This is a genomic window from Thermosipho globiformans (genome assembly GCF_003990895.1).
GTDB classification, from domain to species: domain Bacteria; phylum Thermotogota; class Thermotogae; order Thermotogales; family Fervidobacteriaceae; genus Thermosipho; species Thermosipho japonicus.
This window is the reverse complement of sequence record NZ_BHXD01000002.1, coordinates 173,015-230,427: the sequence shown is the minus strand read 5'-3', so window position 1 is coordinate 230,427 and position 57,413 is coordinate 173,015. Positions and strand designations below refer to the sequence as shown.

The window sequence follows — 57,413 nt, the reverse complement described above, 5'->3', positions numbered from 1 at the left end:
AAGGACGCTAAAGGCACAGATTACATATATGTTACTAGGTCAGCAGTTAACAATGTTAATAGACACGCTTTCTGCTCATCCTAAAATGATTAGATTGATTGAAAAATAATTTTTACATTGGCCAGGGTGATAATAATAGTTGCGTTGTTACAAAAAGGTATTTTTTATTACACTTTCATAAAGGAGGGGGTCGTTTTATGAAACGTTTGTTCGTATTCTTAACTATTTTGTTATCATTATTTATTTTTGCTGAAACAGTAGTAAACTATGCATTACTAGAAGATATCACAACCACAAATATCTGGAACTTACTTGGCTCAGGTTCATCAGCATGGAATTTTTATATTCAGCTTTGGAAATATCCATCACTCCTTGGAATGAATAAAGATGGAATGTTAATCCCATCCGCAGCAGCTGAAATTCCAAAAATTGTTGAAGAAAACGGAATGTATACAGTAACCGTAAAACTAAGAAAAGATTTAAGATGGAGCGATGGCTCACCATTTACCGCAGACGATGTTGTTTTTACATACAACACCATCCAAGAAATGCAAATCCCCGGTGGAAACTGGACCGGTGCATATGAACCTAAGAAAGTTGAAAAAATTGATCCATGGACAGTAAAATTCTACTTTGAAGAAAAGAAAACAATGACAATTTACTATGATACACTCATGACAGCTATAGTCTCAAAAAATTTCTGGGAACCATACGTAGAAAAAGCTAAAGAACAGGAAAATCCTGTTAACTGGCTATTAAGTCAAGAAGTTGTAGATCCAGGAATCACTGCATTGAATCTTGGAAAGATCGAAAAAGGTGCATTCGTTGAAGTAAAAAGAGAAGTTGATAAAGATTTCTATTGGGCCCAAGGTGAAAAAAGCATTTTCTATGAAAATGGAGGATTTGTCATTGAAAATCCAAATTCTGGTTATAAATGGACAAGTGTAAATCCTTCTCCAGAAGGCAATGTAAAGCTAACTGTCGAAAATGGACCTTACGTAGATAAAATAATTTACAGGATCTATGGAAACAAATCAGTGGCACTTCAGGCACTCCAAAAAGGTGATGTTGATTTTGTTTTAAATCCAAATGGATTAACATCAGGTGAATTTGAATCACTAAAAGGTGTACCTGGCATAAAACTTACAGTTAATCCTTCATTAGGCTTTAGATATTTAGCATTTAACTTAAGAAAATTCCCATTCAATATTAAAGAATTCAGACAAGCAATTGCAGCATTAATAGATAGAGATTATATATGTAATAGGGTATTGCAAGGAAAAGCAATTCCTCTTGCAACTCCTGTTCCACCCGCAAATACATTCTGGTACAATTCTGATGTCAAAACAATAGGCGAAGGACTCTCAAGAGGCGAAAGATACCAACTTGCAATAGAACTTTTGAAAAAAGCTGGATTTAGCTGGGATCAAGAACCAATTCTTGACTTAAATAACACCGCAAACCCAGTAGTCAAAAAAGGTAAAGGATTAAAAGGACCAGATGGAAATTATGTTCCAGACCTTGAACTTCTCTCTCCATCCGGAGAATACGATCCTATGAGAGCAACCACAGCTATTTACATAGAACAATGGGCAAAAGATTTAGGAATTCCAATCGACGTAAAACTTACAGACTTTAATGAAATAGTTACAAGGGCATTTGATGAAGTTGATTTCGATATGTACATGTTGGGTTGGGGTATAGGAAGAGTTCCAACATATTTCAAGAGTTTCTGGGCATCAGATCAAATGGCACCAGAAGGATTCAATACACCAGGATACAACAATCCAGAATTTGATGCGCTTGTTGAAGAATTTGAAATGGCAGATAGCTTTGATGAAGCAGTTGAAGCAATTAAGGCTGCACAAGAACTTCTTGCAGAAGATCTTCCTTACATTATCCTCTTTACAACTCCAATATATGAAGCGTATAGAGATAGCATAGCATTCCCATATACAGACATTCTTGATGGTATTCAAAATTACAATGGCTTCCCAGAAAATGTTATGAAAGTAAAATAGTTTCTCGCCCCCTCGTTGAGGGGGGCTATTTTAACAAAAAGGAGAGGTGAAAATGAAGACAAAACTTTCGATACAGCTTATAGTAGGAATATTGTTCATAATTACGCTATTTTTTTCATCTAAAATTGCTTTTGGATTAATTCTTCCACTTTTAGGAATTATAATCACTGCATCTAACACAAAAAAGATCCATCACTATGTATTTTTAATTATTACATTAATTCTCTACTTTTCAGCCTTTTTTAATTTCAAGTATTTATTCATTTTTAGCCCAAGATTTAATTATTTACTTTCAATAGTATTGTACTTATTTTCACTTCCACTACCTGGACTATTCAAATTTATTAGAAATAGACTGTATCAAATGCTAATATTACTCATTATATATGTTACCGTTGTTTTCTTTATATTCCTTGCTATGCCTGGAGATTACACATCAAAATTTTTGGACCCAAAAATAATGAAACAACCTGAAATGATGGAAAAAATAAAAAGATTATTCGGTGTTGATGACCCGTGGTATGTTAAATATGCAAAACATATGAGAAATTTCTTTAATCTTGAACTTGGAATTTCTTTTTCAGAATATCCGAAAAGAGTCGAAGATATAATTGCAGAAAGACTTCCAAGAACAGTTTTTCTATTTTTAATGACAACTTTATCTTCATATATCTTGGGATACAATCTTGGAAAAAGAATAGCTTGGAAAAGAGGAGGTATTTCAGATAAAGTCGCAACATTTGTTGGAATTGTATTTTGGACAATATTTACACCATTCTTTATGTTAATTATGATATGGTTATTTGGTGTTGTATTAGGTATTTTCCCGTTAAGTGGTTTTATAGAACCATCAAAATGGCTAAATGTTAGCTTCTCAACTCAAGATGTGTTTATACGATTATTGCTAAGTGCTTTTGTTTTAGTCGCCTTCTGGGTAGTTGGTATAATTATTGCTTCCTTTATGAAAACAAAAAAAGCTAAAAATATATCAGTACTTTCGATATCGCTTTCGGGAATTATATTAGTATTATTATATTGGCTTTTTAATGGATATGGCTATTATGCGCTCGATATTATATACCATGTTGTTCTTCCGGTTATATCTCTTACCATTCTTGGTTTTGCAGGAAGCATGTTAGTGATGAGGGATACAATGCTTGAAATTATAAAAGAAGATTATATTACAACTGCAAAAGCAAAAGGTCTTCCAGACAAAGTCGTAAGAGACAAGCATGCGGCAAGAACCGCACTTTTACCACTCGTTACAAGTTTTGTATTATCTCTCGCCTCAACAGTAAGTGGTGGTGTTATAACTGAAACTATGTTTTCTTGGAAAGGTATGGGACTTACACTCTTAAATGCAACACTTGTTCAAGATACCCCACTTGCTATGGGCTGCCTTACCTTTACAGGCGTGTTTATTTTAGTTGCTCATTTGGTAGCCGATATTTTATACGCAATCCTAGATCCTAGAATCAGATATTGAAGGGGTGAAGCAGATGGCAAATGAATCAATCACCAAAATAAAAATAAAGTTATTTTTAAAGAATTTTAAAAAGAATTGGGAACTATTTAAAGAAAATAAGATGGGGGTTTTTGGTTTAAGCATTATTATAATATTTGGTCTTTTTGCAATTTCCTACCCAATTGCCTGGCAATTTGTTGACCACAGTATATACAATCCAGTTACTGGGACAGATCCTAGAATCCATGATATATCATACATTTCAAAATACATGTCACCACAAAATGTTATAAAAGGAATAGAAATTCCTCCGTCAATAATATTTACATATTCTTTCTTAGATCAAGGGGAAGAATTTAAAAAGCAGATAGAACAAAAAATAGATCAAGCACAAAGAAAATTCGTAAATTTAGATTATGCACAAGCTTTTAGGCACGTACTTGATTCGATTGTTGATAATTACTTTCCTATGAAAGAAAGAATAAGATTTCAAACTCAAGTAAATCAATTAGCTGAACATGATTTAATAGCAATAAAGCCTATTGCACAAGTAATTGAAATAGGTGATAGAAAAAAATTCTCTTTAACTTCATTTAAAAAATTGCTTGAAAAATTAGATATAGAAACTCTGGCAAGCGCATTATCACCATACAAGGGCGAAAAAGAAATTTCAACTATTTCACTATGGATTAAAATTGCTGCTGGAAAGGATAAAAGAGAACTCTTTAAAAAATTACTCAACAAAGAATATTCCAATGAAGAGATCAAAGAAGCACAAAATAAAATTTACAAAGCTATTTCTAACCTTGCAAAAGAAAAAATAATCGATGTTCAAATATCCGTTTCAAATCAATCTGATCTTGAATCAACAATAGAATTTGAAAAAATACCCATAGTTGATCTTGCTAAAGCAACTGTATTTAATACTTTAGTTGATATTCTTACATTATCAAAAATTAACAATAATTATGATGAAACAATTAAAATGTTTAAAAATACAAAGTATGAAAATCTATTAGATTTTGCAATTTCTAAAATTCCTGATCTCAGTGTTGTAGAAAACAAAGAATCTAATAAAAACAGAATAACTAAATATTTTGAAGAACTTTCAAAAGAATTTTCAAAATTATCTCTCGAATTTAATTTAAAAGAACCAGCAAAACTCCTTGACAATCTTTCTGGAATAAACCTTGCAATTATAACCTTTGATCTTTCTCCGAGTATTAAAGCAAAATTAGAAGATAATCTTTTTGATTATCCACAAATACTTGAAAGCTTTAGGAAAAAACAAGAAAATCTATTTAAAATTGTTGCAAATTCAAGAACCTACATGTTATCAGTTGTAAGTAAAATAACCAATATTCCATTAAACATGATCAATATTCCAAAAATATATTTGTCATTAGACTTTACAAAACTTATTCCTGCATTGGATGATCCAATGATAAACCTTCTAGCACTTGCAACATATAACACAAAACACTTTGATCTTATAGTTGAAAATTTAGAAAGTGCTGGTGATGCTAATTATAGAAGAATAGATATTGTTGAAAAATTAAAGAATCATTTACCAGTAACAAACCATATAAAGTTATTAACCAATAGTGAAGATAAGATAATTTCAAAAACTATCCTTTCGCAAATCATAAAAGAATATACAAATAATTTATCTGAAAATAGTAGAAAATACTGGGAAGAAAAATATTCAGATATTTTGGCTTCAAGTAATGACTTAAAAGAAGCACTGAATTATCTAAATCAACCGCTCAATTTATCTGAAAAAGAAGCAAAAGAACTAGTTGTAAGCATTTATAACGATCTTGCTCTTGCATCTAAGCTAGGTATACAACATCCTTTACCACCAAACAGATGGCACATACTTGGTACAGATCCTGGTGGTAGAGATATATTCATGCAACTTTGGAGAAGTACACCAAGTGAATTTATGCTTGGTTTCTTAGCAGCAATTATTACCGTAACTATAGGTACCATTATTGGAACAACTGCTGCTTATTATGGTGGTTTTATTGATACTTTTTTCATGAGACTTGCAGATTTAATGTTGTTATTCCCTGGTATTGCATTCTTAATAGTACTTTCTGGATTTTTCAAACTCAATCTTTTCTGGCTAGCTCTAATTCTTGGACTTTTAGGTGGTTTTGGAGGAATTACATTGGTTATAAAAGCTCAGGCACTTACAATTAAAGTAAAACCTTACATAGAAGCTGCAAAAGTTGCCGGAGCTTCAAACAGATATATTATCTTTAACCATATAATTCCTAATGTTATGCCACTTTCTTTTCTCTACATGATGTTTAATGTCACAGGAGCAGTTTTTTCAGAAGCTTCTTTGAGTTTCTTTGGACTTCTAAGAATAAGAATTAGCTGGGGTATTATGATAAATACCGCTTGGACTTCTGGTTATCTATCATCTGGCAATATAGGTTCATACTGGTGGTTATGGGTTCCAGCCGGTTTAATAATCACAATATTCTGCTCAGGGTTTTATTTCTTGGGTAGAGGTCTGGAAGAAATTGTAAATCCAAGACTTAGAAAGAGGTGATTTACGTGGCATTATTAGAAGTTAAAGATTTAAAAATGCACTATAAAACAAAAATGGGATATGTAAAAGCGGTTGATGGAATCAGTTTCACTTTAGATAGAGGCGAAAGTTTAGGAATAGTTGGTGAATCTGGTTGTGGAAAAACCTCCGTTTCTATGACAATGTTAAGACTCCTTCCAGAAAATGGAGAATTCAGAGGTGGTAATGTCTTCTTTGAAAATGATAACGGAAAAAAGGTAGACTTAGTTTCATTACCAGAAAATGAAATGAGGAAATATAGATGGAAAGGTCTTGCAATGGTTTTCCAAGCCGCAATGAATTCATTAAACCCTGTATACAAAGTAGGTGATCAAATTGTCGAGGCTATACTAACACATTATCCAGAAAAAACAATAGATGAAGCCAAAGAAAAAGTCGCAGAATTATTTGAACTGGTAGGTCTTGACCCAAAAAGAATGGAACAATACCCACATCAATACAGTGGTGGAATGAAGCAAAGAGCAGTAATTGCACTTGCCTTATCTTGTGATCCAAAAGTAATAATTGCAGATGAACCAACAACTGCATTGGATGTTATAGTCCAAGATAAAATACTAAAAGAAATGAAAAAAATTCAAGAAAAACTTAATATGGCAATGATTTATATCTCTCATGATATAGCCGTAATCGCCGAAGTTAGTGATAAAATAGCTGTCATGTATGCAGGAAAATTTGTAGAACTTGCAGATTCAATTACAATTTTTAAAAATCCAATGCACCCTTACACCTTCTTATTGATGAACGCATTTCCAAGTACAATTGGAGAAAAGAAAAAACTTTTAACTATTCCAGGAGAACCTCCAAATCTTTTAAATCCTCCAAAAGGATGTAGATTTGCTCCAAGGTGTCCCTTTGCAACAGAAAAATGTAAAGAAGAAGAACCCCAGTACAGGGAAATTGAAAAAGGTCATTATGTTGCATGTTGGTATCCATTAACAAAAGAGGTGAGAGATAATGCAAAAAACAATCTATAAAACTGATACAATTTTAAAAATTGAAAATCTAAAAAAGTACTTTGCTGCAGATAGAGGTCTTTTTTCTCGTGTAAAACATTATGTGCATGCAGTTGATGATGTATCTTTTGAAATAAAAAGAGGAAAATCACTTGGGCTTGTTGGTGAATCCGGATGTGGAAAAACTACAACTGGAAAAGTTATAGTTGGTCTTGAAAAACCAACCGACGGAAAAGTCTATATCGATGGAAAAGAAATTAGTGAATATGAATCAAAGCTTGAATATCATAAAAAGGTACAAATGATTTTTCAGGATCCGTATGAATCACTAAATCCAAGAATGACAATTTTTGATATTATTGCTGAACCACTTAACATCCACAATATTGGAAATTTAAAAGAAAGAGAAGAAAAAGTTTTAAAATTGCTTCAAGATGTTGGCCTTACACCACCTTCAAGTTTTCTATGGAGATATCCCCATGAGCTTTCGGGTGGTCAAAGGCAAAGAGTAGCAATAGCTAGAGCTCTGGTACTAAACCCAACATTTATAGTAGCAGATGAACCAACTTCAATGCTTGATGTATCTGTTAGAACAGGAGTTATGAACCTATTAATGGATTTGCAAGAAAAATACAACATGAGCTATTTATACATCACTCATGATTTTGCCGTGGCAAGATACATGTGTGATAAAATTGCAGTAATGTATCTAGGAAAAATAGTAGAATATGCTGAAACAGAAGAGTTACTCTTTAATCCAATGCATCCATATACAAGGGCACTTCTTACAGCAGTGCCAGTACCTGATCCTGAACATAAAAAAGATGAACCAAATATAATTGGTAGCGTTAGCAAACCAATAGATCCACCCCCTCGCTGTAGATTCTACGATAGGTGTCCATTTAGGACGGAAAAATGTAAAAATGAACCACACCCTCAACTAAAAGATATAGGAAACAATCATTATGTTGCATGCTATTTGGTACAAGAGGGAAAGATATAAAATTTGGATGGTCCTAGTTGAAAACTAGGACCTTTTTTTGATTATAAAAAAGCATAAAAAAGGATTCAAGTGATATGGATAACTCATTATTTTATTTTAGCTTTTTTTAAAATTGAAAGCCATATTCCCATATGTTAAAATGATTTTGAAAAAAATTACAAAGGGGGTAGAAAAATGGTAGTAAGGCCATTTAGAGGATTAAGACCAAGAAAAGATATGATAGATAAAGTTGCTGCAAAACCATACGACGTAGTTTCAACTGAAGAAGCCAGAAAAGAAGCCGAAAGAAATCCTTATACATTTTACAAAGTTACAAGACCAGAAATAAACTTTGATGGAGAAGTTGACACACACTCAGATGAAGTAATACTAAAAGGTAAAGAAGTTTTAGAAAACTTTCAAAAAGAAGGAGTTATGATTCTTGAAGACAAACCAGCTATCTATGTTTATAAAGAAGAATGGAAAGGATATTCACAGATAGGTATATACGCAACCTTTTCAACCCAAGAATATAGAGAAGGAAAAATAAAAAAACATGAACTTACTAGAAAAGATAAAGAAGACGAAAGGGCAAGACACGTCAAATTAATGCAAGCACACACTGGACCAGTATTTCTAATGTACCGCTCAAGACCAGAAATAGATCAATTAATCATTAAACACACTACAAAAGAGCCAGAATATGATTACACCGATGAAAGTGGCATACACCACACTTTATGGGTAGTAAAAGACGAAAATGAAATAAAAGAAATCGTTGATGCATTCAAAAGTGTAGATGCTTTTTACATAGCAGATGGTCACCACAGAGCTGCAGCTGCTGCAAGAGCTGCTGAAGAACTTGCAAAAGAAAATCCAAATCACACCGGGGAAGAAGAATACAACTTCTTCCTAGCAGTATTATTTCCACACAGTCAACTTCACATTCTTGACTATAACAGAGTAGTTAAAGATTTAAACGGAAATTCCAAAGAAGAATTTTTAAAGAAAGTTTCAGAAAAATTTGACATCGAAGATGCTCCAAACTCTCCATTCAAGCCTGAAAAGAAACATGAATTTGGAATGTATCTAGATGGAAAATGGTACAAGCTAAGTGCAAAGGAAGGAACATTTGATAAAAATGATGTAGTATCTTCCTTAGATGTTGCAATCTTGCAAGATAATCTTTTAAATCCAATTCTTGGAATTGAAAATCCAAGAACTGATAAAAGGATTAATTTCGTTGGAGGTATTAAAGGAGTTGAAGAGCTTCAAAGACTAGTTGACAGTGGAGAATATACAGTTGCATTTGCTCTTTATCCAACGTCAATAGAAGAACTGCTTCAAGTAGCAGATGAAGGAAAAATAATGCCACCAAAATCAACGTGGTTTGAACCAAAATTAAAGAGTGGTATAATTGTTCATCTTATGTAAGTAAAATGGAGCGCAAAATGCGCTCCATTTTTTACTCTACACAAAAAATGCTGTCAATCCGGAAAGTCCAAATAAAATTCCACTCAAAATCAAAAATCTTATCCCTAATCTATTACTTTCTTTTGTCTTTTTCTCATTTTCTCTTCTCATCGCTCTAAGTCCTATCTCAAAAAATATTATAGAAATCAAAAAAACTATTGTTGCCCCCACAAAAAACAAATTGGAAAGTAATTTCATATGGCTTCACTCCTTTTTACAGGCTCACATTCAATCTTGGCCTATTTGGATCAGGAACTTTACTTGCAGTATTACCGACATTTTTCATTGCCTCTCTCCATGTTTCAAGAAGCTCACTTAAATAACCTCTCACCTCTCTAATCTTTTCAACATCTTTCTTCGTATTTGCTTCAACAAGAGTTTTAAACATATAGGTATACAATGCTCTTAAATTTTTTGCAATTTCTCCACCTTTTTCAAGATCCAAAGACAGGTTTAACTCAGTAATAATATCCTGACATTTTTGAATTTCTTCATTTGCTTTTACATACTCTTTATTTTTAACATCTCTTTCTGCCATATCCAAAAGTTCTACTGCTCTTTGATACAACATCTCTATTAATTTTGCTGGACTTGCGGTTTTTACCATTTGTTCTGTATAATCCATTGTTTCACCTTCCTTTAATTATTCTGTTTTAATACATTTAATACATTCATAAAATAATTTCTATAATATTCCAATACAAGCGGAATTTTTTCCTCAAGAAGATCGGATAATTCTATTAAATCCCTAGTTTCTAAAGCTGTAACAAAGTCTGTGAGTATTTCGGTAATCTGTTTTTCATCAATATTATTTTCAAAATCAGAGGGTGCATATCCCGTCATTTTTATAGAATTAACTCTTAAATTTTCCATAGCTGAGATTCCTTCAGCCAAATCTTTAATATTATTAAACCCTTCACTTTCACCAACTAAAACATTAGAAGAAACTTTCTCAAGAAGTTTTTCTATGTTAGATATATAATCTACCACATCCGCTAATGTTGATATAAAAAACTCTTGTAACGGGACAAATTGAACGCTTATTTCTAAATCTTCATCTAAAATTGCATCTCTAAGTTCATCAATTCTATTTATTGGAACATCTTTATCATTAACCTTTACTTCTTTTAACACCATTCCTTTGTATTTTTTTACAATTTCATCTAAAAGTTCTCCAAAATTTTTGTATTTTGAAGATTCAAATGTTTCTAAGTTCCCATTAACATTTAGCCTAACCATTATTTTCACTCCTTAATATAAAATATGCTTTAAAAATACCTGCTATAGTTTTAGCATCTGTAATTTCACCATTTATACATTTCTGCAAAACAGTATTAAAATCCTCTATTTCAACATCAATTATTTCATCCTCATCTGGATTTGACTGACCACTTTCAAGATCTCTTGCAAGATAAAGGTGTATAACTTCATTTGAAAATCCCGGAGTTGTGTGAATATATCCCAAATAAAGGTAATCTTTTGCAACAAAACCAGTTTCTTCTTTTAATTCTCTTTTGGCACATTCTAGTGGATCTTCACCTTTAAAATCAAATTTTCCTGCCGGAATTTCCAAAAGCTCTTTACCAATAGGGTATCTAAATTGTTTTACAAGCACAACTTTATTATCGTCCAAAATTGGAACAACTGCAACTGCACCTGGATGTAAAACATATTCTCTAAAACTTTTTCTGCCATTTTCTAGCATCACTTCATCCTTTTTTACATGTAATAGAAAACCTTTAAATATCTCTTTACTGCTAATCTTCTTTTCCATATTTATTCCTCCATTTTTTTATTGTTCAAAAACAATTATACTACAAAAAACAAAAAGGCAGGAAAACCTGCCTTTTAACTTGGCGGAGGCGGTGGGACTCGAACCCACAAGGGCATTGCTGCCCACCGGTTTTCGAGACCGGCCCCTTAGCCAGTTCGGTGCACGCCTCCTTGCATCAATTATATTACCATAATTATATAAAAAATTCAATTCTAAAGAACTCAAATTGTAAATTTAACTTAGAACTTTTTTTCAGAAATCGAGTCTATATATTTGGTAGTTTAATTCCGACAAAGTTTGTCTGAAAATGTTACATTAAGTTTAGACTAATTTTAATAATATAGTGTATAATAAGGTTGTACCCAAGATGGGAAAATAATAAAAAATTTTTGGAGGTGTTTATTTATGGCACTTTTATCAGCAAAAGATAGGGAATATTTAACAGACTTATTCTCAAAGGAACTTGAAAACAAGGTAAAGCTCATTTATTTTGGAGATTCAAAAGAAAACTGTGAGTACTGTGATCTTGAAGAGCAAATCTTAGATGAACTTAAAGAACTTTCTGACAAAATTATCATTGAAAAGTACAACGTTAAAGAAAATGCAGATTTGGCAGAAAAATACGAAGTTGAGATGACTCCTGCTCTTATTCTTACACTAGAAGATGGAGAAGATAAAGGTGTAAGATTCTACGGAATTCCATCAGGTCACGAATTTGGTACTTTAGTTCAGGATATAGTTACTTTTGGAAAAGGTGCAAAACCAGAACTTTCACCAGATACAATTGAAAAACTAAAAGCAATCGACAAACCAGTTAAAATCAGTGTTTTTGTAACTCCAACTTGTCCATACTGTCCACGTGCAGTTCTCACAGCACATAACTTTGCACTTGTTAATCCACTTATCAAAGCAGAAATGATTGAAGCAAACGAATTCTTTGACTTAAGTAACGAATTTGGAGTTTCTTCAGTTCCTCACATTGTAATTAATAGAAATCCAAATACATTCTTCATAGGAGCATACCCAGAACCACAATATCTTGAAGAAGTCTTGAAGGCAATTAAATAAGGAGGTGAGCTAATATGGTTCACTTTGATCTAGGAAATATATCCACAGGACCTAAAGATTATTACGATATTTTAATAATAGGTGGAGGACCAGCTGGTTTAACAGCCGCTATATATGCAGGACGTGCTGGACTTTCCGCAGCTGTATTTGAAAAGGCACTTGAAGGTGGTGCTGTTACACAAACACATGTTGTTGAAAACTGGCCAGGTTTTATACGAATCGAAGGCGGCGAATTAGGAGAAAAATTTGCAGAACATGCAAAAGCATTTGGAGCAGAAATAATTACAGCAGAGGTATTAAAAATATCATATGACAATGAATATAAATATGTTGAATTAGACAATGGTAAAAAAGTCAAAGGTAAGGTATTAATTTACGCAACTGGAGCTGTTCCAAGAAAACTTGGAGTACCTGGTGAAGAAGAATTCAGAGGAAAAGGTGTTACATACTGTGCGGCTTGCGATGGGTATCTCTTTTCAGGTAAAGATGTTGTTGTTGTCGGTGGTGGAGATAGTGCATGTGATGAAGCACACTTTTTAGCAAAGATGGTAAAAAGTATAACAATGGTTCAAAATCTTCCTTACCTTACAGCTGCAAAAGTTCTTCAAGATAGATTGTTAGAAAACAAAAACGTAAAGGTTATTTTAAACTCACTCGTAAAAGAAATTAGAGGTAAAGATAAAGTAGAAGAGGTTGTTGTAGTAAATAATGAAACTGGCGAAGAAACAGTTATAAAGGCAGAAGGTGTATTCATTTACGTTGGTCTTGTACCAAAAAGTGATCTTCTAAAAGGCATTGTTGATATAAACGAATACGGTTATATAAAAACAGATGAAAACATGGAAACTAATGTACCAGGAATATATGCAGTCGGTGATGTAAGAGAAAAAAATCTTAGACAAATTGTTACTGCTGCCGCAGATGGCGCAATTGCAGTAGAACATGCCGCTAAAAAATATTTCTAATTGGAGGTGGCAGATATGCAACACGTAAAGATAGTTGTTTATACAACTCCAACTTGTCCTTATTGTAGAAAAGCAAAAAATTATTTCAAACAACTTGGACTAAAGTTCAAAGAATACGATGTATCAAAAGATCAAAAAGCTGCAGAAAGAATGTATAAAAAGAGCGGACAATTGGGCGTACCGGTCATTGAGATTGGGAATCAAGTAGTAGTCGGTTTTGACAAAGCTAAAATTGATAGGTTACTAGGTATAAATTAACCAAGGCAGGTGCAACACCTGCCTTTTTAAAATTAAAGAGGTGATATATATATGGCTTTTAAATTTAAGTTTAGCTGCCCTTTAATTAAATTTTTCAAAAAACTCGGAATGAAAAAATTAAAAGTGAAAAGGGGTTAAAATATGAAAAAATTTATCTTTATCTTTTTAGTATTAGCTGCTATGATTTCTTTTTCGTATGATTATACCATGTATGATTTAGGGATTGCACACAAAATTTCAGTGATTGAAGACAAACCATTAATAATATACTTTTCTTCACCAAGTTGCGTCTATTGTAAAAAATTTGAATCAGAAGTACTTTCTGATGAAAAATTTCAAGAACTTTTAAAATTATACTACACCTTTGTAAAAGTTGAGCCGAACAACAATAAAACAACATTCCTTGAAAATGAATATACCAACAATGAGCTTTTTGGAGCTTTCGGTGTAAGGGGAACTCCTACATTTGTCTTTTGGTATAAAGATGCTGGTATAACAATGGTACCTGGATTTATGCCTCTTGAAGATTTTCTAAACGCTTTAAATTACATACTTAAATACGTATACGAAGACTATAGAGAAGACTTTCAAACCTTTCTTAACAGCAAAGAATCATTCAATCCTAAAACAAAGGTTATAAACGTATCAAACAACGATGCTGATTTTGTATTATCACACGACAAAAATGCAAAAAAATATACAAGCGATCAAAAAATTAAAAAAGGTATTGTTTACATTGTTTATTCTAAAGAAGATTTAGAAAAATTAAAACAATCAGGGGCCTTTAGAATTCTTTTTGTAAATGAGTAGGTGGTTAATTTATGTTTTATAAAGACGTAAGTGTATGGATCGCTTTTTTGCATGGAATATTATCATTTTTTAGTCCATGTGTTTTACCTTTAATACCTGCCTTTTTAGGTGTTTTGTTTACCGCAAAGAATAAATTTTTAAAACTTTTTGGATTTTTCATTGGTTTTTCAATATTTTTTTCAATTATTGGCATTTTTTCATCTGTATTTGGAATTTTCTTTTCAAAATACGGAACAGTTATAAATTATATTTTAGGTACAATTATCATTGTAATGGGAATACTATATATGTCTAATAAAGAAATAGTAAAACCAAAGAAAATTAATGTCTGGAATTTTAAAGGCGGTAGTCTTTTAACTGGAATACTTATGGGAGCAGCTATAGGTTTAATTTGGATTCCTTGTAGCAGTCCTATCTTAGGATCAATCTTGACTATAGCAACAACCGTCAATCCGTATAAAGGTGGTTTTCTTCTATTTGTATACTCCTTAGGGATTTCTTTGCCATTTTTGACAATTGGCACACCAATATCCAAATTACTTACAGGTGGTTTTGGAACACCTAAATGGGAAAAGATTTTAAAAATATTTGGTGGTGCTTTTTTAATAATTCTTGGTATTTTGATAATATCTGGAAAAATGGTGGTATAATATTTTTGAAAGGAGTGAAAATCTATGCCAAGCGCATCAATGAACTGGTATTCTGGAATGCTATTCTACAGCAAAACTACTTCAGGACATGATTTAATTCTCGATGCAAATGATACTGTCGGTGGTAAAGATGCCGGAGCAAGGCCTAAAGAACTTATTCTATACTCTCTTATGGGCTGTACCGGCATGGATGTTGTATCTTTGCTAAGAAAAATGAGAGTAATAGACTCTCTTGAATCATTTAGATTGGAAGTAGAATATGAATTGGCACCAGAACATCCAAAAGTATACACTAAAATACACTTAAAATACTTATTTAAATTTAATGGTGAACCTCCAAAAGATAAGGTTGAAAAAGCTGTAAATCTTTCACAGGAAAGATATTGTGCAGTTTCAGCAATGCTCAAACAAGTTGTACCAGAATTTACCCACGAGATAATTTACGAGTAATATGGCTGACTATCCTTTGCAATACAATAACCCTGATTCAAGTGTTAAATTAAAAACGAAAAGAGGATATCCAAGATTAGGTGCAACCCCGGACGACACCGGGGTTAATTTTGCTGTTTTTTCACGTCATGCAGAAAAAGTAGTACTAGAATTATATCAAAACTACTATGATGCAACACCTTCACATAGATTTGAACTTGATCCTAATTACAATAAAACGGGAGATATATGGCATATATATGTATACGGAGTTGGTCATGGTCAATACTATGGTTGGCGAGTATACGGACCATATGATCCAGAAAATGGAAAAAGATTTAATCACCACAAGTTATTGGTTGATCCATATGCAAAAGCCATTTCTAGTTCTTTTGATTGGGATTCTTCTTCTGCATATGGCTACGATATAAATTCTCCTTTAAAAGACCTTTCTTTCTCTAAAGAAGATTCGGCAATTAGCCCCACAAAATCAATTGTAATAGATGATTCAAAATATGATTGGCAAGGCGATAAACAACTTCATATTCCATGGGAAGACACAATAATATACGAAATGCACGTAAGACTTTTTACAATAAACCCTACCTCAAAAGTAAAATTTCCTGGAACATTTTTGGGAATAATTGAAAAGCTCGATCACCTTAAAGAACTTGGCGTAACAACCATTGAATTAATGCCTATCTTTGAATTTAACGTTAATTCAATAGATAGGATAAATCCAATCACCGGCGAAAGACTAAAAGATATATGGGGATATAATCCTCTCGGTTTTTTCGCCGTCACTGGAAACTATTCTGTTGGTCTTAAATTAGGTGAACAGGTGTTCTTATTTAAAGACTTTGTAAAAGAACTTCACAAAAATGGTTTTGAAGTGATCTTGGATGTAGTATATAACCATACTGGTGAAGGAAATGAGTTAGGCCCCACATTAAATTTTAGGGGTTTTGACAATGAAATTTACTATATGCTTGATCCTAATAACAAAAGATACTATCTTAATTATTCAGGATGTGGAAATACTCTAAATTGTAATCACCCAGTAGTTAAAGAACTTATTATAGACAGTTTAAGATACTGGGCAACTGAAATGCATGTAGATGGTTTTAGATTTGATTTGGCAGCTGTTTTAGGTCGAACCCCAGACGGAAGATGGATTGGAGATTTTTCACTCCTTAAAGACATAGCCGAAGATCCCATATTGCATGGTTTAAAACTAATTGCAGAAGGTTGGGATGCTGCCGGTGGTTACTTTTTAGGAGAATTTCCAGAAGGTTGGGCTGAATGGAACGGACAATATAGAGACACGGTAAGAAAATTTGTGAGAGGGGACGAAGGAGTATTAGTAGAACTTGCAAAAAGAATTACTGGTAGTCAAGACCTTTACGGTAAAAAAAGACCGCACGCAAGTATAAATTTTATTACATGCCATGATGGATTTACAATGAGAGATCTGGTAAGTTACAACTATAAACATAACGAAGAAAATGGCGAAAATAATAGAGACGGCGCCGATGAAAATTTCAGCTATAATTATGGAGTTGAAGGAGAAACTGATGATCCTAAAATTAACGAAATAAGAAAAAGACAAGTGAAAAACTTTATAACCATTCTAATGGTATCACATGGAACTCCCATGATTTTAATGGGTGATGAAATTTATAGAACACAATATGGAAACAACAACGCATATTGTCAAGATAATGAAAAAACATGGCTTGATTGGACTCTTAAAGAAAAGCACCAAGATATATTTAGATTTTTCAAAAAAATGATTGAATTTAGAAAAAAACATCACGCATTAAGAAGAAAACATTTTTTCACCGGCAGAGACCTCACTGGAGATGGTATAGCAGACATATCCTGGCATGGTATAAAACCTTTCCAACCTGATTGGGGATATCATTCACACTCAATAGCTTTCATGATAAGCGGTAGCGATTTTTTGTGTAAAGATGCAAAAGAAGATAATGACATATTTGTCATTCTAAATCAGTGGAGAGAACCATTAACTTTTACACTTCCAATTCTACATGGGAAAACATGGTATAGAGTTGTAGATACAGCTAAACCTTCACCGTACGATTTTCTAGACTCACCCAAGCAAGTTGGATTTGTTTATACTGCAGAACCAAGAAGCTCAGTAGTTTTAATAAGTATGCCTCACCATGGAAGTGATTTCCCCGTATAATCCAAAAAGACTCCACTCTCTTCTACATTTTCAACAATATCAATAATTCCCTTTGCAGACTCTTCAGGCATTACAGGAGCTTCTTTTCCTCCCATATCTGTCTTTACCCATCCAGGATGTACAGATATGACTTTAATGTCCTTAAGCTTACTTGATAGTAACTTTGTAACCATATTTAAAGCAGCCTTTGAAACTGAATAAGAGTAACTTGTAGTACCTCCCAAAAGAGCTATTGAACCAAGAATTGAGCTAATATTTATAATTTTCCCACCACTTTTTAATTTACCGGATTTATATAGCCGTTGACTCAAAAATAAAGGTCCCAAAGTATTCACTTTAAATGAATTAAGAAAATAATCATATTCAAGGTTTTCAAAACTATCTTTATACAAAACTCCAGCATTATTAATCAAAACATCAACTTCCACTGAAAGTGTTTCAACAAATTTTTCAATTGAATCTTTATCAAGCAAATCAAGAAAATAAATACTAACCTTATTATTATCAATTTTTATCATTTCTGGTTTTCTAGTAGCAGCTATAACAAAATGACCCCTTTTTAAAGATTCCTGCAATAATGCATATCCTATACCTCTATTTGCACCCGTTATTACAATATTCATGAGCTTTCACCTTCCTGATTTTTTATTTTCTCTTTGAATGATAAAAACTCTGGTATCTGTGAAATGTCTTCAGGAAAATTCTCAAAACTTTTTATTACTAAAACAGGGCTACCCAAGTCCACAAATGCATCCAATGCTTCTACATCAAAGTTAAACATTCTTACACAACCATGAGATATTCTCCTTCCAATTTCCCAAGGCTTAGTTGTTCCATGAATACCGTAGGTTGGATTTGAAAGTTGTAAAAAACGAGTACCTAAACCATTAATTGGGGAACGTGGTGGAATATACTCTCCATACCAGTATAATGCTGGATCAATTTGTTTATTTAAAATCCAGTATATCCCAGGAGGCATAGAATCACTTCTACCTATTGCTACTGGAAAAACTTTTACAAGTTTTCCTGCATAGTAAACAGCCAATCTCGATGTTGAAAGATTAACAACAATACTAGTCAAACCTTCGGTAAATTGTACTGTTCCTATCTTTAATTTCATACCAGAATAAATCTTATCAGGATTTTCAAGGTTATTAATTATTTGTAAATCTGCTGTTCTCACACCATATTTTTTTGCAATTTCCCACAATGTTTCACCTTTTTGAACAATATGAGTAGCAATTATACTTGATACATACGGAGTAAAATCTCCTCGTAAATACGTAGTAAAACCATTTAAAGTAAATAAATCATACGAAATTGTTTTGATTTTTCCACTTGGAAGTTTTATTTTTAGCGAAAGTACATTTTTTAATTCATTTCTCTTTTCCTTCGTATATAATACATATCCTTTACTTGTTTTAAACAAAATCATATTTTTTCCATCAATCGTGCCAGAAATAAGCTGATAATCTGTAGAAACTTTCACATTTAAAGATAAATCTTCAGGATTAGTTACTACTTTAATCGAAATATTCTTTTTATATTGATACAGATCTAATATAGGACCTGATATTGTACCAAAAACAGTCTGCCCAAATTTATTTTTACCAACTATTATTGGTATAACCCACCTAAAAAGTCCATCTTCAAATTCATAAGAGTCATTACCTTTATATTTTGCCCTAATAAAACCTGTTGGTCCATAAAGATAAACTTTTGGTTTTTGAGATGCATCATAATAGGGTTTAACAATCAAGGTAACCCCTGTCGATGTAACTGTATCTACTTCCACTAAATGAGCTGCATGTAACAAAACGACAACAAAAATAAGTGAGATTGTTATTATTTTTTTCATATCTTAATTATATCATACCTCTCCGCCATTTTAGTTAACATTTGTATTTAAATTGTTCTCAATTTGTTTTCTTATATAAACAATTGTAAATCTATTTTATATTATAATTACTCTGCAATAACAAAATTAAATGGAGGTAGAAACTATGAAAAATAGATTGTTATTCACCCTTTTATTAATTCTAAGTGCAGGTATATTATTTGGTAATCTTTACACAGATGCATATAATTATACTTTTAAAATTGCTAAATACTATGGAGTAAACGATGAGAGAGCAAAAGTAATTGCACAAACAGTTGCTGAAGAATATGAAAAATTTCCACAAGTTCCTTATCAAATATTTGTGGCAGTTATAGTCTCAGAAAGTGGATTTAAAAATTTGTATGGTGATAGTGGTCACGCGGTTGGTTACTGCCAATTACACGAATCAGCAACCGACTATGTTGCACTATTTTTCCCGGAAATAAAACATATTCTTTCAAAAATATCACACGATGATCTAATTAAATTCCCTGCTCTTCAAATAAGGATAGCCTATAGATACTTATACCTTATTATGAAAAACATTACAAATTACAATATAATAAAGGCTCTAAACTTTTGGAACAACAGTGATAAATATTATCTTAGAGTGTTTGATACATTAGTGTTTATTGACAGCATCGCTATGAAAAATTAATCCCTATCCTCATCATATTCAATATGTATTGTCTGTGTGTTATGAGATAATAAAATTACATAGTCTTGCTTTTTTTCAACAATTTTAGCATTTGTTTTTAGATTATTAATATTTCTTCCATTTATTCTTATTTTATATTCACCTCTTCCTTTCAAATACAAAGTAGCCGTAATTTTTCTTCTATTTGCAAATGCAACTGAGCTATCTACACTCCATTTATACCAATTTTCCCACGACGGGCCAAGGAAAATCTCCGTTTCTTCATCAACATCTTTAATTATTGTAGAATCTATTGGAACTTCTTTTCCCGATAAACTCGACCAAATTTGAACTTGACCAGAAGGAATTTGTTTTGGAGATTTAACATATACAACTCTTTGACATGGCTGCCAGTCAACTGAATTAAATCCATTTATTGATACAAAATTGTAATCTTTTCTTTCAACCGAAAATTTATCCATAAGGATTGTTTTTCGCTTTTTTAAATCTTTCATATTTCCAAGAGTAAAAATCTTTTTACCTTGCACATTGTAGACTTCTTTTTCATAAAGCATAGCACGAGTTGATGTTGTATAATAGCTACTTTCTGGCTCTGAAACTACTATTACAAAACCTTCGTCAATATCTGCATACAATTTTAGAAATTGATACATTTCATTTTCTTTCAATATATAGAAAAACTGAAAACCACCATCAATCGTAAATGTTGCTGTAGAGGGGCTTGAATCTATAAATATTCTTCTGATCTCATTATTTTCTTGAATTATTTCAAAAAGTCTATCATTAATAAACTTATATTTTTTACCATCCTTACTAATAAAAATCCCATCTCTTAATTCACAGTCTTTTAATACAAAATCTTCATCTTCAACAAGCTTAACTTTTTCAACATATTCATATGTTTTAACGTACCAAGATGATTCCACGCCCAAAATTTCCCAGTTAGAAGGTATAACTTCTCCGTTTTTTATCTGTTTTACTAACACTCCATAATTTGGATAAATTAGTACAACCTCAGAAAACAAAAATAATGGTAATACGAAAAAAAGCCACAAAAAAATTTTTTTCATCCTATCACTCCCCAAATTATGAGAGAAATATATGATACAACAACAACCAAAATTAAAATCCACATTATAACTTTCCAAATTTTTCTTACCTTCCAGGAATAATCATATAGTGGAATTACATATCCCAATAACATCCCAGTTAAAAATCCACCAATATGTGCCGCGTTATTAATATTTGTCCCCGGCATTATACCAAAAATAATGTTAATAACAATCATTGGTAAAAGAGCACTTCCAGTAATAGGCTTTAGTGAATAAGGAGTATCTTTTCTAAAACCTGCGGCAAACAACACACCAATTAGACCAAATATTGCCCCACTGGCTCCCACGGAAAATGAGCTATAATAAAAAATTTGAGTTGCTAAATTTCCTACAATTCCACTTAAAAAATAAAACGTCAAAAATTTTTCAGTTCCATACACATTTTCCACAATTCTACCAAGAAAAAACAGTGCATACATATTAAATATTAAATGAATAAAACCTCCATGAACAAACATGGAGGTTACTATTCTAAACCATTGTCCATGTGAAACAAGAGGTCCATATTGCGCTCCAAACATAAGATATAATACAGCCTCATTTGGAATAAAAAACTTAAATATCTCGATTAGAAAAAGTATTAATACGTTGACAAATATAAGATAATAAAAGCTTTCTCTTTTCAAAATTTCACCTCAAAAACCAAATGGTAACAAGTTTTGAGTTACTTTTGCCATTTCCTCTTCCCTTATCTTTTCTATCTTTTCCATCAACTCATTAATACCAGCTGTTAATAAATCCTTCAATGTTTCACTATCACTTAATAAATCCTCGTCAATTTCAATATCTTTAACTTTTCTATCAGCTGTTGCTAAAATTTTAATGGCCCCACCACCAACACTAACTTCTACTTCTACATTTGAAAATCCTTCTTCAACTTCCTGAAGTTTTTTTTGCATCTCTTCCTGAAGTTTTTGTAGTTGATTCATAGACTTACCTGAAAGATTCTTTCCACCAAAACTTTTTAATTTCTTCATCAGATAACCTCCTTAATATGTTTTTTCATAATATTCAAAGCCATCAGTCTTTAAATATTCAAATTCAGGTGTAACTAAAAATACTTCAGAATCATACTTTGGAATAATAGTCCTTGTATAAATCCAATTTTTTTTGCCAAACACAAAAGCTGCAGTCGAAAATACATCAGCCTTTATTGCATCATCAGATATAACTGTTGCACTAATAGCACTATCTGCAGGATATCCTGTTTTACTGTCTATTAGGTGGTGAAATCTTTTCCCATCAACGATAAAATATCTTTCATAATCTCCACTTGTTGCTACTGCCCCACTTTTCAAATATATATAGTCTATGCTATCATTACCTCTTGGATTTCTTATACCTATAATCCAATATTCTTTACCAAATTTTGGTCCAAGTATCCTTATATCTCCACCTGCTTCAATAAAACCTGTACAATTTGGATCTGCTTGTTTTGCAATTTGATAAGCCCTCTCAAGTGCATATCCTTTTACAATTCCTCCCAGATCAAACCAAACTCCGTTTGTTTTCACAGCCTTCTTTTTATAATCAATTTCTACAAGCTTTGCACCTGAAAGCTTCAAAGCTTCTTCTATATCTTCTTTTCTAGGAACTACTAAACTACTAGCCTCTTTTTCAGAGAATTTTGAAAATCCCCATAAATCAATTACTCTTCCAAGAGTTGGATCAAATGCAAAATTTGTCCTTTTTGCATATTGAAGTGAGAGATCTAAAATTGCAAAAGTTTCATCATCAACTTCCACCCAATCATTACTATGATTTATTTTGTAAATAATTGAGTCTTTATTGTATGCATCAAATTTTTTGGTTATTCTATCAAGCTCATTAAATATTTCTTTTGATAAAACAGATGGATTTACATTAGTAGAAATTCTAAGTTGAACGTAAGTCCCCAAAGAAAAAGTTTCAAAAGTTTCGTACTTCATATTTGGCTTAAAAAATACTGCAACAATAAGAATAATTGCAACAATTACTACAATCAATATTGTAGATACCAAAGATAATTTTGTTAATTTATTTATGTCACCACTACTTTTCTTCCGCATACTTTGCAATATCCTCCTTCTGTAATATTTTTTATATCAACAATATAACCCTCTCTGTAAATCAATTGTGTTCCACAATCTGGACAAAAAGTACTTTCATATCTTGGATCAAAGATATTACCAATATAAACAAAATTTAAATACTCTTTTGCAATACTATATAATTTTTCCAAGGTTTCAATAGGTGTCGGCGATATTTCATATTTATACGCCGGAAAATACCTTGAAAGATGTAAAGGTATATCTCTATCAATTTTTGCTAAATCCTTAAATTCTTGAATAAGTTCTTTTTCGTCATCATTTTTCGTAGGTATAACAAGTGTGGTAACTTCAACATGAATTCCTCGATTCTTTGCAGTTTCTATAACCTTTAAAACATGACTATAACTTCCTCCAATCTCCTTATAAAACTCCTCATTACTACCTTTTAAATCAATATTCATAGCATCAATACTCTGAAGTAAAACATTTAGCGGTTCAAATTCAATATACCCATTTGTAACAAGAACATTGTATAATCCTTCTTTATGCGCTATTCTAGATGTATCAAGAACGAATTCGTAACTTACTATAGGTTCATTATAAGTATAAGCAATTCCATTTGAGTTTCTTGTTTTTGCTATTTCCACAATTTGCGAAGGCGTAACAGTTTTAACAGCGGGTTTTACTTGAGAGATTTCCCAATTTTGACAAAAACCACATGAAAAATTACAACCCCATGAACCTATAGATAAAATTTCGCTTCCTGGCTTAAAGTGAAATAAAGGCTTTTTTTCTATTGGATCCATTGCAATTGATGAAATCTCACCATAATTTATTGTATAGAGTATTCCATTTTCATTTTTTCTTGTTTTGCAAAATCCAATTTGTCCCTCAGATAAAAAACAATGTCTAGGACAAAGTCTACAGACAATCCCATTATCCCCTTCATCAAAAAAAGTTGCCATTTTCTTCATATTAACACCACCCTGAGATAATTATAACATATCTTCAAAAAAAATAGGCCGATTTTGGCCTATTTTAAATCTTCTATTGCTCTCCAATAATCTTCATAAAGCATTGAAAACCTCAACACATCCCAATACTTTCCTTTGAAAAACTTTGCCTGACGTTCCATTCCTTCCTGTAAAAATCCACATTTCTTTAATACAGAAATAGTATCTTTTTTATACTCGACCACCTTTGAATAAACTCGATTTAAATTCAAAACTTCAAAAGCATATTTTAACATCAACCTTACAACTTTAATTTCAACATCATTTTCAATAGCTTCATCCCAAAAAATCCTTATGCAAGCACTTCTATTAATCCAATCTATATCGTAAAATTGTGCAATTCCAGTACTATCTTCCCCAAATTTAATTTGAAAGGTTAGTTCATTAACTCCATCCTTAAACAAATCAAAATTTAACTCTTCAGCAGAAAAATCTTTAAATTTCATATCTAAAAAATTTTTTAATTCTTCGTCAGAAATTTTTGTTAACTTTACATTTTTTTCATTACTTTCCATTTTCTAATCCTCCCAAATATTCTCTAATCCCAACACTTCTGATATGAACTATATCTTCAAAATTTTTTAAATCTTCTATTCTCACAAGTTTTGTTGCTTTATCCTTTGCAATGGTAACATAAACAAATCTTTCATACTTCATCCAAAAATCTTCGACTGATCCAAAGAATACCTTTACACCTTTGTTTAATATTAACACTTTGTCACAAATTTTTTCGATCTCCTCATCATCATGGGTCACATACAATATTGTTTTTTTATTCATCTTTAATTCTTTTATCCTATTTAAAATTAGTTTTTTTGACTCTGCATCAAGACCACTAGTTGGTTCATCAAGAAGAACTATATCAGGGTCAATCAAGAGCGCTATAGCCATAGATAACCTTTGTTGTAACCCCTTTGAAAGCTCCATTGGTCTTTTCTTTAAATGTGATGATAGCTGAAAATATTCTATTTCTTTATCTATCTTTTTCTTGCTAACATTACGTATACTTGCAAAATAATTAATATTTTCCTCAAGTGTTAATTCAGGGATAAGAACTGGTTTTTCAGGAATATAAGATATTAAATTAGAGTTTAGCTTTATCTTACCTTTTGTTGGCTTTATTATTCCAGCAACCATTTTCAAAATTGTACTTTTCCCACAACCGTTCCTACCAATAATCCCAATAACCTCTCCATCTAAAGCAGAGAAGCTAATATCCTTGACAACCCAATCTTTTTTGTATCTTTTACTTACACTAAAAAGCTCTATCATTGCAAATTAACCTCCACGTACAATTCACCGTCATCGTTTTGTTTTACTGCAGGATATGCACTTTTTACAAGTATTGGATCAATATCATTATTAGTATACTTTATCAGATATTTTTTATCTTTATCATCATAAACTATTTGATATCCTTTTGTAGATAAATCAACATTAATAAATCCTTTATTGTAAAGTTCAAAAAGTATATTTTTTCCTGACAATGCTGTAGGATTAAACTCGTCAGGATATAAAAGCAAAGCCTGTTCAAGAGCACTATCTACATTTCTCAAATTCATTGCAACTTGAGTTGCCTTGGCTTTTGCCACAGATCTCAAAGCAACCGGAGTTGCAACAGATAGTAATGCAGAAATAACAGCTAAAACAATCAAAAGTTCTATTAAAGTAAAGCCTTTTTTCACTTTTTTGACTCCTCCTTATGCCCTAACAGGCAAAACAATATAAAGATATTCTCCAACATTTTTAGAATTTATCTGCATTGGGCTTAGTTCATCAACAAAGTTAAAAACAACTTCTTCTTCCTCAATCTTCTTAACTGCTTCATTTAAAAACCTTGGATTAAAATTAATGGTAATATCCTCTCCCTCTTTTTCTATAGGAATTTCTTCTATTACTTCTCCATATTCAGGGCTTTGACTGCTGAGTTCCAATGTATCATCCAAAACTTTTAACTGAACTTTATCCGTTCCTCTTTTTGCGATGATCATTGTTCTTTTTAAACTCTCCAAAAATTGATCTTTATTAAAAACTATTCTAGATTTAAATGCTTTTGGAAGCACGCGCTTATAATCTGGAAATACTTCCTCTACAACTCTCATTATAACTGTCACATCTCCGGCATTAACAGCAAGTTTTTTGTGATCAAAATTTATAGTCAAAACTGGTTCATCTGTTTCTTTAATCAAGTTTTCTAATTCCTTCATGCTCTTTAGTGACAAAATAAAATCAATATCTGAATCAACTGTAATTTTCTGCTCAACAAGAGCTAGTCTATAACCATCACTTGCAACAAGTCTTAAATAATTATCTTTTAGCTCCCAGTACACTCCGTTAAGTGCTCTCATAGCACTTTCAGTAGATGCACAAAAGATTACTCGATCAATCATTTCTTGTAAAATAGAAGTTTCAATCTCAAATTTTATACCGGTGTTTTCTAATTCAATACTAGGAAATTTTTCTGGTTCAGAATAAGTTGCTATATTAAAAGAACTCTTTCCACTTTTAATATTTAATTTACCATTGTCATAATTCAAGATAATTTGATCATTATCAACATTTTTTACAATTTCTTCCAAAAGTTTTGCATCAACTGCAAATTGTCCCGAACCCTCCACTTCAGGTACATTAAGTTTTGAAACAACGAATGTCTGCATATCTGTAGAATAAATATTTAAAGAATTATCTTCAACTTTAAATAGCAAACATTGTAAAATTGGATCCACTGTCTTTGAACCCACTGCTTGGGCAGCAACAGAAATCTTTTTCTCAAGTTCGGATCTCTGTATAGCAAGTTTTAACATCAAATCCCTCCTCACAATTTTCTTTCTTAAATTATTTTAACACAAATTATGTTAAAATAAAAAAGGAAAGTTAACTAATAAAAATTAGCAAGATGTTATATAATTGTGTTGAAATAAACAAAAATAGAGGTGAGTTTATGCAAAGATTTTACCTAATACTTGCAACCATTTTTGCCTTTTTGTTTTTACTGACATTCTTTCATTTAAAAAGTTTAGATAATAGACTTGAATATTCACAAAAATTGAATAAAGCATATGAAATGTATGTAAATAAAGACCTTAGGTTTAAAGAATATATAGAAAACAACAATTTAGACGAATTAAAATATCTATTAGAAAGGAAGTAGGTATGAGAGACGTTCAAAGCGAAAGAGATGAAAGAAATGTACCATTAAAACACGTAGGTATTAAAAACTTAAAATACCCAGTTGTCGTTTTAGACAAAAAAAATAAAAAACAACATACTGTAGCTGAAATAAATATGTATGTTGACCTTCCAAAAGATTTTCGTGGCACACACATGAGTAGATTTTTAGAAGTATTAAATAAATTCCATCTGAAAATCGATCCAAAAAGCATAAAAGCAATTTTAGATGATTTAAAAAAGACACTTAAAGCCCAAAGTGCTTCTATAGAAATAATGTTTCCTTACTTTCTACAAAAAAAGGCACCGGTAACAAAAATTGAAAGCTACATGGAATACAAATGTGGCTTTAAGGCATATGATACAAATGAGCAATGTGAATTCTACATTGTTGTAGAAGTTCCCATTCAAACACTATGCCCTTGTTCAAAAGAAATAAGTAAATATAACGCTCACAATCAAAGAGCCCTTGCAAGAATCGAAGTTGAAACAAGTGAACTTATTTGGTTTGAAGATTTGATAAAATTAGCAGAAAGCTCTGCAAGTGTGCCGCTATTTACCCTTCTCAAGAGACCTGACGAAAAATATGTTACTGAAAGAGCATATGAAAATCCAAAATTTGTAGAAGATGTTGCAAGGGATATCGCTCTCTCAATAAAGGAAAATAAGAAAATTAGATGGTTTAAAGTCGAAGTTGAAAGTTTTGAATCTATTCATAATCACAATGCTTATGCTTGTGTGGATTCAGACACAATGGAGGTGTAAACATGAACGAACAAAAAATACTCACACTACTTGGATTTGCATCAAAAGCAAAAAAATTGGTATATGGAAAAGATAATATAAGAGATTATATAAAAAACCCAAAACTGAAAAACAAGTTGATAATCATGGCTAAAGACACAGGTGAAAGAGTCAAAAAAGATATTAAAATAAGATGTGATATTTCAAATGTCCCATTAATCGAATTTTCCGATAAAAAAACTATATCTAAAGCAACAGGCATGGAAAATGTTGCGGTAATTGGAATAATTGATGAAAATATGGTCAAAAGCATTTTAGAGTTTTATTCCAAGGGGGGATAAGATGAATCTCAAAATACTTACTTTAAATGAGTATTCCTTAATCGATTTTGTAAACTTAGTCAACAAAGTTTTCGAAGACTATACTGTACCAGTAAATTGGAACGTAATAAATTTTCAACTTGATGCAAGGGAAAATTCTATTTCGCTTGAAGATAGTTTCATTTTTTTCAAAGATGAAAAACCCGTAGGATTTATTGTAAACAGTATTAGAAGGGATCGTGCAAGAATAGACGCAATGGGAGTTGTAAAAGAAGAAAGAGGCACAGGTACAGCCTCATTTATCTTGGAACACGCAACAAACTATTTAAAATGGAAAGGTATCAAAAAAATACTACTGGAAGTTATAACTCAAGATAAAAGAGCATATAGATTTTATGAAAAACATGGATTTAGAGAAAAAAGAAAATTACATTTGCTTGTAAACAAAGATTTAAAAACTGAAAATACTGAATATAGAGCAATAAAAGTTGAACCAAGGTACGTCTATACTTTATCACTAAATCTTGAAATCTCTGGCAGAACCACTAATTGGCAAAGAGAACCAATTACTTTGTTATTAGCCGATGGAAGATACAATTATGTAAAGCTGGTTCATAACGGAAAAGAAGGATATTTGGTATGGGGTAAAAACGAGGATAAGAGCACATATATAGTAGATTTGGGTACTAAGCATAATAATGAATGGGAAATTTTTGCAAAAATTGCTGTCGATTACCTTGTAAGAGAGACAAATTGTAAAATAATTTCTGCAACTTCCGTTCCGGAAAATGACCCCCTATATTCTGCACTCAAAAGTGCCGGTTTTTCAAGCTTAATTGAGCAATCAGAAATGTATAAAAACATACATTAATTGGAGGGATTATATGCAAGAATTAAAAAATCATCTCAAAAAACTTTCAAAATTTGAAAGCGCCCTTTCGCTTCTTCATTGGGATATGGAAACCTATATGCCACCAAATGCAGTAGAAAAGAGGGCACAAATAATTGGTGAAATATCAGGCTATGTATTCGAACAATTTATATCAGAAAAAACCCTAGAATTAATTGAAAAAGCCCAGCCTAATGATGTAGAATCAGAAGCCATATTAAGGTTGGTAAAAAAAGAATATGAAAGAATGAAAAAAATTCCAAAAAAGCTTTTTGTAGAACTTCAAATAGAAACTTCAAAGGCCCAACAAGCATGGCAAAACGCAAAAAAAGAAAAAGATTTTAACTTATTTAAACCTAACTTAAAAAAAGTTGTAGAGCTTGAAAAAAAAGTTATAGAAGTCCTTGGATATGAAGAAAATAAATATGATACACTCCTCGACCAATATGAACCTGGCTTAAAAACAAAACAACTTAATGAAATCATTCCACCACTTAGAAACTTTCTTGTTGAATTTCTTGGAAAACTAAGTCAGGGAAAACAACCAAATCCTGAAATTTTAGAAGGTGAATACGATGAAACTTTGCAAAAAAGATTTTCAGAAGAACTTTTAAAAGTTCTAAATTATGATTTTAATTCTGCAAGGCTTGATGTTTCTGCCCATCCATTTACAATTTCAATATCTCACAACGATGCTAGGATCACAACAAGATTTGATAGATTTGATATAAAAAATTCTATATTCAGCACAATTCATGAATGTGGCCATGCACTATACGAACTTGGAATTCCAGAAGAATATAGAGAACTTCCAATTGGTGATGGTGCTTCAATGGGAATACATGAAAGTCAATCAAGATTTTGGGAAAATATTGTCGGACGAAGTTTTGAATTTTGGAAATTTATGTATCCAAAATTTGTAAAATATTTCCCCAGATTTGAGAAAATTGATTTAAAAGATTTCTGGAGGGCAATAAACAAGGTAGAAAGATCACCAATAAGAACTGAAGCTGATGAAGTAACATACAACCTTCATATTATGATAAGGTTCGAGATAGAAGAAGCATTGATTAACGACAGAATAAATGTTGATGAACTACCTTTAATTTGGAATGAAAAGATGAAAGAATATTTAGGCATCTCACCTAAAAATGACAGCGAAGGAGTTCTCCAAGACGTTCATTGGGCTCACGGTTCATTTGGTTATTTCCCTTCATACATGCTTGGAAATCTTTATGCAGCACAAATATTTAACCAAATGAAAAAAGATATTCCAGACTTTTATCAAAAAGTTGAAAACGGAGAATTTAAACCTATTTTAGACTGGCTCAGAGAAAAAATTCATTCAAAAGGAAAGATATATCAGCCAATGGAGTTAATAAAGATGGTTACTGGAGAAACACTTAATCCACAGTATTTCATGGAGTATGTAAGTGAAAAATACAAAAAAGTTTATATGCTTTAATAGTAAAATTAAAGGGGGAAAATTCCCCCTTTAATTTATGGATGCACTCTATATAAAGTTCTAGGAAATGGTATAGCCTCTCTAATATGTTCAAGACCAGCTATCCATGCAATTGTCCTTTCAACACCAAGTCCAAACCCACTGTGAGGAACCGATCCAAACTTTCTTAAATCTAAATACCAATCGTATGATTCAACAGGAAGGTTAAATTCTTTCAATCTTTCAACCAAAAGATCGTAATCATGAATTCTTTGTGAAGCCCCTATTATTTCACCATATCCTTCAGGCGCTATCAAATCATCGCACAATACAACGTCTGGGTTATCCGGATCTGGCTGCATGTAAAATGCCTTTGCCTTTCTTGGATAATGTGTTACAAATACAGGTTTATCAAATTGCTTTGCTATCTCCGTTTCTTCATCTCCACCAAAATCGTCTCCCCACTCAATATCATATCCTTTCTTTTGGAGCATTTTAACAGCCTCTGTATAAGTAATCCTTGGGAAAGGTGGTTCAATCTTTTCAAGTTTTGAAATGTCTCTATTTAAAGCTTCAAGATGCTCTCTTGCATTTTCAAGAACGTATTTTACTATATAGCTGACAAGATTTTCCTGCAATTTAAGATTATCCTCATGCTCAAAATATGCAACCTCGGCTTCATTCATCCAAAATTCTATAAGGTGTCTTCTTGTCTTTGACTTTTCAGCCCTAAATGTTGGCCCTAAATTAAATACTCTTCCAAGAGCCATACATGCAGCCTCTAAATAAAGCTGCCCAGTTTGTGCAAGATATACCTTTCCATAGTCAAAATAATCTATCTCAAAAAGGTTACCTGCAGATTCACCGATTGCACCAGTGAAAATAGGTGTATCTACTTGAACAAAATCATTTTCCCAATAGAATTTTCTAATAGCTTTTAAAACTGCATCCCTAATATTTAAAATATGCATCTGCCTTCTAGAGCGAAGCCATAAGTGTCTGTGTTCCATAAGATAATCAATACTATGGTCAGGCTTATTAATTGGAAAATCTTCCGTTGGAATTTGAACTGGAATTACCTCTTTTGCATGAATCTCTACCCCGCCTGGTGCCCTCTCTTCACTTATCACCGTTCCTCTTACAATCAAGGATGATTCCATTCTAAGTTTTCTTGCATTTTTAAAAGTTTCTTCATCAACTGAAGATGCCTCAACAACAACTTGTACTATTCCTGTACCATCCCTCATATTAATAAATGCAATTTTTCCACTGCTTCTACTTCTCCAAACCCAACCTCTAAGCTCCACTTCTTTTCCAATATGATCCTTCAGATTTTTAATGTATACCCACACAAAATCCACCTCCCATTATTTTTCTCACCAAGGCCTTCTTCCAAGTGCGTTTTCATATCCATCCAATATATCTTTAGCAAATCTTAAAATCTCTTGGTCATCTGAAAAAACCAAAAGTCCAGATTCAATAAACGGTTCATTTATATGTATTTCTTTCTCGTCTGAAAGCTTAACAATTGAATTTTTTAGGAGTTTCTTCCTTATATCTTCCACATCAACATTTGTTATTTTCCAAGATAACTTTATACTATCAATATATTTTCCAATCTCATCATTTAAAAATACGCTTCCTTTATACCCTAACTCACTTAATAAACCTTTTTTTACTTCACTGTCAACAACAATTGGGTAAGTTGCATCCCTAGTATTTAAAGATACAACAACTTCCTTATCAAGTATTGTACCATCAAATATTGGAATTACACCAGCTGTTGCAAGACCTCTTGCAAAAAGAGAATACACATGAGCTGTAATGAATGCCGAGACATTTACTCTATTTAAAGGATCTTTGTCATCCTTACTTAATGTATCTAAAGCACCAACAACATACGCATCATATCCTTGCTTTTTTAAAAGATACCCTGCAGCAAGTCCTGCGTCATACGAAAGTGTAAGATCTCCAAGGCTTCCAAGGCACAAAAGTGAAACATCTTTTAACATCTCATTTAAAGGTATTTTTGCAATGTTAGCCGGAAATAATGTCTGAAAAATGATTAGAAAGAGCAACATAAACACCATCTTCATCATTCGATGGCGCAATATAATCTGCCTCCTTTTTAAGCTCTTCAACAGCATTTTCTACTGCTACTGAAAAATCGGCTATTTTAAACATTCCAATATCATTGTGGTTATCACCAAAAACAACTATCTTTTGATCTCTGCAGTTTAACTTATCTATTAAATACTTTAAGGCTTCTGCCTTATTTACATTCTTTGGGACTATATCCAAAAATATATTCATGCTTTTAAATATATCAACGTTTAAATTCATTTTATCAAGTTCATCTTTTACGTTGTCTAGTATTTTTTCATCTGCAATGGAAAGTATTTTGGTGGGAAGTTTTTCTTTTGACAGTTTTATTAGATCTTCTACTATAAAATATTCTACATCTGCATGTCTAGCATAAGACTTTATATATTCATTATCCGCCTCTCCATATAATTTATCATTAACATATATTTGCCTATGTAGAGATTTTCCACGTAAAAACTCTATTATTTTCTTTGTTGAGTTAAAATCCACACTTTTTTCAAATATAACACCTTTTTCTGGTATCCATACAATTCCACCATTGTATGCAATAACTGGAAAATCTTTTCCAAAAAATTTCTTCAAAAACTTTTTTACCGAAACAAGCATTCTACCACTTGCAAATATTACTGTGTGACCATTTCTTTCAAGACTTTTAATCGCAACTACTGTTTCTTGAGAAACCGTATAATCACTCTTTAAAAGTGTTCCATCTATATCAAAAACGAATACCATTATTTTCCTCCTTCAAGTTTTCTTTTTATCTCTAAAACTAACCCTTCTGCAGTAGCAAGATTTGTTGCAAGCGGAATATTGTGAACATCACATACTCTCAAAAGTGCCGAAACATCAGGTTCATGAGGCTGTGCAGTAAGAGGATCCCTTAAAAAGATAACAAAATCAATCTCGCCATTCACTATAAGGGAACCAATTTGTAAATCCCCACCGTACGGTCCTGATTCAAGTTTTGTAACTTTTAAACCTATTTTCTGTTCAACAATCTTTCCAGTACTCTTTGTCGCATAAAGGTTGCATTTTTCAAAGACATTTTTCCACTCTTTGACAAACATTGCAAGGTCAAGTTTTTTGTTATCATGGGCAATTAAAGCTACATTTAGCATATTTTCCACCTCTTTTTACTTGTTTACAATTATTATATCACAGCTGTGATATAATAATATAGAATTTTTCAAAGGGGGGATTGTGTGAAAAACTATAAAAAGCTGTTTTTACTAGGTTTTGGTTTTTTTGGAATAAGTATTGTCTGGCCACTGTATAACGCTTATGTCCCTATCTTTTTAAAAGATTTTTCACTTTCATCAACCAGCATCGGTTTTGTAATGACCATTGACAACATTTTTGCTATATTTATGTTACCTCTTATCGGTGTATTAAGCGATCAAACAAGGACAAGATTAGGAAGGCGTATGCCTTACATCCTTATTGGTGCCCCACTTGGTGCTCTGTTTTTCTCACTAATTCCATTTGCTAGAGAAATGCACCTTCTATGGTTTTTCATGTTAAATATTATATTTATGAACTTTTTCATGGCTCTATTTAGATCTCCAGTTATAGCTCTCATGCCGGATATAACTCCACCAAAGTATAGAAGTCAAGCAAACGGTGTAATTAACTTCATGGGTGGGCTTGGTGCTCTTCTTGCATATTTTGCAGGAAAACCATTATACGACAAAAACTATGCTTTACCATTTTGGCTTGGTGCACTAATAATGTTAATTGCACTAATGCTTGTTGTAATATTTATAAAGGAAGACGAAAAATACAAAATCAAAGAAGGTAAGAAAAAGAAAATAGACAATGTCTTTTCAAAAAGTTTTTCAGAGTTAAAAGTAAATTTAAAGGAAGTATTTTTGTCAAAAGAAAAAAGTCTTTTGATGATTTTACTTTCCATACTCTTTTGGTTTATTGGATATAATGCTCTTGAGACGTTCTTTACAAGTTATGCAAAGTTTAGAATAGGAATTAGTGAAAGTACAGGAGCATTTATACTAGGCTTTTTCTCTCTAACATTTATGCTCTTTTCCATTCCTGCAGGTTTTATAGGAGCAAAGATTGGAAGAAAAAAGACCATGACAATTGGTCTTGCAATAGTAATACTTATCTCGATCTTATCAATTGCAAGCGTAAATATGATAAATAATACAAGTCTTGTAACTCGTTTATTATTTATATATTTTGCACTTGGCGGAATAGGCTGGGGAATGGTTAATGTAAATTCACTTCCAACAGTAGTGGATATGACAACCGAAGAAAAACTGGGTGGTTACACCGGACTTTATTACTTTTTCTCTATGAGCGCAAACATAATTGCACCTCCCCTTGCAGGATTTTTTATAGACATTTTAGGATACGATTCGCTGCTTTACTTTTCAATAGCATCATTCTTTGTAGCAACTATTACTCTGCAATTTGTTAGAAGAGGAGATGTTAAATAGATTTTTTACAATTATATGAAATTTTACACTCACTGCAAATGGGATTTTTCCTACAAACCGCTTTTGAATGTTCAACAATTAATCCGTGAAGTTCTTGAAACAATTTGACATCTTTAGGATAATTTTCGTAGAAAAGATTTTGAACACTATCATAATCTGACAAGTTAATATCATACATTCTTTTCAAAAGTCTTTTTGTATATGCATCAACAACAAAAACTGGTATTTCAAGTGCATAAAGCAAAATGGAATCGGCTGTTTCTTTGCCGATTCCATTTATTTTCAAAAGCATTTCTCGAATATTTTTCAGACTTTTTATCTTGGAAAGCTCAAAATTATATTCTTTAAGGAATGAAAGCAAATTCTTCAACCGTCTTGCTTTTAAGTTATAAAACCCAGCCGGTTTAATTAACTCTGCTAAATAGTCAACTGGCAATTCATACAAATACTCAAGCAAATTTTTTTTAGTTTTATTTTCATAAATGTTTTCAAGTGCCTTTTCAACATTCTTCCAATTCGTATTTTGAGTTAAAACCGCAGTAACAATTATTTCTTCAGAAGTTCCTGGCCACCACTTTCCAACATTACCATATGCTTTTAATAACAATTTATACAAGTTCTTCAACTTTATACCTCCGCTATTGCCTCTATTTCTATATCTGAATCTTTTGGCAGTTTTGAAACTTCAACTACTGCTCTTGCAGGTTTGTGACCATTTAAAAGCTTTTCATATATCTCATTAAATTCAGAAAATTTTGACATATCCCTTATATATACATTAACTTTAACCAACTTATCGAGGCTACTTCCTGCTTCTTTTAATATATTTTCCATATTTTTGATAATAACTTCAGTTGCACGTTTTATATCCCCTTTTACCAATTCTCCCGTTTCAACAACTATTGGAAGCTGTCCAGATACAAAAACAAAGCCATTACTTTTTACAGCTATTGAATAAGGTCCTACTGCCTTTGGCGCATTACTTGGATTAACAAACTCCATTTTCCCACCTCCCCTAATTTTTTCCAAGAAAATTATAACACATAATGATATAATTATCTTTGAAATATTTTTTAGATTGGAGGATATAATGCAATTTTGCGTTTCAAAAATCAGAACTCTTTTATTTTGCCCCAAAAAATTCCTTAATGAATCAAAAGAAGAAGTTTTTCTTGACCCTTATCTTGAAACAAAGACAAAAAAAATAATTAAAAACGGTGGAAAAATTAAAAAGGCAGTTTTATCTACAAAACTTTTTAATTTTGAGCTTATTGCTTCAAATGTAGAAGTAATTTCTAATAACATTGAAGTTTTTATCATTTCACATAGAAATGGTAAAAAACTCTACCAATATCATTACATAGAAGCTGCTGCATATGGATATATTTTTTCAAAATACACAGAAAAGAAAATAAATGTTATCTTTAAAAGCAAATATTACAACGTAACAATGCCATGGAAAAAATATCTAAAAGATTTTATTGATATAGTTGAAGAATTAAAAAATTACAAAGAAATAAACCCCAGAATAAATCCTGAATGTAAATTTTGCAAATATAATCTTGAATGTACAAACATTCTAATTAAAGAAAAAAGTCTTTCACTACTTCGTGGGATTGGTAGTGCAAAACTGGAAAAATTATTTGAACATAACATTTTCACATTAGATGATCTAATAAAAAACAAAGAAGTAGTTGAGAATATATTTGGAGAAAAAGGGAAAAGATTAATACTTCAAGCAACTGCTTTTATTAAAAACAAGCCTATCTTAATCTCAAAGGTTGAAAGATTAAAAAATGGAATATTCTTAGATATTGAAAGCTATCATGATTTTCATTTTTTGTTTGGAATTTTAAAAGATAATGAATATATTCCATTTTTTTCTTACAAAAAAGAAGATGAAGAAAAAACTTTTCTACAGCTAATAGACTTTTTAAAAAAACAAAACGCTCCAATTTACCATTACTTTAACTATGAACCAATTCAAATAAAAAAACTTGCCACAAAATACAAAGTGAAAAATAAAGTTAAATTTGAATTTATTGATATATACAAAATAATTTCTAATAGTTTAGCAATACCAACAATTTCTTACTCACTAAAAGTCCTAGCAAAATACTTTGGATTTAAGTGGAGAACAAGTTTAAATGGGAGTAGCGTCATACAAAAATTTGAAGAATACAAAAAGTCAAAAGACAAAAAAATACTAAAAGAAATATTAATGTATAACGAAGATGATGTTAGAGCAACTAAACTATTATTTGATATTGTTAACCAATTTTCAAAATAGTTTTTCTCTCTGATAAATATGTTAACCTATTTATTAATGAAGACAAATGGAGTTTTATTGAATTTTTCATAAAAACTATGGAAAAACATCAGAATTTTAACATTTTAAGAGAATGCTTTATATTACTTAATCTTAACTTTTTTAACCTAATCTTTCTTTTTAATGTGTTGAGATGTAACAATTGCTATGTTATCTTATAAGCAGAGCAGCGACCCCCTATCCCCCCTTGGAACCATTTTCCAAGAAATAGGCCCCAGATTGAAAAATCTGGGGCTTTATTTTTATGGTATAATCTTTTTCGAACAAAGGAGGAAAAGTATGAAAAATGCCCCACACAGTATAGAAGCTGAACAAGCTATATTAGGTAGTATATTAATAGACCCCGAAACAATTGAAAACATTATTTCAATTGTTAGCTCAAGAGATTTTTTCGATCCAAGGCATGCCGAAATATTCAAGGCTATAGAAGAACTATACGATGAGGGTATTCCAATTGATGTAATATCAATTTGTGACCGCCTTAAAACTAAGGGAAAACTTGAGATGGTAGGCGGAGAAATTTATGTTGCACAACTTGCAGATATAGTACCAACATCCGCACATGCAGAGATGTATGCACAAATTGTTAGGGATAAATCCGTTTTGAGGGCACTTATAAACGCTGCATCCAAGGTAGTAGAAGATGCCATGTCTGATAGAGATGTGGACGACATCTTAGATAATGCAGAAAGAGTAATTTTTGAAATTGCTGAATCGAAAACTTCAAAAACATACCTTTCGATGGACACTATTTTGCACGAAGTTTTTGAAAACCTCGAAAATTTAAGAACGAAGGTAAAAGATGGTGTAACTAGCTTAATTACTGGTATTCCAACAGGTTTTAAAAAACTAGACGAAATGACATCAGGATTTCATAAATCTGATCTTATTATCTTGGCAGCAAGGCCCAGTGTTGGTAAAACAGCATTTGCACTTAATATAGCAAAAAACATGGCATTACACGCAAAAGCGCCTGTTGGCATTTTCAGTCTTGAAATGAGTAAAGAGCAGCTTGCACAAAGGCTCCTTGGAATGGAAGCATTAATTGAACTTCAAAAAATAAGACGTGGAACATTGAGTGATGAAGAATGGCAAAGACTCTTGACTGCAACTGGTAAGCTTTACAAAGCAAATATAATAGTTGATGATGAAGCAAATCTTGACCCAAGATCACTTCGTGCAAAGGCAAGAAGAATGAAAAAAGAATATGGAATCGAAGCTATCTTTATAGATTATCTTCAATTGATGAGCATAAAATCATATAGAGAAAACAGGCAACAAGAAATATCTGAAATTTCTAGGTCTCTTAAACTTCTTGCTAGAGAACTTGACGTGTCAATAATTGCTTTATCACAGCTTTCCCGCGCTGTTGAACAACGTGAAGATAAAAGACCAAGACTGAGTGATCTAAGAGAGTCCGGTTCAATAGAGCAAGATGCTGATATGGTGTTATTCTTATATAGAGAACAATATTATAAAAAAGAAAAAACACTTGATCCACACGAAACAGAAGTCATTATAGGAAAACAGAGAAACGGACCTATTGGTACCGTTACTCTCTTATTTGATCCTAAATTTACCGCATTCTTTGAAGTTGATCCAACACATGGAGGGTGATCATTTTGAAGGCTATTTATCCTGGTTCTTTTGATCCAATAACCTTTGGACATTTAGATATAATTAAAAGAGCTTCAAAAATTTTTTCAGAAGTTTTTGTTGTAGTTATGGAAAACAAAAGAAAAAAATACACCTTTAGTCTTGAAGAAAGAATTGAAATGATAAAAGAATGTACTAAAGATATAGCAAATATTAAGGTTGATTATTTTAATGGACTTTTAGTTGATTATCTTCAAAAAAATAAAATAGATGTAATTATACGTGGTCTTCGCGCTGTCACTGATTTTGAATATGAACTTCAAATGGCTATGGCAAATAAAGAAATGTGCCCGCATACCGATACTGTATTCTTAATGACCGATAAAAAATACTCCTTCATATCATCAAGTCTTGTAAAGGAAGTAGCTTATTTTGGTGGAGATATTTCAAGATGGGTTCCAAAAAATGTTGAAAAAAAACTAATACAAAAACTCAGGGAGTGAACTTTATGAAAAAATGTCTTCTTTCCGTTGCAATGATAGTAAAAGATGAAGAGCACAACATAAGAAGGGCTTTAGAAAGTATTAAAGATATTGCTGATGAAATTGTGGTAGTTGATACCGGCTCAACAGACAAAACTCCTGAAATTGTAAGAGAATATACTGATAAACTTTATTTTCATCCTTGGGAAGGAGATTTTTCAAAGGCAAGAAACCAATCACTAAAATATCCAACTTGTGAATGGGTCCTCATACTTGACGCCGACGAAGAAGTCAAAGAAGATTTTAAAAAAATAAGGAATTTCCTAGAAAATCTTCCAAATGATGTAAATACTGTATATCTTCCCACTTTAAGCTACCTAGATTGGGATTTTAAAAAAACTGAAATAGCCTCTACCCCAAGACTTTTTAGAAATGGCACAGTATATTACAAAAACATAGTACACAATCAGCCTGTTTACAAAGGAAAAGTCGTAAACGCTCCATTTACAGTATACCACTATGGATACATTTGGACAAGAAAACTTCGTATACAAAAATATAACAGAACAAGGAACCTAATATTAAAACACCTTGAAAATAAAGATTTAAATCCTGTAGAAAGAATATATTATCTTGTCCAACTTTACAAAACTGAAAATATATCAAAATACAAAAATAGGAAAATAGAGGTTGGATGGAAAACACTAAAAGAGATAGAAAAAATTGGCAAAATTCCCGCAATAGGCCTTGAATTTCTCTTTTTATTTGGAATGGATGCATTAAACAAAGAAAATCTAGAACTTGCAGAAAATTTATTTAACAAAGCAATAGAAGCTGTTCCAAAATATCCTGATCCTTATTATGGTCTAACAGGAGTTTATGAAAAAAAAGATGATCTTGAAAGCCAATATAAATATGCAAAACAATTTTTAGAAAAAATTGAGTATGCTGAAAAGCACCCTGAAGAATTTGAATGGACTATTATAGGCTTTAAGCATAAAGGAACTGCAAACGCAATCATTACAAAATACTTTCTGAAAAATAAGGATAAAAAAAATTTTGAAAATAATCTTAGAAAAACAATTGAATTTGCAAAAGCAACAGGGGAAAATATTAAAAGACTAATCAATATTATTTTGCAAGAGCTCTTAAAAATAAATGACATTGATTTTCTAAAAAGCATAAAATCTTCCTATGAATATATCTTAAATGTTTTAGTTGAAAATAATATTAATATCGATATTTGGAAAACCGCTTTTAAGTTTTTAGACAACAATATTAAGCTCGATGTAAATCTTTTAGAAAAATTTGTACAAACTGATTTTCAAAACCTTGTTATAAAATCCCAAAAAGAGGGTAGAGATTTTCTTCTAGAATTTATATTCAAAAATGATTTTGAAAACAATATAAAAACTTTGAATGAAGTATTGTTTTTATTTAAATATTTTAACAGTTCAAAAGAAAAATTATTAAAACTACTTGCAAGTATTAGGAAGAATTTTCCAGATGACATCCAAGGAATCATATATTCATTAATTGGTGATATATATCTAAAACTTTCCAATTTTTCTGCGGCTATTTTATCATACAAAAAAGCTATTGAATTGAATAAAGATATTTCAAACTTTATTAAACCTGTGCTTGATGATCTAAAAACAAGACTCGATCCAAATATAGATGGAGTTTTCGAAGAAATTTTAAACTATTACACAAAGCATAAAGAATTAATCTTAGGTATTAAAGCTAATGAATCAGAATTAAAATATCTTAATCTAATTTCAAATACAGATTATACGAAATATGTTGCTTCTATAAATTGCAATGATATTGATAGAAAACTAAGACTTTTAAACGAAATCAAAAACAAAGATGAATTCCCATTCTATTATTATAGACTTGCAAAAATTTACGAAGAAAAAGAAGATTTTGAAAAAGCATTTTCAACCCACATTAAAGCCTGTGAAGAAAATCATAAAATTGCAGATTTAAAACTCGGCATGTACGAATATGATGGTTTTTATCCTAATTCAACTTACGCATTTATGAAAAATTCAGATAAAATAGTGTGGTGTAGAAACATAAGTGAAAAACTTTCTGGATTTGGAACAATTCATCCAATAAGAATATGGAAAAAGACAGAAAATTTTTACTATGCTTATCCATATCCTACAGATGATGCAATAAAAATTGCTAAAAAAAGACGAAAAAAGTTAATTAAAGATTGGCCATTTGAAATTTCTGATGAAACAATATTTAATTCATTAGCTGAATTGAATGAAAATAGTATATACATAATCGAAAATGAAGAGGTTCCAGAATATTTGCTAAAAGAGCTTGAAATAAATAATTCAAAAGAAAGCAGTGCATTATTTTCAATAAATACAATCCATGTTGAACATGATTTTTCAAAAATAATACCACAACACATTAAAAAAGGAATAATCATTTATTTTGAACCAAATTTTGATGATAAAGATGATATAGTTTTCTTTAACCCTGAATTTAGAATTATTAGAAATACAAGTCAAATTAAAAAGGAGTTAGCTAAATTTGATTTTAAAGTAGAAAAAATAAATGCAGTAAAAAATATAAGAATTTTGTTTTTTGAAAAAATCTAAAAAATTTTTTAACTCTTCCGATAATATAAATAGCTTAGAGTGCCTTGGACAAAAATAAAAACCACATGGAGGTGGAGAAGATATGAGAATTAATCATAACATAAGTGCATTAAACGCTTGGAGAAGTATTGGTCAAACAAATATGGCTATGAGCAAAACTCTTGAAAGACTTTCTTCCGGTCTCAGAATTAACAGAGCTGGTGACGATGCTGCTGGCCTTGCTATCAGTGAAAAAATGAGAGGTCAAATTAAAGGTCTCAATATGGCTATTAAAAACTCTCAAGACGCTATTTCTTTGATTCAAACAGCAGAAGGTGCATTGACTGAAGTTCACTCAATTTTACAAAGAATGAGAGAACTTTCTGTACAAGCTTCAAGTGACACAAATACTGATGTTGATAGAAACCAAATTCAAGCAGAACTTGACCAATTAAGAGAAGAAATCGACAGAATTGCAAGAACAACTGAATTCAATACTAAAAAACTTCTTGATGGTAAACTTGAAAGCTTTAGATCCGAAGTCGATGCTAAAGTCGTTACCGGTGGTAATATAAAATTAGAACTCACAACTCCTGTAAGTTCCGCCGCAACTGAAGGAACCTATGTTATTGAAGTAGGTCAATTGAATGGTGCTGAAACTAGTGCATTAGATGTTAAAATCACACTTATAACCGCCGGTGGAATAAGCACTACTTCTGCTACACTTGGTGCAGCTTCAGCTAGCTTAGGAAATATAACATTCAAATGGGATTCAACAGTATTCGATATAAATGATTTTGGTGGGGCATTGCCAAAAGGGGAAGTTGTTGATAGTGCCGTAGTTAGAGTAGAAGCGACAAACACATCAGCAAATCAACTAATCTTCCAAATAGGTTCAAACGAAGGTCACAATATGATTGCAGGAATTGATGATATGAGCGCTGGCGCTCTTGGTATTACAACAACTTCTCTCGATGTTACAACTCAAGATGCTGCAGAAAGATCAATAATGGTTATCGATGCAGCTATCCACAAAGTAAGTTCACAAAGAGCTGCTCTCGGTGCTGTACAAAACAGGTTAGAACACACAATTTCCAACCTCGGTGTTGCAGCTGAAAACTTGACAGCAGCAGAAAGCCGTGTAAGAGATGCAGATATGGCAAAAGAAATGATGGAATTTACAAAACAACAAATTCTTCTTCAAAGCAGTATGGGAATGCTTGCTCAAGCAAATGCTCAACCTCAAAATGTATTGCAATTGTTAAGATAAAACATTATATCTTTTACAAACTTAAGTGGGCCTACCGCCCACTTAAGTTTTTTATTTTTATGGCGATAATAAAAATGTCCAAGGCACTCTAAAGAATCTTTTAACTTAACCACATGGAGGTGGAGAAGATATGAGAATTAATCATAACATAAGTGCATTAAACGCTTGGAGAAGTATTGGTCAAACAAATATGGCTATGAGCAAAACTCTTGAAAGACTTTCTTCCGGTCTCAGAATTAACAGAGCTGGTGACGATGCTGCTGGCCTTGCTATCAGTGAAAAAATGAGAGGTCAAATTAAAGGTCTCAATATGGCTATTAAAAACTCTCAAGACGCTATTTCTTTGATTCAAACAGCAGAAGGTGCATTGACTGAAGTTCACTCAATTTTACAAAGAATGAGAGAACTTTCTGTACAAGCTGCTAGTGATACAAATACTGATGTTGATAGAAACCAAATTCAAGCAGAACTTGACCAATTAAGAGAAGAAATCGACAGAATTGCAAGAACAACTGAATTCAATACTAAAAAACTTCTTGATGGTAAACTTGAAAGCTTTAGATCCGAAGTCGATGCTAAAGTCGTTACCGGTGGTAATATAAAATTAGAACTCACAACTCCTGTAAGTTCCGCCGCAACTGAAGGAACTTATGTTGTTGAAGTCGGACAATTAAATGGATCCGAAACTAGTGCTCTTGATGTAAAAATCACACTTATAACCGCCGGTGGAATAAGCACTACTTCTGCTACACTTGGTGCAGCTTCAGCTAGCTTAGGAAATATAACATTCAAATGGGATTCAACAGTATTCGATATAAATGATTTTGGTGGGGCATTGCCAAAAGGGGAAGTTGTTGATAGTGCCGTAGTTAGAGTAGAAGCGACAAACACATCAGCAAATCAACTAATCTTCCAAATAGGTTCAAACGAAGGTCACAATATGATTGCAGGAATTGATGATATGAGCGCTGGCGCTCTTGGTATTACAACAACTTCTCTCGATGTTACAACTCAAGATGCTGCAGAAAGATCAATAATGGTTATTGATGCAGCTATCCACAAAGTAAGTTCTCAAAGAGCTGCTCTCGGTGCTGTACAAAACAGGTTAGAACACACAATTTCCAACCTCGGTGTTGCAGCTGAAAACTTAACAGCAGCAGAAAGTCGTGTAAGAGATGCAGATATGGCAAAAGAAATGATGGAATTTACAAAGCAACAAATTCTTCTTCAAAGCAGTATGGGAATGCTTGCTCAAGCAAATGCTCAACCTCAAAATGTATTGCAATTGTTAAGATAAAACACTATATCTTTTACAAACTTAAGTGGGCATACCGCCCACTTAAGTTTTTTTAGGATAATAAAAAATATATAAAGAAATATTAATTGCACTTCTTTAAAATAAATATTATAGAATTAAATTACTCAGTTTAAAACACTATACTAAAGCTTATAAAAACAAAAAACACCATTTCTAACTTTACATTCATGAAAATTTTAGACAAAACACTGAAAACTTAGAAAAACTTAATACAATTTTTGAATAATTATTTTTAATATTTTGAGGTGATATAAAATGAAAGAAAAAGGATTATTCTCACAAATTCAAAACCTTATATCAACCAAAAAATTTAAAGAAGCAAAAAATCTTGCTGAAAAGATTAAAGATGAAACTGAAAAGGAAAATGTTCTAGGAATAATATCCTACTATGAAAAAAATCTTGAAGAGTCAATAAAGCATTTCGAAAAAGCTTTAAAAGTTAATCCAATACACTCTGACGCTTTATTCAACTATTCAAAAGTTCTATTTGAAAAAGAAAATTACTTTGAATCATGGAGATACCTTACAAGAATACACGAAAAAAATTGGCAAGTTTTTGATCTTTTAGGTGATACACAATTAAAACAAGATAATCCTGCGGTGGCTTTGTATTATTACAAAAAAGCAGCTGAACTTTCTAATATTCCAGAAATGATTGAAAAATACAAAGTAGTTAAAGACAAATTCAAAAAAGATGTTAATCTTGCAATATTTTGCCTTCCTGGCCTTGACAATTTTATTAAAGATATAGCTGAAATTCTATCAAACATCTATAATGTAAGACTAGTAGTTTCAACTGATGGAAAACAAATACAAGAATCATTTAATTGGGCTGATATTGTTTGGCTGGAATGGGCCAATGAAATGGCTATTGAAATAACTAATAAATTGCCGAAAATGAATAAAAATATCATTTGCAGGCTTCATAGTTATGAAGCATTATTAGATTTCCCAGAAAAAATAAATTGGAACAATATTGACACACTAATACTTGTTTCAGACCATATAGAAGATATTCTTAAAAATTATCATTCGGAAATTTACAGTAAACACATTAAAAACAAAATTACAATCATACCAAATGGTGTTAATTTAAATAGATTTAAATTTTCTATAAAAAAACCAGGATATGATCTTGCTATTGTAGCAAACATCAATCACAAAAAAGCCCCAGAAATGTGGTTACAAGTGATTCAGCTACTAAAAACAATAGATGAAAGATACACTTTACATATTGCAGGAAAATTCCAGGATATAAGATATGCAAATTATTTTAACTATTTTATTAAAGACTCAGGATTAGAAAAAAATGTGAAACTATATGGTTATATTAACAATATAAATGAATTTCTTAAAAACAAAAATTATATACTTTCAACCAGCATTCATGAAGGGCATCCTTATAACATACTAGAAGCAATGGCTCGTGGTATTAAACCTTTAATACATAATTACTCTGGTTCAAAAAAACAATGGCCAAATGAATTGATCTTCAATTTTATTTATGAAATTGTTGAAAAAGTACAAAAAATTATAACTCTGAAAATTATAGAAAATTTATCGAAGATAAATATTCACTTGAAAAAGCCATAAAAATTTTAACAGAAACACTAAATAATATAAAATCAAAAGCTACCAGCAAAAATATAAATATTATCTCCAAACAAAAATATAAAATTATTTTGTCCACATCAGGAAAACCAAATATCAGAAAAGGCGGGCCATTAGGTTATATAGCAAACTTAATGGAAGGTCTAAAAAAAATTGACAATTTAAAATTTGAAATTGAATACGTAGACACAAATCTGTTAAATGATTATTTAAGTTACAATAATGTTGATGCAATACATTTTCATTCAACATATGACTTATTCAATTTTATTACAAAAACAAGAAGACAAAAATTTAATCATAAAATACTTTTAACCTCTCATTCTCCTACTCCTTGGTATATAGAAGCGTATGAAGAAGGGTATTTTAAAAGCATTATAGTTGACGGAAAAAAATAAATATTTCACAAAAGGATGAATTCCTTAAAAATCTATCTAAAATTGATATTTTATCTTTTGAAATAGCCGATTATATTCTTTTTGCATCTAAACCTAGCTATGAAAATTATTTTGGTTATAATGAAGAACTTGATCAAATTCTTCTAAAAAAAATTAAAGAAAACAAAGTAAGATATTTTTGGTCTGGTGCTAAACCCTTAGAGAAAAAGAAATCAAAAGAAGAAATTAGAAAATCGCTAGGAATTAAAAATAGTGATTTTTTAATTTCATATGTTGGACGTCATAATAGAATTAAAGGGTTCGATATCCTTAAAAAATCTGGAGAATTTTTATTGAAAACATATAAAAATATTTACTTTATAATAGCCGGCAAAGAGTTTCCAATTAAAGGGTTAGAAGATCCTCATTGGATTGAAATTGGTTGGACCAATGACCCAGGTTCATTAATCTCAGCATCAGATGTATTTGTTGTTCCAAACAGAAAAGCATATTTCGACTTAGCAATTTTAGAAGCACTTTCTCTTGGTTCAATAATAATTACCTCAAATACAGGTGGAAGTAGCGAAATAATAAAAACCACCCCGGGTGTAATAGGATTTGAACCTGAAAATTTAGACGATCTAATCAAAAATATACTATTAGTAAAAGATTTACCATCATTGAAAAAGAAAAAATTACAACAAATAAATTTAGAAACATATAATAAATTTTTTACTGTTGAAAAAATGGCACAAAGATACTTAAATGAACTATCAAAAATTCTGTAAATAAATTATTAAAAAAGATAGGAAGGATGATAAAATGTTTGAAATCTTAGTAGTGGGGGCGGGATTAGCAGGAGCGACATCAGCAAGGATATTGGCAGAAAAAGGATATAAAGTTCTTGTTATTGAGAAGCATAAGCATATAGCAGGGCATTGTCATGATTATAAAGATGAAAACGGAATAACTGTTCATACATATGGCCCCCATATATTTCATACAAAAAATAAACAAGTATGGAATTTTGTAAACAGATTTACTGAATTTCATTACTATCAGCACAGGGTTCTTAGCTATGCTGAAGGTAGATTAATTCCATTTCCAATAAATAGAGATACACTTTCTCAAGTGTTTGGAATTGAGATTGCAACATATGAAGTTGAGGAATTTTTAGAAAAAGAAGTAAAAAAATCTAAATACAATAATCCACCGAAAAATTTTAGAGACGTAGTGGTATCACAAGTAGGTGAAAGACTGTATGAAATGTTTTTTAAAAATTACACGATAAAACAATGGGAAAGAGATCCAGAAGAGCTTGCTCCTGATGTGGCGAAAAGAATACCAATAAGGACTAATAGAGATGATAGATATTTTTCAGATAAATATCAGGGCATACCAAAAAGTGGGTATACAAAAATGGTGGAAAATATGCTTAACCATCCTAACATATCCTTAATGCTAGGAGTAGATTATTTTGAGGTGAAAGATTTATTTAAGCCAAAATTAACAGTATACACAGGAGAACTTGATAGATTTTTTGATTATATGTATGGAAAACTTGAATATCGTTCATTAAGACTCGAGCTAAAAACGATTGATAGAGAATATTATCAACCGGTAGCGGTAGTAAATTATCCAAACGACTATGATTGGACAAGAATAACAGAATACAAACATTTTCTTGATGAAAAGAGTGAAAAAACGACAGTGTGTTTTGAATATCCGTTATCAGAAGGAGAACCATACTATATAGTAATGACCCAAGAAAATATGGAAAAGAGAGAAAAATATATGAGAAAAGTAGGTAAATTAGAATCAACAGGTGAATACATATTCATTGGTAGATTGGCAGAATATAAATATTACAATATGGACCAGGTAATAGATGTAACTTTAAAAAAATTAACAAGTTAATTTAAGCGTTCACAATTCATTTATTCATTTTTAGTTATTTTTTATTTTGTAATAAATAGAAATCACATACAAATCAACCTTTAAGTAATTTCTTAATATAAACAGACAAATGGTCAGAAGAATGAAATAATAAATAATCTACCTTCTAGGCAAACAATACACTATAGATTGAAAAGATTATCAAAAAAGAAAGTGAGTAAGAAACTAAAAAGACTTTTTAGTACACTGCTAGTTATTGACAGTAGTGAAATTAGAGGAAAGAAAAAGAGACTTCATCTATTATATGAAGCAAGGGAAAAAGTGTTATTAGATTTTGAAATAGGAAATAATAAAGAAGTAGAACATGCAGAAATTATTTTAGAAGATATAGAAGGTTCGATACTCTTAGCAGATAGAGGTTACTGGCAATGGGAGTTTATTGAAAAAATGAAAGAAAAGATGAAGTTATATGTAAGACCTAGGGGAAGAAAAGGGAAAGAATTTATGGAAAGAGAAATAAATAGGTTGATATATAGCAAAAGATGGGAAATAGAATGGTATATAGAAAGGCTGAAGCAGAGGATAAAGATGAGAGGAATGAATGAAAGGACGCTAAAGGCACAGATTACATATATGTTACTGGGGCAGCAGTTAACAATGTTAATAGACGCACTCTCTGCTCATCCTAAGATGATTAGATTGATTGAAAAATAATTTTTACATTTTTACATAGGCCAGAGTCTAATAAATTTAATCCTCATTAATAATTTAAATTTACACATTGTTTACATAACATAAACTTGTAAAATTACAAATGTATGGTAAAATTTAGTCGATGCTGAAGACGGCAGGTTAAATAAAGGCGTATGCCGCCTGCCCGAGGCAGAATGGGAAATATTATTTTCCCGTTTGTTGTTGCCTCGGAAATCCGAGGTTTATTTTTTTGTAGGAGGTGGAGAAATTGCTGACTAGAGCACAAAAGGAACAATTAGTTAAAGAATTATCAGAAGTTTTTAAAAATTCATCTTTAATTCTTTTTTCTGACTACAAAGGACTTAACGTTGCACAGATTACAGACCTCAGAAAAAAACTTAGAGAAAAACTTGCTGATGGTGCAAGATATAGAGTAATAAAAAATAGTGTCGCATATCTTGCACTAAAAGAGGCAGGTTACAACGTAGAAGAAATCGAAGATGTTTTTGCTGGTCCACTTGCAATTCTTTACGTTGAAGATGGAGATCCTATAGAAGCAATAAAAGTTATCTACGATTTCTCCAAAGAAATGAAAGGAATTCCTTCATTCAAAGGTCTTTACCTCGACGGCAAATTCTTTAGCGCTGATGAAGTTGAAAACCTATCCAAGCTTCCATCCAAGGAACAACTTCTTGCTATGGTTGTCAGTGGTGTACAAGGACCTATCAGAGGGCTTGTCAACGTATTATCTGGTACACTCAAGAGCTTACTTTATGCTCTTAATGCTATTAAGGATAAAAAATCAGAATAATTTTATTTTAGGAGGTGTATACGTATGACATTAGAAGAAATCGTTAGCGCAATTGAACAATTGACAGTAGCTGAACTTGCAGAACTCGTAAAAATGTTAGAAGACAAATTTGGAGTAAGTGCATCCGCACCAGTTATGGCAATGCCAATGGCAGGAGCAGCAGCAGGTGGTGCTGCAGCAGCAGAAGAAAAAACAGAATTCGATGTAGTTCTCAAGAGCTTCGGCGCAAAGAAAATTGAAGTTATCAAAGTTGTAAGAGAAATTACAGGACTTGGACTTAAAGAAGCAAAAGATCTCGTAGAAAAAGCAGGAACACCAGATGCAGTTGTAAAACAAGGCGCAGCAAAAGAAGAAGCAGAAGAAATCAAGAAAAAATTGGAAGCAGCTGGCGCAGAAGTAGAGCTTAAATAATAGTAACATAAGTTTCTAAAAAGAAAAGATTTTGTATCAACCCCGTACACAGTGTTGTGTATGGGGTTTTTTTGTGTTTTAATATATAATTGGTGTAATATTCCTCCCTAAATTTTTCTAACTGAGGTGATAGGATGAAAGAGATCAAAAGTGGAAAAAGGACCCGTTTTTCTTTTGGAAGGGTCCAGGCACCTATCCCAGTTCCCAACCTCGTGGAAATTCAAACAAAATCTTATCGAGATTTCCTCGAGAATGGGATACTAAAAGTACTTAAAAAGTTCTCCCCTATAACATCTTCCAAATCAGATTTGAGAAAGGAAAAGGGATTCTCCCTTGAGTTTGTTTCTGTACGTGTTGGTGAACCACAAAATACTGTTCAAGAATGTAAAGAAAGGCTTTTAACTTACACAGTTCCAGTATATACAACAGTTCGTATTACTGATAACAGCACAAATGAAATGATAGAAGAAGAAGCCTTCTTGGGTTATTTACCTTACATGACCCCAAGAACAACTTTCATAATTAACGGTGCTGAAAGAGTTGTCGTTAACCAACTCGTAAGAAGCCCTGGTATATATTTTGTGGAAGAACCAAGAAAAACAAGTGGAACTCGTCCAATCTATGTTGCTCATTTCTTGCCTGTAAGGGGAGCATGGCTTGAAATATTGTTAAACCTTAACGATGAAGTATTTTATGCAAGAATTGACAGAAAAAGAAGAGTAAATCTTTTCTTACTGCTCAAGGCACTAGGATATAGTGATGATTTAAAACTTTTATCACTCTTCCCACAATGGATTGACGTCGATGATGAATACACATTAATGCATTCTGAAGGACTCATCGTACTTGAAGATGTTAAGACTAAAAGTGGTGAATTAATAGCAAAACGTGGTGATGTTATAACTCAAGGATTAATTGAAAAACTTGCAAATTCTGAAATTGAAAAGATTAAAGTAGCTCACAGATATGCTGTAAATACCTTAGAAAAGCTAAAACACACTTATGGAGATGACGTAGAAGAAAACAGAGCATATATTGAAATCTTTAGAAAATTAAGACCTGGTGAACTTCCAAGGATAAATGCTGCAAAAATATTCTTAAATAATCTTTACTTTAACGAAGAAAGATTCGAACTTTCTGAAGTTGGTCGTTTCAAAATGAATAACAGACTCGAAGAAGCATATAGAAAATACTTGATTGATGTAGAAGGAAAGTCACCCGAAGAAGTAGAAGGAGTTAAGTATACAGAAACTTCCAATGTTTTAACCCCAATGGATATTGTCCTTGCATCAAGAAATTTAATTGAAATAGATAAACATCCAGGAACAATGGATACAAAAGACCACCTTGGGAACAAAAGGGTTAGAACCGTCGGAGAACTTATTAGAATTGAATTTGAAAGGGCATTTTCAAAAGCTGTTTTCATGATCCAAGAAAAACTTGCTACATATACTTCTCTTGATAAAATATCAGTTCAAAGCCTTATTAATGTTAGATCAATTATCGCAACTATAAATTCATTCTTTGCAACAAACCCTCTTTCACAATTTATGGATCAAACAAATCCTCTTGCAGAACTCACACACAAGAGAAGGCTTACGGCAGTTGGTCCTGGTGGATTAAAAAGAGAACGCGCAAGATTTGAGGTGCGTGATGTTCACCACTCACATTATGGAAGAATGTGTCCAATTGAAACACCTGAAGGTGCAAACATAGGTCTTATCACATCACTTTCAGTATATTCAACAATTGATAAATATGGATTTTTAATAACACCTTATGTAAAAGTGGTAAAAGGTAAAGTAACAGATGAAATTGTTTACCTTACAGCAGATGAAGAAGAAAATTACAAAATAGCTCCATCAACAACTCCCGTTGATAAAGAAGGAAATATCATTCCTGAAAATGTCACAGTCAGATATGAAGAAAAAGTATTGTACGTTAGTAAATATGACGTTCAATTTTTAGATGTCGCACCAAACCAAATTGTCAGTGTCTCTACATCACTAATTCCATTCTTGGAACACGATGATGCTAACAGGGCTCTCATGGGTTCAAACATGCAAAGACAAGGTGTTCCACTAATAGAAACAGAAGCTCCAAGGGTTGGAACAGGAATGGAATGGGAAGCTGCAAAATACTCCGGTACACTTGTCTTAGCAAAACACGATGGTATTGTGAAAAAAATAGATGCAAATAAGATAATAATTCATAGAATAGATGAAAATGGAAAAGAAATGTACGATTCAATGGGAAATCCAGTTCTTGATACATACGAACTACTCAAATTTACAAGAACAAACCAAGATACATGTATAAATCAAAGACCTATTGTTAATGTAGGAGAGATAGTCAAAAAAGACGATCCAATTGCAGATGGTCCTGCAACAGACATGGGAGAGCTTGCACTTGGTAAAAACGTCCTTGTTGCATTTGTACCATGGGAAGGTTATAACTTTGAAGATGCTATTCTTATTAGTGAAGAGCTCCTTGAAAAAGAAACATACACTTCTGTTCACATAGAAGTGTATGAAACAACAGCAAGAGATACAAGACTTGGTCCTGAAGAAATTACACCTGATATTCCAAATGTAAGTAAAGAAAAATTAAGAAACTTAGATGAAGATGGAATTATAAGAATCGGTGCATATGTCCAAGAAACGGATATATTAGTTGGTAAGGTTACACCAAAGAGTGAAAGCGATACTACTCCAGAAGAAAAAATCATCAGATCAGTCTTTGGTGAAAAAGGTAAAGAAGTAAAAGATTCTTCTTTGAGAGTTCCACACGGTATCGAAGGAAGAGTCATTGCAGTTCACGTTTTTGATAAGGAAAAAGATGGAGACCTTGGACCAGGAGTCAATAAATTAATAAGGGTTTATGTTGCAATAAGAAAACCACTTGAAGTTGGAGATAAACTTGCAGGAAGACACGGTAACAAAGGTGTTGTATCAAAGATACTTCCAAAAGAAGACATGCCATTTTTACCAGATGGAACTCCCGTTCAAGTTGTCTTAAGTCCACTGGGTGTTCCATCACGTATGAACGTAGGTCAAATTCTTGAAACAAGCTTAGGATGGCTTGCAATGCTTACAAATAAATGGTTTGCAACCCCTGTGTTTGACGGCGCAAAAGAAAAAGACATTCTTCCAGAGCTTTACAAAGCAAGAAAGAAATTTGGTCTTGAAGCCGGAGATGACGAAAACAATCCAACAGGAAAAGTTACTTTAAGAGACGGTAGAACTGGACTTGAGTTTGATCATCCAATACTTGTTGGTTATATGTACGTAATGAAACTAATCCACATAGCAAGAGATAAAATACACGCAAGATCAACCGGTCCTTACTCTTTAATTCACCAACAACCATTGGGTGGTAAAGCACAATTTGGTGGTCAAAGATTTGGAGAAATGGAAGTTTGGGCACTTGAAGCATATGGTGCTGCACATACATTGAATGAAATGCTTACGGTAAAGAGTGACGATATAATGGGAAGAAATGAAGTTTACAAGGCAATAATGAAAGGTAAAAATATTCCAGAGCCTGGTCTTCCAGAAAGTTTCAAAGTGCTTGTAAGAGAGCTAAGAGGAATCGCACTAGACGTCAGAGTATATGACAGTGAAGGAAACGAAATAGACATCGAAAAGTTATAATGCCCCATAAGGAGGGAAAATGATGGGTTCAACTTTTAAGAGAAAAATTGCAAAAGTTACTGTCAAAGTTGCCTCACCCGAGGTAATTAGAAGTTGGTCAAGTGGCGAGGTAAAAAAGCCTGAAACCATCAACTATAGAACATTCAAGCCTGAAAAAGATGGTCTTTTCTGTGAAAAAATATTCGGTCCTACAAAGGACTATGAGTGTGCTTGCGGAAAATATAAAGGAAAAAAATATGAAGGAACAGTTTGTGAAAGATGTGGAGTAAGGGTAGAGTCAAAAGAAGCTAGAAGAAGAAGGATGGGGCATATAGACTTAGTTGCACCGGTTGTACATGTTTGGTATCTTAAAAGCAGTCCAAGTATCTTATCTTCGCTTCTTGGAATACCTGCAAAGGAACTTGAAAACGTTGTTTACTATGGTGGAAAAAGAATCATTGAAAAAATATTGATTGTTACTGATCCAAAAAATACAGACTTTATAAAAGGTTCGCAATTATACCAAACAGAATATGAGATATACAGTCAAAAATTAGATTTTGAAGTAGTTCCCGGAGTTATAATTAAATCTCCTTCAACTCCTGTTACTTCTTCTATTTCAGGTGAAGTAAAAATTAGACATGAAAAAACTCATACAGATAGAGAAATAACTTGGGTAGATGTAAGAAAAATATCAAGAGCAGAGCATAGACTATACACCGGAATGATTTTAAATGTTAAAAACGGGGATAAAGTAAATCAAGGTGATGAAATAGTCTCAGAAATGCAAATTGATCCAATATATGCTCCATTCGATGGAACAGTTGAAATAGATGAAATATCAGAATCAATTACCGTTAGACCACTTTCAACGAGCAAAGATATTCCTGTTACGTTTTCTTTACCATATGGAGTTAAACCTACCGTTTCAAACGGTGCAAAGGTAAAGAAAGGGGACCAATTAACAAATGGAACAATACTTCCAGCAGTTGTAGCATCTGTAAGTGGTACTATAAGCTTTGGTAAAGATCTCAATGTAAGACCAAGAGAAGATGGAAAATATGAAGTTCTCAAAAATGGAACTTTATACGTAGAAAATGTTGTAGAAGAAAAACACTATCCACTATTTGAAGGTGCATTGGTATATGTAGAAGACGGTCAAGAAATTAATGAAGGTGACGTAATAGCCGATAGATTCTTGTTTGAAGATGAATATCTAACAATTGACGAATTTAAGATATTTGAGGAACATTATCCTGCAATGTTCACTGCAGAATCAGAAGTTGAAAATGACAGACCAATCGTTGTTATCACAAAAATTGACGATGAAGTATCAGTTGAAACAGGATTAAAAATAGGTGACATTATTACCGATGATCAATATTGGGCATATAGAGTTCTCTATGGAGAAAAGATTGAAGCAGATTCAGGTGCTGCCGCAATTAAAAAGTTACTTCAAAACTTGGATCTTGAAAAACTTAAAGCAGAAATTGAAGCAGAACTTAAAAAAGTTTCAAAGAGCAGTGGTAGAGCCAAAAAATTACTAAGAAGACTAAAAATAGTTAAGGATCTTCTAAAGAGTGAAACAAAGCCAGAATGGATGGTTCTTGAGGCAATACCTGTTGTTCCACCTGACATAAGACCAATGATACAGGTTGAAGGTGGAAGATTTGCAACAACCGACCTTAACGACCTTTACAGGCGCGTTATTAACAGAAACAACAGGCTTAAAAAACTATATGAAATGAATTCACCAGAGATAATAATAAAGAATGAAAAGAGAATGCTCCAAGAAGCAGTTGATAGCTTAATATACAACGGAAGAATGGGTAAAGCAGTCACGGATAGAAATGGAAGGCCATTAAAATCATTAACCGACCTATTAAAAGGTAAAAAAGGAAGGTTTAGAAGAAACTTACTTGGTAAACGTGTGGATTACTCTGGTCGTGCAGTTATTGTTGTTGGTCCTCACCTTAAAATACATGAATGTGGTCTTCCAAAGAAAATGGCTATGGAATTATTCAAGCCATTTGTTCTTGCAGAACTTTTGAATAAAGACGATGAGACAAGCAAAACTGCAAGAAAGATGAAAAAGGCAATAATTGAAAAAGAATTACCACAAGCATATGAAGTGCTTGAAGAAATAATTAAAGGGCACCCAGTTCTTTTAAACAGAGCTCCAACATTGCACAGGATGTCACTTCAAGCATTTGAGCCAAGACTTATTGAAGGTAACGCAATACAACTTCATCCATTAGTCTGTCCTCCATTTAACGCAGACTTTGACGGAGACCAAATGGCAGTCCACGTACCACTTTCTGCCGCAGCACAAGCTGAAGCAAAGTTCTTAATGCTTTCAAGATACAATATAATATCACCTGCACATGGAAAGCCAATATCCATGCCAGGTAAAGATATAGTTGCAGGTGTTTACTACTTAACAATGGTAGATAAAAACTTTGATAACGTAAAGGAAAAAGATATAAAATGGAAATTCTCTTCAATTGAAGAGGCTGGACTTGCATATGAATTTGGATATATAACACTTCACGATCCAATCCTTGTAAAAGTTGATGATAAAGTAATTAAAACCACATACGGAAGATTAATCTTTGCAAGTATAGTTCCAGACGAATTTAAAGATTACAACAAAACATATGGTAAAGGCGCAATTAAAGACCTGGTTTACAATACATTCAAAAAATACGGTGTCGATAGAACAGCCGACCTTCTTGACGACATAAAAGATCTTGGATTCCACTATGCTACGATCTCAGGATTAACTGTAAGTATTACAGACTTTTATATCTCTCCTGAAAGAGAGAAAATTATTGAACAAGCAAAAGCAAAAGTTAGTGAAATAGAAGAATTATTTGCAGAAGGATTCCTATCAGACGAAGAAAGATACAGAGAAA

General features: G+C 32.0%; 56 protein-coding genes and 1 tRNA gene (1 of these 57 cut by a window edge). 35 read left to right on the top strand and 22 right to left on the bottom strand.

Annotation, left to right across the window (positions count from 1 at the left end; all coding sequences use genetic code 11):
• Positions 1 to 197: 197 nt before the first annotated feature.
• The 6 genes from EO083_RS03135 to EO083_RS03110 all read left to right on the top strand — a co-directional run bounded on the left by EO083_RS03135 (position 198) and on the right by EO083_RS03110 (position 9,457).
• A complete protein-coding gene (locus EO083_RS03135; protein ID WP_126992733.1) occupies positions 198 to 2,021 on the top strand; it encodes an ABC transporter substrate-binding protein in 1,824 nt (607 codons plus the stop codon).
• A gap of 52 nt (positions 2,022 to 2,073) precedes the next feature.
• Entirely contained in the window at positions 2,074 to 3,507 is a 1,434-nt protein-coding gene (locus EO083_RS03130; protein ID WP_126992732.1) for an ABC transporter permease, read from the top strand.
• A gap of 13 nt (positions 3,508 to 3,520) precedes the next feature.
• On the top strand, positions 3,521 to 6,049 hold the full coding sequence (locus EO083_RS03125; RefSeq protein ID WP_126992731.1) for an ABC transporter permease: 2,529 nt from the start codon (positions 3,521 to 3,523) through the stop codon (positions 6,047 to 6,049).
• A 5-nt stretch (positions 6,050 to 6,054) separates the two neighbouring features.
• Positions 6,055 to 7,062 carry an ABC transporter ATP-binding protein gene (locus EO083_RS03120; protein ID WP_126992730.1) on the top strand — a complete coding sequence of 336 codons (1,008 nt, stop codon included), beginning with the start codon at positions 6,055 to 6,057 and terminating at the stop codon, positions 7,060 to 7,062.
• Entirely contained in the window at positions 7,043 to 8,044 is a 1,002-nt protein-coding gene (locus EO083_RS03115) for an ABC transporter ATP-binding protein (protein WP_126992729.1), read from the top strand. Before EO083_RS03120 ends, EO083_RS03115 begins: the two co-directional genes overlap by 20 nt.
• 174 nt (positions 8,045 to 8,218) lie before the next feature.
• Positions 8,219 to 9,457, top strand: a complete 1,239-nt coding sequence (locus EO083_RS03110; RefSeq protein ID WP_126992728.1) for a DUF1015 domain-containing protein — start codon at positions 8,219 to 8,221, stop codon at positions 9,455 to 9,457.
• Positions 9,458 to 9,493: 36 nt separating this feature from the next.
• Here the strand turns inward: EO083_RS03110 and EO083_RS03105 are convergent, their stop codons facing one another.
• The 5 genes from EO083_RS03105 to EO083_RS03085 form a co-directional block, all read right to left on the bottom strand.
• A complete protein-coding gene (locus EO083_RS03105) occupies positions 9,494 to 9,694 on the bottom strand; it encodes a hypothetical protein (RefSeq protein ID WP_126992727.1) in 201 nt (66 codons plus the stop codon).
• A 16-nt stretch (positions 9,695 to 9,710) separates the two neighbouring features.
• The gene (gene fliS / locus EO083_RS03100) at positions 9,711 to 10,121 is read right to left on the bottom strand and encodes a flagellar export chaperone FliS (protein ID WP_012580199.1); all 411 of its coding nucleotides are present in this window, start codon (positions 10,119 to 10,121) and stop codon (positions 9,711 to 9,713) included.
• Between the two features lie 14 nt (positions 10,122 to 10,135).
• On the bottom strand, positions 10,136 to 10,735 hold the full coding sequence (locus EO083_RS03095) for a DUF8042 domain-containing protein (protein WP_126992726.1): 600 nt from the start codon (positions 10,733 to 10,735) through the stop codon (positions 10,136 to 10,138).
• Entirely contained in the window at positions 10,728 to 11,270 is a 543-nt protein-coding gene (locus EO083_RS03090) for an NUDIX domain-containing protein (RefSeq protein WP_126992725.1), read from the bottom strand. The genes EO083_RS03095 and EO083_RS03090 overlap by 8 nt, the downstream gene beginning before the upstream one ends.
• Positions 11,271 to 11,350: 80 nt before the next feature.
• Positions 11,351 to 11,440: transfer RNA gene (locus EO083_RS03085), tRNA-Ser, on the bottom strand.
• Positions 11,441 to 11,675: 235 nt separating this feature from the next.
• On the opposite strand from EO083_RS03085, the gene pdo reads away from it, so the two are divergent.
• The 7 genes from pdo to glgX all read left to right on the top strand — a co-directional run bounded on the left by pdo (position 11,676) and on the right by glgX (position 17,659).
• On the top strand, positions 11,676 to 12,338 hold the full coding sequence (gene pdo, locus EO083_RS03080; RefSeq protein ID WP_012580196.1) for a protein disulfide oxidoreductase: 663 nt from the start codon (positions 11,676 to 11,678) through the stop codon (positions 12,336 to 12,338).
• Between the two features lie 14 nt (positions 12,339 to 12,352).
• Positions 12,353 to 13,303: a thioredoxin-disulfide reductase gene (gene trxB, locus EO083_RS03075; RefSeq protein WP_126992724.1), complete on the top strand. Its 951-nt coding sequence runs from the start codon at positions 12,353 to 12,355 to the stop codon at positions 13,301 to 13,303.
• Between the two features lie 15 nt (positions 13,304 to 13,318).
• Positions 13,319 to 13,561, top strand: a complete 243-nt coding sequence (locus EO083_RS03070; RefSeq protein WP_126992723.1) for a glutaredoxin family protein — start codon at positions 13,319 to 13,321, stop codon at positions 13,559 to 13,561.
• Positions 13,562 to 13,702: 141 nt separating this feature from the next.
• Complete coding sequence (locus tag EO083_RS03065; RefSeq protein WP_126992722.1) at positions 13,703 to 14,371, top strand: thioredoxin family protein; 669 nt, start codon at positions 13,703 to 13,705, stop codon at positions 14,369 to 14,371.
• A gap of 11 nt (positions 14,372 to 14,382) precedes the next feature.
• Positions 14,383 to 15,021: a cytochrome c biogenesis CcdA family protein gene (locus EO083_RS03060; RefSeq protein ID WP_126992721.1), complete on the top strand. Its 639-nt coding sequence runs from the start codon at positions 14,383 to 14,385 to the stop codon at positions 15,019 to 15,021.
• 24 nt (positions 15,022 to 15,045) lie between these two features.
• Positions 15,046 to 15,471 (top strand): OsmC family protein, encoded by a 426-nt coding sequence (locus EO083_RS03055; RefSeq protein WP_126992720.1) that lies wholly within the window; start codon positions 15,046 to 15,048, stop codon positions 15,469 to 15,471.
• A gap of 1 nt (position 15,472) precedes the next feature.
• Positions 15,473 to 17,659, top strand: coding sequence for a glycogen debranching protein GlgX (gene glgX, locus EO083_RS03050; protein WP_126992719.1), 2,187 nt, complete (start codon positions 15,473 to 15,475; stop codon positions 17,657 to 17,659).
• On the opposite strand, the gene EO083_RS03045 is transcribed toward glgX, so the two are convergent.
• Both EO083_RS03045 and EO083_RS10090 read right to left on the bottom strand, forming a co-directional pair.
• A complete protein-coding gene (locus EO083_RS03045; protein ID WP_126992718.1) occupies positions 17,632 to 18,282 on the bottom strand; it encodes an SDR family oxidoreductase in 651 nt (216 codons plus the stop codon). The genes glgX and EO083_RS03045 overlap by 28 nt on opposite strands.
• The gene (locus tag EO083_RS10090; RefSeq protein WP_126992717.1) at positions 18,279 to 19,517 is read right to left on the bottom strand and encodes a L,D-transpeptidase family protein; all 1,239 of its coding nucleotides are present in this window, start codon (positions 19,515 to 19,517) and stop codon (positions 18,279 to 18,281) included. The genes EO083_RS03045 and EO083_RS10090 overlap by 4 nt, the downstream gene beginning before the upstream one ends.
• A gap of 145 nt (positions 19,518 to 19,662) precedes the next feature.
• On the opposite strand from EO083_RS10090, the gene EO083_RS03035 reads away from it, so the two are divergent.
• Entirely contained in the window at positions 19,663 to 20,196 is a 534-nt protein-coding gene (locus EO083_RS03035; RefSeq protein WP_126992716.1) for a hypothetical protein, read from the top strand.
• Here the strand turns inward: EO083_RS03035 and EO083_RS03030 are convergent.
• From EO083_RS03030 to dnaN, 9 genes are read right to left on the bottom strand one after another with little or no spacing between them, the layout of a single operon-like run.
• Positions 20,193 to 21,266, bottom strand: coding sequence for a hypothetical protein (locus EO083_RS03030; protein WP_126992715.1), 1,074 nt, complete (start codon positions 21,264 to 21,266; stop codon positions 20,193 to 20,195). The two genes, EO083_RS03035 and EO083_RS03030, sit on opposite strands and share 4 nt — an antisense overlap.
• On the bottom strand, positions 21,263 to 21,934 hold the full coding sequence (locus EO083_RS03025; protein ID WP_126992714.1) for a rhomboid family intramembrane serine protease: 672 nt from the start codon (positions 21,932 to 21,934) through the stop codon (positions 21,263 to 21,265). The genes EO083_RS03030 and EO083_RS03025 overlap by 4 nt, the downstream gene beginning before the upstream one ends.
• A gap of 9 nt (positions 21,935 to 21,943) precedes the next feature.
• Positions 21,944 to 22,285: a YbaB/EbfC family nucleoid-associated protein gene (locus tag EO083_RS03020; protein WP_126992713.1), complete on the bottom strand. Its 342-nt coding sequence runs from the start codon at positions 22,283 to 22,285 to the stop codon at positions 21,944 to 21,946.
• Positions 22,286 to 22,297: 12 nt separating this feature from the next.
• On the bottom strand, positions 22,298 to 23,356 hold the full coding sequence (locus tag EO083_RS03015) for an FAD:protein FMN transferase (protein ID WP_126992712.1): 1,059 nt from the start codon (positions 23,354 to 23,356) through the stop codon (positions 22,298 to 22,300).
• Positions 23,329 to 24,312: an AmmeMemoRadiSam system radical SAM enzyme gene (gene amrS, locus EO083_RS03010; protein ID WP_126992711.1), complete on the bottom strand. Its 984-nt coding sequence runs from the start codon at positions 24,310 to 24,312 to the stop codon at positions 23,329 to 23,331. The genes EO083_RS03015 and amrS overlap by 28 nt, the downstream gene beginning before the upstream one ends.
• A 59-nt stretch (positions 24,313 to 24,371) precedes the next feature.
• On the bottom strand, positions 24,372 to 24,866 hold the full coding sequence (locus tag EO083_RS03005) for a GNAT family N-acetyltransferase (RefSeq protein WP_126992710.1): 495 nt from the start codon (positions 24,864 to 24,866) through the stop codon (positions 24,372 to 24,374).
• Entirely contained in the window at positions 24,856 to 25,623 is a 768-nt protein-coding gene (locus EO083_RS03000) for an ABC transporter ATP-binding protein (RefSeq protein WP_126992709.1), read from the bottom strand. Before EO083_RS03000 ends, EO083_RS03005 begins: the two co-directional genes overlap by 11 nt.
• Positions 25,620 to 26,036 (bottom strand): type II secretion system protein, encoded by a 417-nt coding sequence (locus EO083_RS02995; RefSeq protein ID WP_126992708.1) that lies wholly within the window; start codon positions 26,034 to 26,036, stop codon positions 25,620 to 25,622. Before EO083_RS02995 ends, EO083_RS03000 begins: the two co-directional genes overlap by 4 nt.
• 15 nt (positions 26,037 to 26,051) lie before the next feature.
• On the bottom strand, positions 26,052 to 27,155 hold the full coding sequence (gene dnaN / locus EO083_RS02990; protein WP_126992707.1) for a DNA polymerase III subunit beta: 1,104 nt from the start codon (positions 27,153 to 27,155) through the stop codon (positions 26,052 to 26,054).
• A gap of 137 nt (positions 27,156 to 27,292) precedes the next feature.
• Here dnaN and EO083_RS02985 point away from each other — a divergent pair, with 137 nt between their 5' ends.
• Genes EO083_RS02985 through EO083_RS02965 form a run of 5 tightly spaced genes read left to right on the top strand, consistent with a single transcriptional unit; the run spans position 27,293 to position 30,937 of the window.
• The gene (locus tag EO083_RS02985; protein WP_126992706.1) at positions 27,293 to 27,502 is read left to right on the top strand and encodes a hypothetical protein; all 210 of its coding nucleotides are present in this window, start codon (positions 27,293 to 27,295) and stop codon (positions 27,500 to 27,502) included.
• A gap of 2 nt (positions 27,503 to 27,504) precedes the next feature.
• Positions 27,505 to 28,284, top strand: a complete 780-nt coding sequence (folE2, locus tag EO083_RS02980; RefSeq protein ID WP_126992705.1) for a GTP cyclohydrolase FolE2 — start codon at positions 27,505 to 27,507, stop codon at positions 28,282 to 28,284.
• Between the two features lie 2 nt (positions 28,285 to 28,286).
• Positions 28,287 to 28,604 carry a L7Ae/L30e/S12e/Gadd45 family ribosomal protein gene (locus EO083_RS02975; RefSeq protein ID WP_012580181.1) on the top strand — a complete coding sequence of 106 codons (318 nt, stop codon included), beginning with the start codon at positions 28,287 to 28,289 and terminating at the stop codon, positions 28,602 to 28,604.
• 1 nt (position 28,605) lies between these two features.
• Positions 28,606 to 29,454, top strand: a complete 849-nt coding sequence (locus EO083_RS02970; RefSeq protein WP_126992704.1) for a GNAT family N-acetyltransferase — start codon at positions 28,606 to 28,608, stop codon at positions 29,452 to 29,454.
• Between the two features lie 13 nt (positions 29,455 to 29,467).
• Complete coding sequence (locus EO083_RS02965; RefSeq protein WP_126992703.1) at positions 29,468 to 30,937, top strand: carboxypeptidase M32; 1,470 nt, start codon at positions 29,468 to 29,470, stop codon at positions 30,935 to 30,937.
• 35 nt (positions 30,938 to 30,972) lie between these two features.
• Here the strand turns inward: EO083_RS02965 and asnS are convergent, their stop codons facing one another.
• From asnS to EO083_RS02945, 4 genes are read right to left on the bottom strand one after another with little or no spacing between them, the layout of a single operon-like run.
• Positions 30,973 to 32,268 (bottom strand): asparagine--tRNA ligase, encoded by a 1,296-nt coding sequence (asnS, locus tag EO083_RS02960; protein WP_126992702.1) that lies wholly within the window; start codon positions 32,266 to 32,268, stop codon positions 30,973 to 30,975.
• A gap of 24 nt (positions 32,269 to 32,292) precedes the next feature.
• Complete coding sequence (locus EO083_RS02955) at positions 32,293 to 32,997, bottom strand: hypothetical protein (RefSeq protein ID WP_126992701.1); 705 nt, start codon at positions 32,995 to 32,997, stop codon at positions 32,293 to 32,295.
• The gene (locus tag EO083_RS02950) at positions 32,954 to 33,754 is read right to left on the bottom strand and encodes an HAD family hydrolase (RefSeq protein WP_126992700.1); all 801 of its coding nucleotides are present in this window, start codon (positions 33,752 to 33,754) and stop codon (positions 32,954 to 32,956) included. Before EO083_RS02950 ends, EO083_RS02955 begins: the two co-directional genes overlap by 44 nt.
• Positions 33,754 to 34,140, bottom strand: coding sequence for a methylglyoxal synthase (locus EO083_RS02945; RefSeq protein WP_126992699.1), 387 nt, complete (start codon positions 34,138 to 34,140; stop codon positions 33,754 to 33,756). Before EO083_RS02945 ends, EO083_RS02950 begins: the two co-directional genes overlap by 1 nt.
• A gap of 84 nt (positions 34,141 to 34,224) precedes the next feature.
• On the opposite strand from EO083_RS02945, the gene EO083_RS02940 reads away from it, so the two are divergent.
• Positions 34,225 to 35,475: an MFS transporter gene (locus EO083_RS02940; RefSeq protein WP_126992698.1), complete on the top strand. Its 1,251-nt coding sequence runs from the start codon at positions 34,225 to 34,227 to the stop codon at positions 35,473 to 35,475.
• On the opposite strand, the gene EO083_RS02935 is transcribed toward EO083_RS02940, so the two are convergent.
• Both EO083_RS02935 and EO083_RS02930 read right to left on the bottom strand, forming a co-directional pair.
• Positions 35,468 to 36,106 (bottom strand): endonuclease III domain-containing protein, encoded by a 639-nt coding sequence (locus EO083_RS02935; protein WP_241229953.1) that lies wholly within the window; start codon positions 36,104 to 36,106, stop codon positions 35,468 to 35,470. The genes EO083_RS02940 and EO083_RS02935 overlap by 8 nt on opposite strands.
• A complete protein-coding gene (locus EO083_RS02930) occupies positions 36,103 to 36,477 on the bottom strand; it encodes a Rid family detoxifying hydrolase (RefSeq protein WP_126992696.1) in 375 nt (124 codons plus the stop codon). Before EO083_RS02930 ends, EO083_RS02935 begins: the two co-directional genes overlap by 4 nt.
• Positions 36,478 to 36,565: 88 nt before the next feature.
• On the opposite strand from EO083_RS02930, the gene EO083_RS02925 reads away from it, so the two are divergent.
• From EO083_RS02925 to EO083_RS02860, 15 genes are all read left to right on the top strand, one after another.
• Positions 36,566 to 37,765: a TM0106 family RecB-like putative nuclease gene (locus EO083_RS02925; protein WP_126992695.1), complete on the top strand. Its 1,200-nt coding sequence runs from the start codon at positions 36,566 to 36,568 to the stop codon at positions 37,763 to 37,765.
• A 318-nt stretch (positions 37,766 to 38,083) separates the two neighbouring features.
• Positions 38,084 to 39,421, top strand: a complete 1,338-nt coding sequence (gene dnaB, locus EO083_RS02920) for a replicative DNA helicase (RefSeq protein ID WP_114702661.1) — start codon at positions 38,084 to 38,086, stop codon at positions 39,419 to 39,421.
• 5 nt (positions 39,422 to 39,426) lie between these two features.
• Positions 39,427 to 39,903 (top strand): pantetheine-phosphate adenylyltransferase, encoded by a 477-nt coding sequence (coaD, locus tag EO083_RS02915; RefSeq protein WP_126992694.1) that lies wholly within the window; start codon positions 39,427 to 39,429, stop codon positions 39,901 to 39,903.
• A gap of 5 nt (positions 39,904 to 39,908) precedes the next feature.
• Complete coding sequence (locus tag EO083_RS02910; RefSeq protein WP_126992693.1) at positions 39,909 to 42,500, top strand: TPR domain-containing glycosyltransferase; 2,592 nt, start codon at positions 39,909 to 39,911, stop codon at positions 42,498 to 42,500.
• An 82-nt stretch (positions 42,501 to 42,582) separates the two neighbouring features.
• Positions 42,583 to 43,749, top strand: coding sequence for a flagellin N-terminal helical domain-containing protein (locus EO083_RS02905; RefSeq protein ID WP_126992692.1), 1,167 nt, complete (start codon positions 42,583 to 42,585; stop codon positions 43,747 to 43,749).
• Positions 43,750 to 43,879: 130 nt separating this feature from the next.
• A complete protein-coding gene (locus tag EO083_RS02900) occupies positions 43,880 to 45,046 on the top strand; it encodes a flagellin N-terminal helical domain-containing protein (RefSeq protein ID WP_126992691.1) in 1,167 nt (388 codons plus the stop codon).
• 276 nt (positions 45,047 to 45,322) lie between these two features.
• Positions 45,323 to 46,660 (top strand): glycosyltransferase, encoded by a 1,338-nt coding sequence (locus tag EO083_RS02895; protein ID WP_241229945.1) that lies wholly within the window; start codon positions 45,323 to 45,325, stop codon positions 46,658 to 46,660.
• 152 nt (positions 46,661 to 46,812) lie between these two features.
• Positions 46,813 to 47,076 (top strand): hypothetical protein, encoded by a 264-nt coding sequence (locus EO083_RS09875; protein WP_164723681.1) that lies wholly within the window; start codon positions 46,813 to 46,815, stop codon positions 47,074 to 47,076.
• Positions 47,073 to 47,843 (top strand): glycosyltransferase family 4 protein, encoded by a 771-nt coding sequence (locus EO083_RS02890; protein ID WP_126992690.1) that lies wholly within the window; start codon positions 47,073 to 47,075, stop codon positions 47,841 to 47,843. Before EO083_RS09875 ends, EO083_RS02890 begins: the two co-directional genes overlap by 4 nt.
• A 34-nt stretch (positions 47,844 to 47,877) precedes the next feature.
• Positions 47,878 to 48,972: a UDP-galactopyranose mutase gene (glf, locus tag EO083_RS02885; RefSeq protein ID WP_126992689.1), complete on the top strand. Its 1,095-nt coding sequence runs from the start codon at positions 47,878 to 47,880 to the stop codon at positions 48,970 to 48,972.
• A gap of 192 nt (positions 48,973 to 49,164) precedes the next feature.
• Positions 49,165 to 49,665, top strand: a complete 501-nt coding sequence (locus tag EO083_RS02880; RefSeq protein WP_241229943.1) for a transposase — start codon at positions 49,165 to 49,167, stop codon at positions 49,663 to 49,665.
• Between the two features lie 247 nt (positions 49,666 to 49,912).
• Positions 49,913 to 50,455, top strand: a complete 543-nt coding sequence (rplJ, locus tag EO083_RS02875) for a 50S ribosomal protein L10 (protein ID WP_126992688.1) — start codon at positions 49,913 to 49,915, stop codon at positions 50,453 to 50,455.
• A gap of 24 nt (positions 50,456 to 50,479) precedes the next feature.
• Complete coding sequence (gene rplL, locus EO083_RS02870) at positions 50,480 to 50,866, top strand: 50S ribosomal protein L7/L12 (RefSeq protein ID WP_114703158.1); 387 nt, start codon at positions 50,480 to 50,482, stop codon at positions 50,864 to 50,866.
• A 134-nt stretch (positions 50,867 to 51,000) separates the two neighbouring features.
• Positions 51,001 to 54,519: a DNA-directed RNA polymerase subunit beta gene (gene rpoB, locus EO083_RS02865; protein ID WP_126992687.1), complete on the top strand. Its 3,519-nt coding sequence runs from the start codon at positions 51,001 to 51,003 to the stop codon at positions 54,517 to 54,519.
• Between the two features lie 19 nt (positions 54,520 to 54,538).
• Positions 54,539 to 57,413: the 5' portion of a DNA-directed RNA polymerase subunit beta' gene (locus EO083_RS02860; protein WP_126992686.1), read on the top strand. The gene runs 2,078 nt beyond the window's last position; the window shows 2,875 of its 4,953 coding nt (coding positions 1–2,875); the start codon lies at positions 54,539 to 54,541; its stop codon lies off the right edge, out of view.

Bases quoted from the DNA above. Each gene is read 5' to 3' on its own strand.
- EO083_RS03135 (WP_126992733.1), top strand. From the start codon at position 198: ATGAAACGTTTGTTCGTATTCTTAACTATTTTGTTATCATTATTTATT.
- EO083_RS03130 (WP_126992732.1), top strand. From the start codon at position 2,074: ATGAAGACAAAACTTTCGATACAGCTTATAGTAGGAATATTGTTCATA.
- EO083_RS03125 (WP_126992731.1), top strand. From the start codon at position 3,521: ATGGCAAATGAATCAATCACCAAAATAAAAATAAAGTTATTTTTAAAG.
- EO083_RS03115 (WP_126992729.1), top strand. From the start codon at position 7,043: ATGCAAAAAACAATCTATAAAACTGATACAATTTTAAAAATTGAAAAT.
- EO083_RS03110 (WP_126992728.1), top strand. From the start codon at position 8,219: ATGGTAGTAAGGCCATTTAGAGGATTAAGACCAAGAAAAGATATGATA.
- EO083_RS03105 (WP_126992727.1), bottom strand. From the start codon at position 9,694: ATGAAATTACTTTCCAATTTGTTTTTTGTGGGGGCAACAATAGTTTTT.
- fliS (WP_012580199.1), bottom strand. From the start codon at position 10,121: ATGGATTATACAGAACAAATGGTAAAAACCGCAAGTCCAGCAAAATTA.
- EO083_RS03095 (WP_126992726.1), bottom strand. From the start codon at position 10,735: ATGGTTAGGCTAAATGTTAATGGGAACTTAGAAACATTTGAATCTTCA.
- EO083_RS03090 (WP_126992725.1), bottom strand. From the start codon at position 11,270: ATGGAAAAGAAGATTAGCAGTAAAGAGATATTTAAAGGTTTTCTATTA.
- pdo (WP_012580196.1), top strand. From the start codon at position 11,676: ATGGCACTTTTATCAGCAAAAGATAGGGAATATTTAACAGACTTATTC.
- trxB (WP_126992724.1), top strand. From the start codon at position 12,353: ATGGTTCACTTTGATCTAGGAAATATATCCACAGGACCTAAAGATTAT.
- EO083_RS03070 (WP_126992723.1), top strand. From the start codon at position 13,319: ATGCAACACGTAAAGATAGTTGTTTATACAACTCCAACTTGTCCTTAT.
- EO083_RS03065 (WP_126992722.1), top strand. From the start codon at position 13,703: ATGAAAAAATTTATCTTTATCTTTTTAGTATTAGCTGCTATGATTTCT.
- EO083_RS03060 (WP_126992721.1), top strand. From the start codon at position 14,383: ATGTTTTATAAAGACGTAAGTGTATGGATCGCTTTTTTGCATGGAATA.
- EO083_RS03055 (WP_126992720.1), top strand. From the start codon at position 15,046: ATGCCAAGCGCATCAATGAACTGGTATTCTGGAATGCTATTCTACAGC.
- glgX (WP_126992719.1), top strand. From the start codon at position 15,473: ATGGCTGACTATCCTTTGCAATACAATAACCCTGATTCAAGTGTTAAA.
- EO083_RS03045 (WP_126992718.1), bottom strand. From the start codon at position 18,282: ATGAATATTGTAATAACGGGTGCAAATAGAGGTATAGGATATGCATTA.
- EO083_RS10090 (WP_126992717.1), bottom strand. From the start codon at position 19,517: ATGAAAAAAATAATAACAATCTCACTTATTTTTGTTGTCGTTTTGTTA.
- EO083_RS03035 (WP_126992716.1), top strand. From the start codon at position 19,663: ATGAAAAATAGATTGTTATTCACCCTTTTATTAATTCTAAGTGCAGGT.
- EO083_RS03030 (WP_126992715.1), bottom strand. From the start codon at position 21,266: ATGAAAAAAATTTTTTTGTGGCTTTTTTTCGTATTACCATTATTTTTG.
- EO083_RS03020 (WP_126992713.1), bottom strand. From the start codon at position 22,285: ATGAAGAAATTAAAAAGTTTTGGTGGAAAGAATCTTTCAGGTAAGTCT.
- EO083_RS03015 (WP_126992712.1), bottom strand. From the start codon at position 23,356: ATGCGGAAGAAAAGTAGTGGTGACATAAATAAATTAACAAAATTATCT.
- amrS (WP_126992711.1), bottom strand. From the start codon at position 24,312: ATGAAGAAAATGGCAACTTTTTTTGATGAAGGGGATAATGGGATTGTC.
- EO083_RS03005 (WP_126992710.1), bottom strand. From the start codon at position 24,866: ATGGAAAGTAATGAAAAAAATGTAAAGTTAACAAAAATTTCTGACGAA.
- EO083_RS03000 (WP_126992709.1), bottom strand. From the start codon at position 25,623: ATGATAGAGCTTTTTAGTGTAAGTAAAAGATACAAAAAAGATTGGGTT.
- dnaN (WP_126992707.1), bottom strand. From the start codon at position 27,155: ATGTTAAAACTTGCTATACAGAGATCCGAACTTGAGAAAAAGATTTCT.
- EO083_RS02985 (WP_126992706.1), top strand. From the start codon at position 27,293: ATGCAAAGATTTTACCTAATACTTGCAACCATTTTTGCCTTTTTGTTT.
- folE2 (WP_126992705.1), top strand. From the start codon at position 27,505: ATGAGAGACGTTCAAAGCGAAAGAGATGAAAGAAATGTACCATTAAAA.
- EO083_RS02975 (WP_012580181.1), top strand. From the start codon at position 28,287: ATGAACGAACAAAAAATACTCACACTACTTGGATTTGCATCAAAAGCA.
- EO083_RS02970 (WP_126992704.1), top strand. From the start codon at position 28,606: ATGAATCTCAAAATACTTACTTTAAATGAGTATTCCTTAATCGATTTT.
- EO083_RS02965 (WP_126992703.1), top strand. From the start codon at position 29,468: ATGCAAGAATTAAAAAATCATCTCAAAAAACTTTCAAAATTTGAAAGC.
- EO083_RS02955 (WP_126992701.1), bottom strand. From the start codon at position 32,997: ATGTTGCTCTTTCTAATCATTTTTCAGACATTATTTCCGGCTAACATT.
- EO083_RS02950 (WP_126992700.1), bottom strand. From the start codon at position 33,754: ATGGTATTCGTTTTTGATATAGATGGAACACTTTTAAAGAGTGATTAT.
- EO083_RS02945 (WP_126992699.1), bottom strand. From the start codon at position 34,140: ATGCTAAATGTAGCTTTAATTGCCCATGATAACAAAAAACTTGACCTT.
- EO083_RS02930 (WP_126992696.1), bottom strand. From the start codon at position 36,477: ATGGAGTTTGTTAATCCAAGTAATGCGCCAAAGGCAGTAGGACCTTAT.
- EO083_RS02925 (WP_126992695.1), top strand. From the start codon at position 36,566: ATGCAATTTTGCGTTTCAAAAATCAGAACTCTTTTATTTTGCCCCAAA.
- dnaB (WP_114702661.1), top strand. From the start codon at position 38,084: ATGAAAAATGCCCCACACAGTATAGAAGCTGAACAAGCTATATTAGGT.
- EO083_RS02910 (WP_126992693.1), top strand. From the start codon at position 39,909: ATGAAAAAATGTCTTCTTTCCGTTGCAATGATAGTAAAAGATGAAGAG.
- EO083_RS02905 (WP_126992692.1), top strand. From the start codon at position 42,583: ATGAGAATTAATCATAACATAAGTGCATTAAACGCTTGGAGAAGTATT.
- EO083_RS02900 (WP_126992691.1), top strand. From the start codon at position 43,880: ATGAGAATTAATCATAACATAAGTGCATTAAACGCTTGGAGAAGTATT.
- EO083_RS02895 (WP_241229945.1), top strand. From the start codon at position 45,323: ATGAAAGAAAAAGGATTATTCTCACAAATTCAAAACCTTATATCAACC.
- EO083_RS09875 (WP_164723681.1), top strand. From the start codon at position 46,813: ATGGAAGGTCTAAAAAAAATTGACAATTTAAAATTTGAAATTGAATAC.
- glf (WP_126992689.1), top strand. From the start codon at position 47,878: ATGTTTGAAATCTTAGTAGTGGGGGCGGGATTAGCAGGAGCGACATCA.
- rplL (WP_114703158.1), top strand. From the start codon at position 50,480: ATGACATTAGAAGAAATCGTTAGCGCAATTGAACAATTGACAGTAGCT.
- rpoB (WP_126992687.1), top strand. From the start codon at position 51,001: ATGAAAGAGATCAAAAGTGGAAAAAGGACCCGTTTTTCTTTTGGAAGG.